Raw genomic sequence first — 42,026 nt, forward strand, 5'->3', positions numbered from 1 at the left:
TATTTATTACTTTAATTCAGCCCAACGCCCGCATAACTGCTTCCGGCTCTTTAGCAACTACATTCAACAAGGCTAATGCAGGCTCCTGCGGAGTGCGATCTCCACGCTCCCAGTGACGCAGCGTTGCCACGCTGATCCGTAACTTATCTGCAAACTGAACCTGAGTTAAGCCCAGACTTTTACGCATCTTGGCCACATCTATCAGCGGTAGTTTGTAACTTGTAGATTCAACGTCTTTGCCATCGACTAGGTCGATTGCTTCCTGTAGGCCATCGGCGATGCTTTGGAATTCTTTGCTCATTTCATTATTCGTTCATGCAGCACGAGAAAACCAATGTAATCCAATGGATTACTAAAGAAAAAATATTTTTTACTATATCAAGCTGCAATCTCTGGGGTTCGCTCCACTCACCCCAGCCTACGAATGTAGCGGCGGTTTAACAATTAAAGAATGTGGACAGGTAGGTTGGGTGGAGCAACGCGATACCCAACTACAAGCCAAATTAATAGTGGTATCGAAGCTGCGCTATCAGCACAGCACCGTCTTCCACCTTATAAACCAACCGGTGCTCATCATTAATCCGGCGCGACCAATAACCCGCTAAGCCATGCTTCAGAGGCTCTGGCTTGCCAGTGCCTTCAAACGGTGTGCGCTGAATCTCTTTGATTAGCGCATTAATCCGTTTCAGCATTTTCTTGTCGGTGGATTGCCAGTAGAGGTAACTTTCCCAGGCTTTGCTGGAGAAGATCAGCTTCATCTTTCGATCACTCAATCTTCGAGTAGAGCGCGCTCTGTACCCTGCCCATTCTCTAACTCAGCAATCGATTCCAGCAGATTGCGGGCGTTGGCCGGTGAGCGTAACAAATAGGTGGTTTCCTGCATGGCTTGATAGTCTTCCAGAGACATCATCACCACAGGTTCTTCACTTTTACGAGTAATAATCACCGGAGCATGGTCGTTACAGACCTGCTCCATGGTTTTCGCCAAGTTGGCGCGGGCAGCGGTATAACTGATAGCGTCCATCGTTTCTCCATCGCGCCTTCAGGCTCGATTCATACTGTACATCATTCCGTACAGGTTAAATTTTAACCATGAAAAAATCAATCCCCTGGCTCACTCCAATTACCCCATCCTACGCCTGTATTAGATGCAACCAGCTTCATTATCAAACACAACCAAAAGTTGCCATATGCAATTCCAAAGCATATATTTGATAAATACAACTCATATCGGGTGATCTATGCAGGCAGCCATGCAACCAAACGAGGAACTGGTGATTGCCAAAGCGGTGATCAACGCCAGTGATGAGCTGGGTCTCGCGCGCGGTGAGCTGGCTCAGGTTCTCGGTATTGACCCGTCCCAGGTCAGTCGTTTAACCCAGCGTGGTGTTAAGCGTTCCAGCAAACAATGGGACATCGCACTCTACGTTATCCGTATCGCCCGTGCCCTGTTTGCCCTGAATAACGGCGATAAGGACAACACTCAACACTTTATGAAAACCCCAAACCGCGTTCTGCAGCTGACGCCGAAAGAAGCGTTAAAAGATCTGGCCGGCTTAGTGCGGGTACTGAACTTCGTCGACGCAATGCGCGGCAAGGTTTGATGACAGATCTCCGTAACCTGATTGAGCAGCAACGTGATCTCCTCTGCGGCAAGTTATACCGGATGGTGGAAAATCAGGAACAGGTCGCGACCCGCCGACTGGTCGATAACGCTGCCGAGCATGATTTGCTGGAAAGCATCCTGGAAGAGAGCAAACCGCCCTATCATCTGGATACGCCAGACGGCATGGATTATCTGCTGAAAACGCCATTTCGTTATCCACCCCTGAAATACGGATCGCGCTTCGGCACGATCAACGAAGCGGGTATTTTCTACGGTGGAATCCATCCAGAGGTAGTGATTGCCGAGGTCGCTTATTATCGCTTTGTGTACTGGTATTCACCGCAGGAGCCATTTCCGCAGCCAATTCAGTCGCAACACACATTGTATTCGGCCAGATTCAAAACTGATGCTGGAGTGGATTTAACCGGAGAAGCGTTTACGCAATACAAGGAGCTGCTCACTTCTCCTAGTGACTACCGGTTTACCCAACAACTGGGAAGCCTGATGCGTCAGCAGGACATCGAAGCCTTTATCTATCAATCGGCGAGAGATCCGCAGGCTGGCGCCTGTATTGCTCTGTTTACCCCTGAAGCTCTGGATACGCTGAAGCCAGATTTGCAGGCTGATTATATGTGTGATGTCGATGGTGAAACCGTCAGCATGCGGCGCAACGGACAATTTGAGTCACTGCGTTTTGCACTATCGGATTTCCAAATTGATCACCAGCTACCGATGCCTGCCTGAAATTCTCGGCTTTGAGTCATACTTCTGGCACTTACATCCTTAGAATTAGACATAAAAGGCCATAAGAATACGTCTTCCTAATCGTGCTGAGACTTTTTCAAAAGAGGGGCTTCCATGACTAACTGTCTGGTGACGGACTGCACGAGGCGTTTCAAGCGCTTATATGACGTCAATGACAGCCGCTTTTAACATCCTTTTACTACACTGAATGAACATTCAATTGATACAATGCCTGCCCATTTTTTCGACGAAGCTCCTCCATGAAACGCGCCCTACTGCTGCTACTGATGTTTTTACTACCAACCACCGTGGCTGCCAACAGCTGCACAACGGTGCGTTTTGGTGTCGTTGACTGGACTGATGTACAGGCAACTACCGCCACGGCAGAGCAATTACTGACCCGGCTGGGATACGAAGTCGAGACTGAATTGCTGTCGGTCCCCGAGGTTTATCAGAAATTATCCGGCGGAGAACTGGATGTCTTTCTGGGAAACTGGATGCCAACCATGGAGCCGATTATTCAGCCTTACCTGTTAAATAAGAGTGTCGATGTACTGGGCAAAAATCTCAGCGGCGCGAAATATACGCTGGCAGTGCCAGACTACGTTTACGATGCTGGCGTCCGCTCGTTCGCTGATATTGTGCGCTTTAAGGATCAGTTCAAAAATAAGTTATACGGCCTGGAAAAAGGTAATGACGGTAATGCTCTGCTTCAGCAAGTGATTGCTAAAAACGATTTTTCACTGGGTAACTTTTCGCTGGTCGAGCTGCCGGAGCGGTTGATGTTGTATCAGGTAAAACGACACATTCGTGACGGCGACTGGATTGCGTTCCTTGCCTGGGCACCACACCCGATGAATGAAAACTTCGATATCCGTTACCTGGCCGGTGGCGATGCCTACTTCGGTCCGGATCTGGGTGGTTCGACTGTGTATACCAACACCCGGGCAAACTTTCGCCGCGACTGCCCTAACGTTGCCAAATTACTCGATAATCTCGAGTTCTCTTTGGAGATGGAGGGTGAGGTGATGAATATGATGTTAGGTGAGTTTGTTCCCGGCGATCGTGCCGTGCGCGACTGGATGTTCCGCAATCCGACTGCACTTAATGGCTGGCTGAATGGTGTGACCAACCAACAGGGGAAAGCCGTTAATCCAGGCCAACTGGCTGAGAGGATGCAGCTGACCTTTTCGAACTAGCGACAATCTGAGCAGGCGCGGCTCCCTGGTCACGCCTGCCTGCTCTCGTTTGCTGAATAAATTCCCCAGGCACTCAGGCCCGCCAGCAGAACACCTGCTGAGGCAACCATAAACGCACCAAATGCATCGTTAGAACCAGGCTCCAGAGTTAAGGCAACCTGCATAGCGATAGCAGACAGTCCAATCATTGCTGCACTGGTCACGTAACCCATAGCCCGCACCGGTTTACCACCCACATCACTCAATGCCGCAGCAGTCGCCAACCACGCTATCAACATCAACAAACGAAGAAACTGAAAGCCCTGGAAAAGCATTGCGACCAGCGACAGGATGGCAAGAATAACAAAAACAGTGGCTAATGATTTTCTCAGCATATTCATAGATTCTCTCACGCTCGTAGCGATGTTAATTACAACGTCCAGAATGAGGATAACAGTCCACTGCCACCAAGGGCAGCATCTGTACCCTTCTTACCGTTTCCTGAACCTGAGTTGACGAATGCACCTCAACCAACGCCGGGCTAAAACACTGGCTGTCGCCAGCGAAATTCGTTAGCGTGTCAGCCTTCGCCTTTTTGGTTAGCCATTTCAATAACAAGGATCGATATGTCTTCGGATAAGACCGCCCAGGATATTCTCAATGCCCCGGTTACGCCGCTGTTTTTTAAGATGGCAATGCCTATCATTCTGGGTTTGTTAGTCAACGGTTTATACAACTTCGTTGATGCTATTTTTATTGCCCGTGCGGTCGGTACCGATGGTATTGGTGGCGTTACTGCCGCTTTTCCGATTCAGCTGATTCTGATCAGCATCAGTGCCATGATGGGGAGTGGCGTAGCCTCTGTTCTTTCACGTCGTCTGGGGGCTAATGAGGACGATGATGCCAACCGGATATTTAATGCATCGGTGTTTCTGGCATTCTCAGTCGGCCTATTTTTTTCGATCGTTGTCAGCTTTTTTAACCGCGATATATTCATTTTATTGGAATTACCGTCTGCGATTCGTGATTACTCAATCGAATACCTTCAGCCTATCGCATTATTTTCAGTCATCAGTTTTTGTTATGGAACCTTAAGTGACTCTATCAGGGCACAGGGATTAAACAATCACATCTTTTTTATGATGGTGCTGTCGTCACTATTGAATATTTGTCTGGATGCTCTGTTTCTGTTTGTTTTCGAATGGGGTGTTGCCGGTGCGGCATGGGCAACCGTGATTGCGCTGTCCACATCATGTGCATACGCAACGCGACTGATTTTCAGTGGCCAACATCGAATTCGATTTAATCGTCGTTACATCCGTCCAAATATAGCGGTTCATAAAGAAACCATGACACTTGGCATTCCGATTTTTATGTCGTATGCCGGTTACGGTCTGATGCTGTTAATTGTCAATATCGCTATTGTGATGGTGGCACAACAAAATGCCGAGCTGTTAATCAGTGCTCACGGTATTTTAAACCGTACGTTAATGCTGATTTTTCTGCCTGTTCTGGGGATGATGATCGCGTTTCAAACGTTTGCCGGGTTTAATTTTGGTGCCCGAAAATTATCCAGAATTGGTCAAGGGCTTAAGGTTGCCCTGACTGTGAGTACCCTATATTGCCTGATATGGACCGTCGTGATGCTTTATATTCCGCATTACCTGTATGTATTGTTCAGCGAAGATCAGGCGTTGGTAAATACCGCCGCTAAAATCTCAACCGTCGTGTATTTATTGTTTGTCACCAAGGGAATCGCTCAGATCTGTCCGGCGCTGTTTCAGGCCATGGGCTATGCCAAACCGTCTGCCTGGTTAAATGCACTACATACTTATGTACTGCTAATTCCGGTGTTATTGCTGAGCATACAGTTATGGCAAAGCGATGGGATCTGGTGGACCTTCCCGATGATTGATGCCATTGCCGTCATTATTATTGCCACTTACACCTGGCTCTTTATGCGACAGTTCAACCTGAAAGTTCAGCAAAGTAACGGCTTCTAACCACAGCACTATCACTGGCACTCTGGTATCGCTGAGCTAAGGTCTTACAGATCTTTAGTAATTCCCCCTGCCCTGCGGAGGCCAGATATGCCGTTAGTTCGCCTTATTTATGCCAGCAAGAAAACAGACGAGTGGAATGAATCAGAAATTGAATCGCTGATTAAGACCTCGCAGGAACGCAATCATCGGCACCTGGTTACCGGTTGTCTGTGTTTTAACCGCAAATATTTTATGCAGTGCCTGGAAGGATCACGTTCTCAGGTAAACCTGATTTACAACAGCATTACCCGCGACAAACGCCACAAAGAGGTGGAGTTGTTGTGCTATCAATACATCGATGAACGCGACTTTGGAGAATGGGATATGCATTACGTTCCGGACTCACGAATTACCCAGGAGCTTATTCTGCGTTTCTCCGGAGTAAATGATCTTGATCCATACCTGATGACTAACACAGGGGCACTACGTTTCTTAAAAGAAGCGGTGAAACAAACCAGCGGCAGCGGTATGTAATCCAGTGGCTTGCAAATGCATCGGGTGGTGCAGACTGAATCAGAAGTTCCATCAATACTTTCATTACTGGCCGCAAACGCTTTCAGCAAAGCAAAAAAGTAGTATTGCCAGAAAAACTTCTCCCTCAGGTTGCGATCGGGCGTTTGATTGGCCCGCATTGATGTAAACACCTGATAATTATATGGGTAATCACGCAATTTTTTAGGGACTGTCTAATCTTAAGGACAAATCGAGCAGTTACCCGGATCGAAGATGAAATCACTTCCCCTGAAAAATAAGCTTCTGGCAACCACTCTGGCGATCATAGTTCTATTGGCAGCCACCATGAGCTGGCAAACCAATAATGGCATTTCTGATCTGAGCGACCAGGTATCCAGCAATGCCGAGAATAATCTTTCACAGGCGGCAATAGAGCGCATTCGGGCTTCTGCAGACGCTTACAGCGAACGCATGGCTGGCTACATCAACTCAACTTATCGTATTCCAACAACCTTAGCCGGGGTGATTCAGGCATCACCCTCATCTGATAATCCAATGACACGACAGCAAGTCAGCCGTCTGATTGGTGATGCATTGGCAGTCAATCCGGATGTGAGTTCGATGTACGCCCAGTTTGATGCCAATGGTTACGATAATAACGACGATGCGTTCGTCAATTCAGGTTTAAAACACTCCACTGAAGACAGCGGCTCATTAGAAATCTATTGGGTACGTAACCCGGATGGCAGCCTCAGTCAGGAGAAGGTCGATAACGCTGAAGAAAAATATGCAGACGCTAAAAATGAGTTTGGTATCCGCGAATCAGAGTGGTATCTGTGCAGCAAAGACAGCCTTCGTCCCTGCGCCATGGAACCCTACATGTATGAAATCCGCCCCGGTTACAATGAATTAATGACCAGCCTGACGGTGCCGGTTGTCATTAACGGTACGTTTCGGGGCCTCGTTGGTACCGACGTTAATTTACCCATATTTCAGAAGCTGGTCGAACAACTCAGCGCTTCACTCTACGGCGGCCAGGCCAAAGTAACGCTGTTATCGTCTATGGGGTTTGTTGCCGCCTCCAGCCATTATACGGAAAAATTAACCCGCCCCTTTACTGAATCAATGCCGCAACTGGGTCAGCAATTACAATCACTGCATGAAAGCGACGGTGTCTTACAAACCGATACCCGTATTTTTGTGTCATCACCGATCACCATCAAGGCCGCCAACAGCCAGTGGTCTTTGGTTATTGAGCTGCCGAAGGCGGTTGTTCTGGCTCAGCTGACAGAGCTGCAACAATTAATCGCTAACGAGAAATCAGCGGTACTGGGCGCTCAGCTGATCACCGCTGTGGTTTTAACCATCGTTGCGTTTATTGCCATTGGCTTGCTGGTGCAGAGTATTGTCAGACCGTTGAGCCAACTGAATCAGCAAGTCCAGCAACTGGCCAGTAATAACGGTGACCTGACCCAAACCCTGACGCTGGATACCCACGCAGAACTGATCGAACTCAGCCATGGCTTTAATCAGTTTATGCTGAAGCTGCGCGATATGATTGAGGCATTAAAACAGGTCGGTCATGAAGTCCGCGGTGCGTCCGATCAAAATCGTTCCATCAGCCAGACAACACGGAAAAATACCGATAGCCAGCAACACGAAGTGGATAATGTGGTGACCGCAACTCAGGAAATGTCGGCCACTGCCATGGAGGTTTCCCGTATTGCCCAAGACACCTCAGACCGGACTCAGGAAGTGCAGGCCACGGTGGTTGAATCTCAGCGCAATCTATCCACCGCGGTTGATAGCGTGCTTGAACTGTCTTCAAACATGAACACCGCCAGCGAGTCAATCTCTCAGGTTGCGGCACGTTCCGATGACATTAACCGCATTATGGTGGTGATTCGTTCGATTGCAGAACAAACCAACCTATTGGCACTTAATGCCGCCATTGAAGCAGCGCGTGCCGGTGAACAAGGCCGGGGGTTTGCAGTCGTTGCCGATGAAGTGCGAACTCTGGCATCGAAAACTCAGGAATCAACCGAAGAAATCGACGGTATGATCGTCAGCCTGCAAGACGAGGTCAACAAGGCCGTTAATATCATTAACAACGGCACGCAGCAGGCTACCGGCAGTATGGAGACCACCCGCCAGGCACACACTTCGTTGCACCAGGTAGTGGAAGCCATTACAGAAATTACCGATCACATCAGTCAGGTTGCCACTGCGGCAGAAGAACAAAGTTCCGTCAGTGAGGAGATTTCCCGCCACCTGACGAATATCGGTGATGCAGCACAGGCACTTGCCGGCCTCGCTCAGGATGCCAACCAAAGTAGTCATCACGTGACCGACCAACTTAATGTATTGGATCAGCAACTGAATGCATTACGTACCTGATTCATATTCCGTGAAATAAAAATGCCCGCTCTGTTAGCGTTCCGTGTGCATGAACACTAACAGGCGGGCATTGTTACTTCGTTGTGTTAAAAACGATACAAGGCACTCAATTACAGGCTAACAGCGTTGAATACCTGCTCAGACATGCTTGAGTTCTCCGAATTTTTCACAGTATGGTAAGTGCTTTTCCATAACCACCAGCCACTGCTGCGGCTCTTGGTTGCTACGGAAAAATTCACACCCTGCTGTAAATTATTAGCGGCATAGCTCAGCTCAACGCCACGTTGGTCACCTATGGTACCGCCGTGATGCGTATTACTACCCATCAGCACCGGATAATGATTCACGTAAAGGCCTTTAGGAGCGCTAACACTGGTTTTTTTACCGTCCAGTGCGCGGTAGTTCACACAACTGTCGATACCTTCGATACGGTTACCACCACAGGCCGAGTGCAGAGATACCACGCCATCGTCTGTACCCGGTAAGAATGGCCCGGTTACACCCAGATATTCATTACCACCACCGACAAAACGTAAACGCGGCACATCAGATGCACCAATAGCGGTTTGACGTGCCACTGTTGGTCGCAGATCCTCCAGCACCCCGAGTTTCTCAGGCGTTACGGTAAAGCCCAAAAACGCGTTAACCGCTGCGCGAATCGGTGCCGTCAGCCAGCTGTTGCTACCCGCGACATCAATAGCTAACTGCGCTAATTCGGAACCACCACCCGCGCCAGCAAAGTCCAGCACAGCCAGAACATTCAATGGTTGCAGACCCGCTGCTTCGGTCCAGATTTCCTGTTGATCGAGTAACATACGCGTTACCAGATCGCCAGTAGAATGGGTCACGATGACACAGCCCTGATTACAAAAACCTGAGCGTGACCAACCGATCACTTTATCGTAGGCCGCTTCAGCAATACCCTGCTGTAACCGCTGTTTCGAACTCCAGTCAAGTCTGTCATCAGCATGCTGTGCCCAGAACGCCGACCAATAATTGGCTCCGTCCTGTTCCACCTGGCGATCATCAATGCTGGCTTGCATTAATTGGCCCGGCTGTAAGCCGTGCACCAGAATGACATTCTTTCCCGCCAGTTGGGCCTGAACCGGTAAACTGCATAAAAAGCACAGTGCCAGCCAATAACGCCACAATGACGAACGTGTTTTGCCTTGCTTATCGAGCATAAGGATTCCCCTTATTATTTTTATTAAGTTGAGAACTGGACCATGTTACTGGGCCAGGTTTTTCAGAAATTCTGCCCGGGCGATCACCTGGGCATTCTGAAACGGTCGATCATCAAACAGCGCCGGGTTAACCTGCTTGATAACATAGGAAGGTTCGCGACTGATTCCCCAACCAATAACACCATCTCCGGGGCGCGCGGGGATTCTTCGCAACTGAAAACTTTTAATGACCAGATCCTGCCTTGGTCCTAGCCCGGCAAGAAGTGACCCGTGTACCTTCAGCTCGATCATGCCGGTGGAAGAAGCAATTTTGGCTTTTCCCTGAAGATAGGCGATCGGTTGATTCTGTTCCGTAAACAAAGCCGCAGCCAATTTGTAGTAACCGCTTTTTGCTTTTTTAATATCCACCGGAATAATTAATTCATTGTCGTCCACATGCGATGTTTTCACTCCAGCCACTTCAGCAACCGGATCAAATACCTGAAACGGCGCGCTGTAATTCAGTTGTTGGCCATCAACAAAAACCATCTGCGCATTAACCGATGCTTCCTGCGGCCAACTATCAGGCACGATTATCTGAGCCTGCCATTGATTCCCCTGCGACTGTTCTGAAAGACGGCTGGATAATTGTTGCAGTGTTTTTTTCTGGCGATCAATAACGGTAATTTTCAACTCACTGATCTGACTTAATAAAGCATCATCAGCAATCAGTGATACCTGCGCAGACAATGTTTCTCCGACACGATAGCGAAAGTGATCAAGATCAATACGCAGTTCACCGTTGAGACCCAGCGGCTGTAGAGATTGAGAAATCTCAGCTCCCTGGTTGGGGTAAATCAGCTCCAGCTGGTGATCGGATAGAGGTAGTGAATAAGATGGCCACTGATTCTGACGCTGATATTGCTGAGCGACCTGACGCAACACAGGCTTCAGAGGTGCCGCCAGGGGTGACCCGCTTTCCATAGGTTTGGATTCTGCTGTCAGCGTTACCGTAGTGGTTTGCACGGGCATCGAGTCGGCAGTAACCACCAACGGAGACTCAGGCATCAGTTGCAACACCACCGTTATAACCAGTATCAGCCCTGCGGCTATCAGAAAAAATCGAGGCATATCTCACAGTTATTGTTATTAAACGACTTCCAGCATACGCCTGAGATTCATCAGGAAAAACCGCAGGAATGGAGTAAAAGAGTCATTAATCGAAGGGGTAAAAAAAGACTAAAGATAAGGAATGAGTCAGATACGACATTTTAAAGAATTAATTTCGTTAAAAATTCTGTCCCCCGGAAGATTTATGCGAATAGCGCATCAATTGGCCCACAAGGTAGCTACAACCATCAACATGCATTCACAATAACACTACATTTTTTAACAAGAAAAGTGGTCAGAGAAACACCTCAAAATAGTGTTGGTGAAGCTTTTATCGTCGCTGTCGCAGAGAAAGGTAATATAAAGTGGGATTCTTATTTCTCATGGATCAATAAGCGAACCATTTATCCGATGCGGATATCACCGGATACACACGTTTAATAACAGACATAGCCCCCCACGCTTAGCCATATTCGCCGCTGTTTTGGCTGACATTTTGGCTCTTGGTATTCATTTTTCTACCTCCCTATAAACCTAGACAGTCCGGGCCATCGACATTACCCGGTCATAACCTGCCCAGCTGTTTTTCATATTACTTAAGCCCCCTGCTTCATTGTCGGCCAATAAAAAGATACGTCAGTTTCGTTTTACCTAAGCCCGTTAGCACCACGCTGAAGTGTCCACAAGCCAACAGGATCAGCCCTGATGCTGCGGGAAGGTATCAATTATGGTCGGAAAATCCCGTGTTTTATGAGTTACATAACGATTCAATTTTTGACAGTTCCTGTTATCAAAGGCTTTTGCGTAACGCTTTTTTTGTACCAATAATATAATCAACAAAAATATATGAGTGGTCTGACTTTGCTCACTACCGCACGCCTCTGGATGACGCCCTATCTGCTACCTGTTCTGGTGCTCTGTGCAGTGCTGATTTGCCTGCCACTGATGCCACAGTTGAATAGTCGTTATTGGATGCCGTTACAGCAGCTACCCTATATTTTTGCTGGCGTAATCATCACTCTGGCGCAACTGTTTAATCAAGGCAGACTGGCCAATCAGGCATTATTGATTACTGCCAGCTTCGCACTGATACAGACGCAGCTACAGGTCAACCTTGAGGCTAATGCCAAGTATGAGATTTACTACTGGCTGAGCATAATGATTCCATTGAACCTGGTGGTTATTCGCTTACTACCGGAGAAGCGCCCGCTGTCATTGCCCGGCTGCGCCTACCTGTTCATTATGCTGATTCAGGCACTGATGCTGACCAATCTGGAAAGTTTGTTTGCTTCATTGCCACAGCTGCAAAATGTCATCGCACTGGATGTAACCTGGCAACGTGACTTGCCCATACAACTGCAAACATTTCTGGAGAATGGCCATCTTGGGTTACTGCCACTGATGTCGGTAGCTGTCTCGCTATTAGTACTGCTACTGTGTACCCGCGCTCCGCGCCATAATGATCTGGTGTTGATTACACTGGCCCTGATGTTTGCCGGGATGTTTTACCAGTTCGCCACTCCTCATATCTCCGTATTGATTTCATCGTTTGCGATGCTGTTACTGTTCACGAATCTGATGATGAATAATCACCGTCTGGCATTTATCGATGAACTCACCGGCCTGCCAGCGCGCCGCGCACTGCTGAGCGACCTGGATCATCGCTGGGGGTCATATTGTCTGGTCATGGCTGATATCGATCACTTCAAACAGTTCAACGATACCCACGGTCACGATGTGGGTGATGATGTGCTGCGTTTGGTTGCGCAACAACTGAGTCAGGCTCAGGGCGGGGGTAAAGCTTATCGCTATGGCGGAGAGGAATTCACTCTGGTATTCCCGGTAGCCGACGACCTGCTTTGCCAGTCGTACGTCGAAGAATTACGCAAACGGATTGAAAACTATCCTCTGGTAATCCGCAACCGCAAGAGTCGTCCGGAAGACCACAACAAAGGCCAACAGCAGCGCAACACCGGGGGCTGCAATCAGACGCTACACGTCACCCTGAGTTTTGGCGTTGCCCAACGCCGTCGTGGTGAAGGCACAGATGCCTTGTTCAAACGGGCTGATCTCGCTCTGTATGAAGCGAAGGAGCAAGGACGCAACCGGGTTCAGCTGGCAAAACGCTGAGTTTTTTCCGGCGATCATTCACATCTTGATCGCGGGTCGATTATCATATCCGTCCTCAGTAACCAGCCGGAACCCGATGTGGAAACGTTTCAGGACATATACGACCGTGCCGCCCACCGAAAAGGCGGCGAAGCTGTTATCGAATCATTATTATCAGCGCCACTCAGCGCCCGTCAGCTGCGCAATCTCAGTGGCGATGACTGGCTGGAAGAGTTCACTCGTAAAATCTTTCAGAGTGGCTTCTACTGGCAGGTTATCAACAATAAATGGACGGGCTTCCGCGAAGTCTTCTGGGATTTTAACATCGACAAGCTGCTGCGTATGCCACCAGAAATGCTGGAAGAAAAATCCACCGATGAACGCATAGTCCGAAATTATAATAAAGTAAAAACCGTACCGATTAATGCGGCCATGATTTACTACCATCAGCAGGATCATGGCCAAGCGTTCGTTGACTTTATTGCCGATTACCCAACCGATCAAATTATCACGTTATGGGCCCATCTTAAAAAGCATGGCGCACGTTTAGGTGGCAATACCGGCGTCTATGCTTTGCGCACGCTGGGTAAGGATACCTTTATTTTATCTCGCGATGTGGAAGCCTATCTTCGTGGTCATAAAATTATAGAAGGCGGTCTGCAAACTAAAAAATCCCTCAATGCAGCCCAGTATTTTTTTAATGATTTACAACAACACAGTGGCCGTTCGTTACAGGAGCTCAGTTACCTGATTGCCCTGAGCGTTGGCGATAACTACGTCGGGCTAGAACCCGCAGAATAACCGTGATAACCGATTAGCATGAACAAATTAAAACGCACCGAGATATTTACTCGCCTACGGGATGATAATCCCAACCCGGAGACTGAACTGGAGTACAGTTCTCCGTTTGAGCTGTTGCTGGCAGTCGCTCTATCGGCACAAGCAACGGACGTCAGCGTTAACAAAGCCACCCGAAAATTATTCCCGGTAGCCAACACACCTCAGGCCATTCTTGACCTGGGAGAAGACGGACTCAGGGAGTACATTAAAACCATCGGCTTATTTAACAGCAAAGCTAAAAATGCGATTAAAATGTGCCGGATGCTGGTTGAATTACACGCCAGCGAAGTGCCACAAGAGCGAAAACTGCTGGAAGCTCTGCCTGGTGTTGGCCGGAAAACTGCGAATGTGGTGTTAAACACTGCATTTAAACAACCAGTAATGGCCGTTGATACGCATATTTTCCGGGTGTCTAACCGCACCAAAATTGCACCGGGAAAAAATGTTGATGAGGTTGAAGAAAAATTAATGCGCTTTGTACCAAAGGAATTCCTGATGGATGCACATCATTGGTTAATTCTTCATGGACGTTACACCTGCATTGCTCGCAAACCTAAGTGTGGTTCCTGCATGATTGAGGATCTGTGTGAATTTAAAGAAAAAACCGAAGACTGAGTTTGAGCTGGTGATATTGTCAGAGCGGTATTCATACCTTTCGACAAAATCCGTATAACAAGAGAAAAACGATGAGAATTTTGCACACAATGCTGCGAGTCGGGGATCTGGATAAATCCATCGCCTTTTACACCGACGTGATGGGGATGAAATTGATTCGTAGCCGCGAGAATGAGGAATATCAGTACACACTGGCTTTTCTTGGCTATGGTGATGAAAGTGACGGTGCCGTGATTGAACTGACCTACAACTGGGGCACTCATCAGTACGATTTAGGCAATGCTTATGGACACATTGCCATTGAAGTCGAGGATGTTTATGCAACCTGTGAAGCGATTCGCAAACATGGTGGCAACGTTACCCGTGAAGCGGGCCCGGTAAAAGGCGGTAAAACCGTTATTGCTTTTGTTGAAGACCCGGACGGCTACAAAATTGAACTGATTCAAACCAAAGGTTCGTTGGAAACAAAATCATAGACAACAATTACTGGTTACGTCCATGCCACATCGCCTGAATCTTTTTCCACCAGGGTTCAAGCCGTTTTTCCCGGCTGAGAAAATGCTCCGCCTGGAAGTAAGCATTCAACAGGTGACCGTGGCTGGGCGCCTCGCCGTACAGCAGACGCCAGCGCCGCTCAGCCTCTTTTTGTAGTCGATAAAAAGTCTGATCGTAGGCCGTGTTACCACTGTAAAAATCTTGTTCATGCAATTGCACCGAAGTATCTCGTGGCAATTTACGCAGCTCGTCAACAAACCATTGAATCAGAGCTTCCGGTGGCTGGTTAATCACATCATCACCTCGGCAATCATAGTACTTTTCAGCTTACTGCCACAGAACCGACCTTGTCTATGGGAATAACCCGTCTGCTGAGGGCTTTGTTGGCCCTTCCAATGTTACTTAATGGTGTATCCGGACTTAAACGCACTCGGCTGCCGCTACAGCACTGGCCCAGGCCCACTGGAAATTAAAGCCACCAAGATGACCGGTGACGTCGAGTACTTCACCGATAAAGAACAGCCCCGGCTGCTGCTTCACTTCCATCGATTTTGACGAAATAAGATCGGTATTAACCCCACCCAATGCAACCTCCGCAGTACGATACCCCTCCGTACCCGAAGGTTTCACCTGCCACTGATGAATATTGTCAGCAACAGTATCCATATCTGCACCACTGAGTTGAGCCAGCGTTACCGAAGACAGCTCAGGGTGCTTTTGCTGCAGCCACAATTCAGCAAATTTTTGCGTAAAGAACTCGGCCAACCAGTTTTTTAAACTGACTTTGGGGCGCTGATGTTGTTGCTGCCTTAACCGCTCACTCAGACTTTGCGACGGTAACAAATCTATTTCAACGGCATCGCCTTCAGCCCAGTAAGACGAAATTTGCAGAATCGCCGGACCACTCAAACCTCGATGTGTAAATAACAAATCCTCGCTAAAGCTCTTGTTATTGCAACGAACGGCAACGTTCAAGGATGTGCCCGACAAAGACTCACATAAAGCCTTGTGATGATCGGTAACGACAAACGGAACCAGCCCGGCTCGGGTAGGGTATACGTCGAGATTAAACTGGCGGGCAATGTCATAGCCGAAGCCGGTTGCCCCAAGCGTAGGAATGGATGGTCCACCCGTCGCAATCACCAACGACTGACATTGAAGTCGGCCCGAAGATGTCTGCAGCTGATAACGCAGACCCTCGTCATTTGCATCATGGATGGGTTCTATCAGGTCAATCGATGTTTTCAGCTGAATACGGGCACCACCCAGCTGGCATTCATCCAGCAACATATTGAGAATATCGCTGGCTTTGTTATCGCAGAATAACTGGCCACCCTTCTTCTCGTGATACGCGATACCGTACTTATCGACCAACGCAATAAAATCCCACTGAGTGTAGCGACTCAGTGCTGATTTGCAAAAATGTGGGTTATGAGACAAATAGCGGTCAGGTTCTACGTAATAATTGGTGAAGTTACAACGACCGCCACCTGACATCAGAATTTTCTTACCGGCTTTATTGGCATGATCAAGCACCAGAACCTGACGTCCCCGCTGAGCGGCCTGGGCAGCGCACATAAGACCGGCAGCGCCGGCACCAATAATTATCACTTCGTATTTCTGCAGCATTTGGCCGTTACACTTCACTTTTATGACAAACAATCTGCTTGGCAGTACCAACCATGTGGCCTGCGCAACAGGGCTGGTATTATGCCACAGAAGAGTTCAGACACTTGTTTACAGAGGAATGATTGATGGAATTGTTTGACCGCCAGGGTCTGATGAAAGCGACTAAACTGTCACCACGAAAACTGGATATGTTGCTCTACCTGTTGAAAGGGCCAACTCTGAATCGCATCTACAGTCAGCTGACGAAAAAACAGGGCATCGACATGATTGAAGAGGCGTTGAATTTTCTCCAGATCCGCCTCAGTTATGACATGGAAGCACTGGCGCGTGAAATACCCGAGGAAGGTCCGTTTATTACAGTATCGAACCATCCCTTTGGTTTTCTCGACGGAATTATTCTATTACTGATCGTTGGCCGTAAACGGAAGGATTTTCGTGTCGTTGCTAATTTTCTGTTGAGTTATTTTGCTCCGATATCCGATCTGTTTATTACCGTAAATCCATTTGAAAATTCCGGTCCGAAACGCATGGGCGGCACCAAGAAGTCCCTGACTCAGCTGCAAGCCGGACTTGGTCTCGGTATTTTCCCCGCCGGAGAAGTTTCGACCTGGTATAAGGCTCAAAGTGGTATTCAGGATTGTGACTGGTCATTATCGAGCATGAAGTTAATCAAGAATGCACAGGTACCGGTTATTCCGATGTACTTTCATGGCCACAATAGCCGCAGCTTTCACCTGTTGGGTAAAGTGCACCCTGCTCTGCGTACCTTGCGGATCCCGGCTGAATTTCTTAAAAAACGAAACTCCACCATTCATATTGGTATCGGCGAGCGTATTGAACCGGCAGAGTTAAACAACCTCGAAGGCCCGGAAGCCATGCGGGAACTCTTACGCAGTAAGGTTTATACACAACAGAAAAAGTTAATTGATAACTAATCAGGGAGACAATAGAACCGCGACGTTCAATACTGCGGATGATTTAAAGAAGCTTCTTTACCGGCGCATAAGAACGGCGGTGAATATCGCACGGGCCGTGTTCCGCTAAGGCTTCCAAATGCGCTTTGGTGCCATAACCTTTGTGTTTCGCGAAACCGTATTCCGGATAGCGTTCATCCAGTTTGACCATTTCACGGTCACGCTGCACTTTAGCCAGTACCGACGCGGCAGAAATGGCCGCCACCAGCGCATCGCCTTTGATAATGGCAGTGGCTTGAATATCCAGTTCAGGCAGCCTGTTGCCATCGATTAATGCGTGCTGACAAGATTCCTGCAAACCATTCACTGCACGACTCATGGCGAGCATGCGGGCATTAAGAATATTCATACGATCAATTTCTTCGACAGTGGCGCGAGCAATGCAATAGTCAATGGCCTGCTGACGAATTTCATCGAATAACCGTTCGCGTTTTTTTTCCGTCAGCTTTTTTGAGTCGGTTAATTCCGGAATCGGTTTATCCGGATCAAGTATCACTGCCGCCGCAACAACATCACCACACAAGGGGCCTGCACCAGCTTCATCGACACCACAATAAACCACAGCATGATCGATTAAACGCTGCTCTACCTCGGTCTTTACGGCACCACCAGAGTCCTGTTCACTCATGACTCAATCAGTTCCGCAACTGCCGCAGCAGCTTCTTCGTCGGCATTGCGTTTCAGCTGCCGATGAATAAACAGATAAGTTTCGTGTAACTGGTGCATATCGTCACTGTCTTCCAGGCGGGCTAGCAAGGCTTCAGACAAGTTTTCTGCCGTTGCTTCATGCTGAATCAGCTCTGGAACCAATTCACGACTGGCGAGTAAATTCGGTAATGAAATATAAGGCTGGGTCACCAGACGCTTGAGGATCTTATACGTCAGTGGTGCCACGATGTAACTGACCACCATCGGTTTTTTCAGCAGCATCGCTTCCAGCGTAGCAGTACCCGATGCCAGTAAAATCGTATCGGATGCAGCCATACAGGTTTGTGAACGACCAAGAATAACTTTCACCGGCAAGTTGCCTGGATATTGAGCCAGCATATTTTCTATTTGGTTGCGACGATCAACACTGGCTGCGGGAATAATAAATTGAAGATCGTTACGCTTTTCCAACATCAATTCAGCCGTGCGCAAAAATACCGCACCGAGACGCTCAACCTCGCTGCCTCGGCTCCCTGGCATCAAACAAACAACCTGACGATTTTGATCCAGACCAAGCGCTTCACGAGAGGGCGCAGTGGGTGTCTCAAGCGCAATTTTATCAGCCAGATGATGACCAACAAATTTCACAGGGACCTTGTGCTGCTGATAAAACTGGGCTTCAAAAGGAAACAGTGTCAGCATTAAGTCCACCGCTTTTGCGATTTTTAATACCCGCTTTTCACGCCAGGCCCACACCGACGGACTCACGTAGTGCGCGGTTTTAATTCCGCTCTGGCGCAGCTTATGTTCCAACGTCAGGTTAAAGTCCGGTGCATCGATTCCGATGAATACATCCGGCGGATCAGCACGCCAGCGCTTAATCAGATTACGACGAACTTTCAGTAATTCAAGTAAACGGCCAAGCACCTCAACCAGCCCCATCACCGACAAACGCTCCATTGGAACCAGGCTATTGAACCCCTGAGCGATCATTAATGGTCCGCCGATTCCTTCGAAAGTGGCAGCTGGGTAACGTTGTTTTAATTGCTGAATCAGGCCAGCCCCGAGCATATCACCCGAGGTTTCACCGGCTACGATGGCTATGCGCATAGTGTGTGTCTTGAATATTTAACTAACGGATAATGCCGCGATCACCGGCTTGCAGACTGTCAAACAGTACTTTGACGACTTCATCCTGCTGGGCAACCGGTGCAATCTGCTCCAATGCTTCAGCCAGCGTCAAACTCTGGCGGTACAGAGTTTTATAGGCTGCACGTAAGCGATTAATACTGTCTTTCGTGAACCCCCGACGCTTCAGACCTTCAACATTAATCCCATGCGGCTTAACCGGATATCCCTGAGACATCAGGTATGCCGGAATATCTTTTAAGACGATACTGCCGGTGCCACACATCGAATGTGCACCGATATGACAGAATTGATGGACCTGAGTTGCACCGCCCAATATGGCGTAATCACCCACCTTCACATGACCTGCGATGTTGGTGTCATTGGCAAGGATACAGTTATCACCAATAACGGCATCATGGGCAACGTGCACATTCACCATAAATAGATTATGGCTGCCAACCTGCGTGTGACCGGCATCCTGAACGGTGCCACGATGGAAGGTGCAGGCTTCACGAATCACGTTGTTGTCGCCAACTTCGAGAGTCGTCGGTTCACCCGCGTATTTTTTATCCTGGCATTCCTCACCAATACTGGCGAACTGGAATATCTTGTTGTTTTTTCCGATTTTGGTTGGGCCACGCACAATAACGTGCGGACCAATGACAGTTCCTTCGCCAATTTCAACGTCTGGACCAACAATCGAAAAGGGTCCAATTTCAACGTTGTCCGCGATATTCGCGGCAGGATCTACGATTGCTCTGGGATCAATCATCTTTGCTCCAGCTGTCGTTCCGCACAGGCGATATCTGCTGAACAGACGACCTTTTCATCTACGAGAGCGCGGCACGTAAACTTCCATATGCCGCGGCGATGGCTGACGTAACGAGATTCCAGAATAACCTGATCTCCCGGTACGATAGGTTGTTTAAAACGTACATTATCGGCACTGGCAAAGTAGTACAACGTATTCGCTGCTTTTTCACGACCGAGAATGCTTAACCCCAGTATGCCGGCAGACTGTGCCATAGCTTCCAGGGTCAGTACGCCGGGCATAATTGGGTGCCCAGGAAAGTGACCATTAAAAAATTCTTCATTAATAGTGACGTTTTTCAGAGCACGAATAGTAGCACCACCTTCGTGTTCCAAATCAATTTCGTTCACCCGGTCAACTAACAGGAATGGATAACGATGCGGCAAAAAATCCTGTATTTGCTGAATATCATGCAGGGACATCAAACTTCACCTTTTCTGGCTTTCTCTAACTGTTGCAGGCGTTTCACCATAGAATCCAGTTGTCGGAAACGCGTGGCACTGCGGCGCCATTCGTTCATTGGCATTTGCGCAGTACCCGACGCGTAAGCCCCCTTTTCAGTGATGGATTTACTGATAAGAGACATAGCGGCAATGTGCACACCATCGGCAATATCGAGATGCCCGGAAATACCAACACCACCAGCGATGGTGCAATATTTACCAATTGAGGTACTGCCAGCAACACCGGCATTGCCCGCCAGCGCGGAACCCTGACCAACACGCACGTTATGAGCAATCTGAACCAGGTTATCAATGATGACATCGTCTTCGATAACGGTATCGCCAAGTGCCCCGCGATCAATACTGACATTGGATCCAATTTCAACGTCACTACCGATACGCACGCCACCCAACTGACAGATTTTGTGCCACTTGCCTTTATCCGGCGCGAAACCAAAACCGTCGGCTCCGATCACAGTTCCGGAATGTACGGTTACCCGATCTGCCAATACCACATTGTGATACAAGGTGACATTCGGATTAAGCTGACAGAGTTCGCCAACCATACAATAGTCACCAATCACAACACCGGCACCAATTTCACAACCTGAGCCAATCTGGCTGAACTCCCCAATCACCGCATGAGCGGCAATCGAAACATCAGCTGCAACAGTCGCAGTTTCAGCCACAACCGCTGTGGGATGTATGCCCGTGGTCACTTTGGGTCTGTTGTTAAACAGCTGGCTGGCCTGAGCAAAACTTAAATACGGGTTTGTTGCTACCAATGCACTGCCGGTGACCTGATCAGCCAGGTCTTCGGCAACGATGACAGCAGATGCTTTACTTTCTTTAAGCTGATTCTGATAACTCGGATTGGCCAGAAAGCTGACTTCTCCGGATATTGCATCGCTTAACGTATTCAGACCAGTTACCAACTGCTCCGCATCCCCGATTAATTTCAGGCCAAGTTCGCTGGCTAATTCACCCAGAGTGATCTGCATTATTCCAATCCACTGGTTATTCAGACTTTGCGTTCAAACGTTCCAACAACAACTTGGTAATATCCGCTTTTTGCGATACGTAGATCGCAGCACCGGATTGAAGTACAACATCATAACCAGCTTCATCGATAATTGCTTTCAGCAACTTTTCAATATCAGGCAATTGTTTTTGGAAAAATTCTCTCTTCCATTTTTGTTCCATTTGTTGAAGCTTCTTGGCAAAAAACTGGAACTCTGCTTTTTTCTCTTCAAAATCATTTGCTGACTTACGACGTTCATCATCGCTCATCACATCGGCATTTTTCTGAACCTGCTCCTGCAGTTCACGCAGTTTCTGTTCCAGACCTTTGAGCTTATCGATATCCGTTTTGTTTTCAGCTTCGAAATTTTTTGCAGACGCTTTAAATACGTCGGATAAAAATAACGCACGTTCCATATCAACAACGGCAATTTTTGAACCTTCTGCCATTGCAGTATTTATCAGCAGCGCAGCTGCCATAGCCATTAACCAGCGCATCCTCATGCTCCTTAATTGTTTTATTTAATATTAAAATACCTGGCCCAGAGAGAACTCAAAGCCTTCAGTACGATCTCCACGCTGCTCATTCAGCGGCACGGAATAGGTAAAGGTCAGCGGACCAATCGCTGTAATCCAGGTTAAACCAGCACCAAAGCTGGTCCGGATTTCAGACAGATCAATTCCGGTATCACAATACGGGTGTTTACTCAGGTTGGGGACATCAATATCCGATGGCTTGAAGCACTCATCGGTGAAGGTATTACCCGCGTCGAGGAAGAATACACTGCGCACAGAGCTGCGATCCTCAACAAAAGGCAACGGATAAATCAGTTCAAAGCTGGCTTCCGTCAGGATATTACCGCCAAGGGCGCGCTCATCCTCGAGGAACAATGGCGCAGTCTGTACTGAGCCTGAACTGGTGGTTTTATAAACCGGACGGTAACGGTTCGGATTAGAAATACTGACCGCTGCACCATCAACATCCGTGGCATACACGACGTTCGGCGCACTGGAATCGATCACGGGACGACCCAGTTCGTCCAGTTCGAACAACGGCTTACCACCGCTATCCGTTTCTACTACATTCACCACGGTATATTCAGGCAGGCCTTTCGCACCCAGGCTGTTCGACCGGTAACCACGTACCGAGCCGACACCTCCGGCACGGAAATTCTTAAAGAACGGCAGACGATCCAGGTCGCCGTATCCATCGCCATACCCCAACTCAGTGCGCAATCTCAGCGCCCATTCATCAGCAATCGGGTAGTAATAATTGGCAGTGTAACCCAGTTTGTAGTAACTCAAATCGCTGCCAGGAACGGCAATATCTGCCGAGATACGGTGCTCAGTACCGGCTGTTGGGAATAGGCCACGATTCAGATTGTTATAACGCCAGTTCAGGCCAAGGGTGTATTCGTCGAAGTTCTTACCTTCGTCTTCAACGAACTGAACAATCTCACGTGGCACAGTGCTGCCAAGAAACATTTCAGTATTGGTATAACCCAGTGACATCGACACACGCTGACGGTGTGAAATTGGGTAGCCAAAGGTCATATTACCGCCCTTGGAATTGGTCTGGTAATCACTGACGGTGTTTAGACTACTGAAATCAGTTTTGCGATAAAACAAGTTGAAGCCGCGACTAACACCATCGATGGTGTAATACGGATTGGTGTAAGAGAAATTGTACGACTGGACCGTGTTATTCTTCTGTAAACCCAGGCTCATGCGGTTACCGGTACCGAGGAAGTTATTCTGGCTGACACTCGCTCCCAGAATCACACCACTGGTGCCGGCATAGCCAATATTAAAGTTCAGGCTACCGCTCAACTGTTCTTCAACATTGTAATTAACATCAATCATATCGTCGGTGCCCGGAACAGCTGGCGTTTCAACGTTGACGCTTTTGAAGAAACCCAACTGATTCAGACGACTCTTACCGGCATCGATTTTATCGGTAGACGCCCAGCCACCTTCCATCTGAATCATTTCACGGCGCAATACCTCGTCCATGGTACTTTGGTTACCACTGAAGTTGATATTACGCACGTAGGTGCGTTTTCCTGGCTCAATAAAGAAGGTCAGATCCACTTCTTTTTCTTCGTCATAGATTTTCGGGATGCCATCGACTTTAGCGAAAGTATAACCATCGTTACCAAGGCGCTTGCCCATTAAATCACTGGTAAAAGTTACCCGCCGACGAGAGAAAGTATCGCCGCTTTTGAGCAAGTACAGCTGCGTAAATTCATCTTCTTCCAATACCAGATCACCCGCCAGTTTCATATCACGGATGGTGTAGATATCCCCTTCGGTCACGTTAATGGTGATGTATACACCTTCTTTATCTGGTGACACGGACACCTGGGTTGATTCAATATTGAAGCGAATGTAACCGCGGTCGAGGTAGTAAGACCGCAAGGTTTCCAGGTCAGCGCCCAGTTTTTCGCGGCTGTATTTATCGTCGCTGGCGTACCATGACCAGAAGTTTGATGTCTGCAGCTGGAATTGCTTCAACAGTTCCTCGTCGCTGAACACGTTATTGCCAACGACGTTAACGTGCTCAATCGTAGCAACATTGCCCTCTTCCACATTAATTTTCAGAGATACGCGGTTCCGGGGCAGTCGCACCACTTCCGTTTCGATACCGGCGTCATAGCGGCCCTGAGCAACATACTGACGCTCAAGTTCCAACGCGATACGTTCCAGAGTTGAGCGCTTAAATACCAGACCTTCCGCCAGACCCGATTGTTTCAGACCGTCTAACAGGGCCTCTGTCTGAATGGCCTTGTTACCATCGATTTCGATACCAGTGATCGTCGGCAGTTCCACCAGCTTAACAATCAGTACATTGCCATCGCGCAGTAACTCAACGTCATTGAACAATCCTGATTTAAACAGACGCTTAGACGCCGTCACCAGGCGAGCACTACTAACCTGATCGCCAACATTAATCGGGAAACGTTCAAACACGGTTCCGGCTGATACCCTCTGTAAACCCTCCAGACGAATATCTTCGATCGTGAACGACTCAGCATTAACCTGTGAGCCAAACCCCAATAACAGCGCAAACAACAAACAACGCATTAACAATGAATTCCAAAAAAATGCCGGCTTAAAACCCTATAACCGGCTGATATCGTTATAAAATGCCACCAGCATCAGGCTCAGCAGTAACAACATGCCAAACTTAATCGCAGCAATCTGAACCTTTTCGGGTAGTGGCTTGCCCGTTAGCATCTCTGCGCTGTAGAACAAAATGTGACCACCGTCGAGCATAGGTACAGGTAATAAATTCAGAACACCCAGCGATACACTGAGCAACGCCAGAAACCCAATAAAGCTCTCAAGACCACCCGACGCTGAAGCGCCCGCTACTTTAGCAATGGTGATAGGCCCACTCAAGTTCTTAACAGAGACATCACCACGGATCATTTTCCACAGTGACTCCAATGTGAAGCCGATCAACTCACCGGTGCGTTCGAAGCCAAGCATCAGACCCTGACCAATACTGGCATGGCTTGTCGTTATCCAGCTTTGCGGATAACTCACCGGATAAGGACCGATACCGGCAAAACCAATGGTTTGCCCGTCAGCCGCGGTTTTGCCCTCAGGGGTCAGGCGCAGTTCGATCACATCATCACCACGTTCAACCTGCCAGCGCATCACTTTTTCCGGTGCCGCATGAATTTTTCCAACCACTTGCTGCCAGCTCTCAACGGCAACGCCATCGATGGCTACAATGATATCTTCAGTTTGGACACCCGCTGCTTGGGCACGTCCGTTATCAACAATCTGACCAATTTTTGCCGGAATCTCGGGTAAACGAGGTCGTAAACCAAGGCCAAATAACGGATCGGGTGCATCACTATCAGATAACCAGGCACTTACCCGGACATTAACACTGCGTTGCCCACCGGCTGGCGACATCAGGGTCACCGGAATATTGGCATCTTCTCCAATGAAGTTGACCAGTTGCCAGCTGACTTCCTGCCAGCTTTCAGTCGTCTCGTCGGCGACAGCAACAATCTCATCTCCACTACGAATACCGGCCATGGCAGCCGGAGAGTCAGGCGTTACGTCACCAACCACCGGGACAACACCGGATGTACCAGAAACAAACAGAAACCAGTAAGCCAGAATGGCAAACAAGAAATTGGCAATGGGACCAGCTGCAGCGATGGCGATCCGCTGCCATGCGGGTTTTTGCGTAAATGCCTGGTCCAGCAGATGCTCGGGGACTGCTCCTTCGCGCTCATCCAGCATTTTGACGTAGCCACCCAAAGGGATGGGCGCGATAGAGTACTCCGTTCCCTGTTTATCTTTCCATGACCACAACGGGTTACCAAAGCCGACGGAGAAACGCAGTACCTTAACACCACAGCGACGGGCCACCCAAAAGTGCCCGTATTCATGAATAACCACCAGCACACTGATCGCAATAATGAAATAAAGCAGTGTCACAGGGAATCCTCAGCCATTAACTGACGAGCACAATCGCGTGCCCAATTGTCTGCAGCTAATACCGTCTGCAGCTCGTTGATTTGCTCTACAGCATGACGTTTCATCACCTGCTCGATCAAGTCAGGGATGGCATTAAATGACAGTTCTTGGCGTAAAAAAGCGTCAACCGCAACTTCGTTCGCCGCATTTAAAACCGCCGGCATAGTGCCACCCACGGCGAACGCTTCGCGCGCTAATCGTAAACATGGAAAGGCCGATTCGTCCGGCGGCATAAAATCAAAGCGGGCAATATCGAACAAGTCCAAGTGCTTGACGCCGGCATCTATTCGTTCTGGCCAGGCCATACCGTAAGCAATTGGGGTACGCATATCTGGCTGACCCAGTTCGGCAATCACGGAGCCATCACAATATTGTACCATCGAGTGGATAACACTCTGAGGATGAACCACAACCTGAACCTGATGCTGCTCACAGTGAAACAAAAAGCAGGCTTCAATCAGCTCAAGTCCCTTGTTCATCAACGTGGCAGAATCCACTGAGATTTTGGCCCCCATGGACCAGTTTGGATGAGCGACCGCTTGCTCCGGCGTGACATCCTGCAACTCAGAGCGCTGCTTTCCACGAAACGGGCCGCCGGAGGCTGTTAACAGAATTTTTTCAATGCCATGAACCGCAAACTCACCGGAATAAGCCACCGGCAACGACTGAAAGATGGCATTATGCTCGCTGTCGATCGGCAGTAATTCAGCTCCCCCAAGGGCCACCGCCTGCATAAATAAAGGGCCAGCCATCACAAGGCTTTCCTTATTGGCTAACAAGACTCGTTTACCAGCCCTGGCCGCAGCCAGTGAGGGTAATAAACCTGCAGCTCCGACGATGGCAGCCATTACCTGATCCACGTCATCATGTGAAGCCACCATGGCTAAGGCATCATCACCGCTCAGGATTTCTGTCGCAGCGGGGGTTTGTTGTGCTAGTTGGCTGGCGGCCGATGAATCCGCCATCACGGCATAACGCGGCTGAAACTCGACAATATCCTTTGCCATCTGTTCAACACTGCGAGCGGCGGTCAGCGCAAACACGCGGTATCTGTCCGGATGCCGACGAACCACATCCAGCGTACTTTGGCCTATCGAACCGGTTGCCCCCAGAACAGTGACATTCTGAACCTCAGCCATAACTCAGGTCAGGCCCCAGTTAAATACCAACATACAAAAAGCAAATACCGGAACTGCAGAAGCCATGCTATCGATACGATCTAATACCCCTCCATGACCCGGAAGCAGCTGCGAACTGTCTTTAATACCACGATGACGTTTCATCATACTTTCAACCAGATCGCCCAGCACAGAAACAACCGCAGTGATCACGGTGATCATAAATAAGGTAACGGCAAAATCGATATCAACCGCCTGAATCTGACTATTGATGTATACCAGAAAACCCGCACCAACCAGCAAACTGGTGGTAAAGCCACCCCAGAAACCGGCCCAGGATTTACCCGGGCTGACATTCGGAGCCAGCTTGGCTTTGCCCCATTTACGGCCCGCAAAATACGCGCCGGTATCCGCCCCCCAGATGATCAGCATCAGGTAGATAATCAGTAACGAGCTATAGGGCTGTTGCTTTAAGTGCATAAAACCAACCCACATCGGAATCAGCACACACAATCCCAACAAAGCCCGGACAGGGCGTGCATGCCACAGTTCGGTGCCGCCCGGATATTGCTTAACCAGGGCGAAAGCGATAACCCACCATAAGGTGCCAACGGCGAGAAAATAAATCAGATAACTTTCATTGGCGTTAAGAAAGCGCGCCGTAACAAACAAGCAAACGAACATCACGACTGCGTATAACACCCGGCTCCAGTTCTTGGTATAGCCGGCGATGTTTGCCCACTCCCAGGCACCGATGGTGGCAATTGCAGCGATAAAATAGGCAAATTGTTTCAGTGGCAAAAAGAAAATGCCAAAAATCATTAGGGGTGCTAACACCAAAGCGGTGATGATGCGTGTTTTAGTCACCTTGAGCTTCCTTCAGCTGATCGTCAGTGCGGCCGAACCGGCGAGTACGGTCGGAGAACGCAGTTAACGCTTTTTTATATTCTTGTTCTTTAAAATCAGGCCAGAGGGCGTCGGAAAAATAGAATTCGGAGTAAGCGGTCTGCCACAGCATAAAATTACTGATGCGTTGTTCGCCACCCGTCCGAATCATCAGATCAGGCGCCGGGAACTCACTCAGACGGGTGTGTTGGTGAAAGGTCTGCTCATCGATATCATCGACACTCAAACGACCAGCCTGAACCTCTGCAGCAACCCGTTTGGCTGCCTGCACAATATCCCACTGTCCACCGTAATTCGCTGCAATAACCAGCGTCATCGCCGTATTATCACAGGTCAGTTGATGCGCATCCTGCACCAACTGCTGGATTTTCTGAGTGAACCCGGACAGATCGCCCATGACCACCAGGCGAATATTATTGCGGTGCAGTTTTTTTACTTCCCGCTCCAGTGCAGCCACAAACAGTTGCATCAGAGCGCTGACTTCTTTTTCTGGGCGACGCCAGTTTTCACTGCTGAAAGCGAATAAGGTCAGTACCTCAACACCTTCATTGGCTGAAGTTTCAACCACAGCGCGAACAGCGTCGACACCCGCTTTATGCCCAGCCACGCCCGGCATAAAACGTTTTTTTGCCCAGCGGTTATTACCATCCATGATAATGGCAACATGCTTAGGCACCTGACCCTGTGAGGCCAGGTTATCATCGATACTCGTAGACATAAGAAATTGCTGCCTGAAACCTTAAGGCTTAGACCTGCATCAGATCCTTTTCTTTATCCGCCAACAGTCCATCGATCTGAGCAATAAACTTATCGGTCAGTTTCTGAATCTGATCTTCGCCACCGCGTTGTTCATCTTCAGAAATTTCTTTTTCTTTCAGCAGATCTTTAATATCGCCGTTGGCATCACGACGGATATTGCGGATCGATACACGGCCTTTTTCCGCTTCCGCACGGGCTTGCTTGATATATTCTTTACGGGTTTCTTCGGTCAGTGGTGGCATCGGAATGCGGATCACATCACCAGAGGTTGCCGGGTTCAGACCCAGATTCGCTTTCATGATGGCTTTTTCAATCGCCGGGATCATGTTCTTTTCCCACGGGTTAACCGCCAGGCTACGACCGTCTTCAACGATGATGTTAGCGACCTGAGAAATCGGCGTATCAGAGCCGTAGTAATCAACCATCACGCCATCCAGAATGGCTGGATTAGCACGACCGGTACGAACTTTTTTAAACGCTTCAACCATTGCACCAACGCTTTTGGTCATGCGCTCTTCAGCATCTTGTTTGATTTCGTTAATCATGCGTTTTCTTCCTCACTGACAATCAGCGTACCATCATTGCCGCCCGTCATCAGACGCGCCAGTACACCGGTTTCATTCATATCATAAACACGCAGTGGCATGTTGTGGTCACGCGCCAGACAAATAGCGGTTAAATCCATAACACCCAATTGTTTTTCCAACACTTCCTGATAAGTCAGGCAATCGTATTTCTCTGCTGCCGGGTCTTTCTTAGGGTCGGCAGTATACACACCATCGACATTGGTTGCCTTTAAAACCACATCTGCATTAATTTCGATGCCACGCAAACAGGCCGCTGAATCCGTGGTAAAAAATGGATTACCAGTACCGGCGGAAAAAATAACAACATCGCCAGCATCCAGCGCACGAATGGCACTGCGGCGATCGTAATGATCCACCACACCACTCATCGGAATGGCCGACATCACACGTGTCGGCATATTTGCACGTTCTAATGCATCACGCATCGCAAGCGCATTCATGACGGTTGCCAACATGCCCATGTGGTCGCCCGCGACCCGATCGAGACCCGCTTCGCTTAATGCTTTACCGCGGAACAGATTACCGCCGCCGATTACAATACCAACCTGAACACCGATGCCCTTCAGCTGAGCGATTTCCAGAGCCATACGATCCAGTACCTTAGGATCAATACCAAAATCCATTTCCCCCATCAGGGCTTCACCGCTGAGTTTCAGCAAAATTCGTTTGTATTTAGCGCTTTTCTGTTCGGCCATACAGAAGTTCTCCAAATTAGGCAGGTAACGTGTGATAGTTGATTTTTAAAGCCATCACGGCTTGCCGACGAGCCTCTGCTCATTGGCGAGATACAAATATGCCGGGGCTAGCCCGGCATATGGTCGCATCACGACAAAGACGTCAGTGATGCAAAAGGCGATTAACCTTTCAGCTGTGCAGCAACTTCAGCAGCGAAGTCTACTTCTTCAACTTCGATACCTTCACCTACTTCGATACGAACGAAAGACTGCACTTCCGCGCCAGCTGCTTTAGCCAGCTGTGCGATTGATTGCTCTGGGTTCTTAACGAAAGCTTGCTCCAGCAGGCTGTTTTCTTTCAGGAACTTCTTGATACGGCCGCCCATCATTTTTTCAACGATTTCAGCTGGCTTACCTTCCATATCAGGCTGCGCCTTGATGATGTCTTTCTCTTTTTCCAGCTCAGCTTCTGGCATGTCTTCCGGACGCAGAACGCGTGGGTTAACAGCAGTTACGTGCATTGCGATGTCTTTAGCCAGTTCAGCGTCACCGCCTTTCAGCTCAACGATGGCAGCGATTTTGCCGTTAGCGTGCAGGTAAGCACCAACAGTTTCGCCTTCAACAACGAACGCGCGACGAACAGTGATGTTTTCACCGATCTTCTGAACCAGAGCCATACGGTCTTCTTCCAGCTCACCTTCGGTCAGCTTGGCAACGTCGGTCTCTTTGGTTTCAGCCAGTTTTGCAACAACTTTGTCAGCAAAACCACCGAAGTTAGCATCGCCAGCGGCGAAGTCAGTTTCAGAGTTAACTTCAACTGCAACTACAACACCCTCAGCAACGTTAACACGTACTTTACCTTCAGCTGCAGTACGACCCGCTTTCTTAGCAGCCTTCAGACCAGAGTTTTTACGCAGATCTTCGATCGCTTTGTCGATGTCACCATCGTTAGCCGTCAGTGCCTTTTTACACTCCAGCATACCCAGACCTGTACGCTCACGCAGCTCTTTTACCAGTGCAGCAGAAATTGCCATATCAAATTCCTCTATAAATATTTTGCGAAAAATCTTATATCCAAAAAAAGGGGGCAAGCCCCCTTTTTCGATCGAGCCTGTTAAGCTTATTCAGCGTCTGCTGCTGGAGCTTCTTCAGCTACTTCTACGAATTCGCTCGCTGGAGCACCATTCGTTTGCTTACCGTCCAGTACCGCATCGGCCATCGCTGTTGCGTAAATCTGGATAGCACGGATCGCATCATCGTTACCTGGAATAACGTAATCGATACCGTCTGGGTTAGAGTTAGTATCAACGATACCAACAACCGGGATACCCAGCTTGTTCGCTTCCTGAATCGCAATGCGCTCATGCTCAACGTCGATTACGAATACCAGATCAGGCAAGCCGCCCATTTCTTTGATACCACCGATGGAACGTTCTAACTTTTCCATCTCGCGAGTACGCATCAGCGCTTCTTTCTTAGTCAGCTGCTCAAACGTACCGTCGTTTTGTTGCGCTTCTAAGTCACGCAGACGTTTAATAGACTGACGGATAGTTTTGTAGTTAGTCAGCATACCGCCTAACCAGCGGTGAGCAACAAACGGCTGACCAGAACGTTCAGCTTGCTCTTTGATGATCTTACCTGCAGCACGCTTAGTACCAACAAACAGAACTTTGTTGTTTTTTGCTGCCAGAGTTTCAACAACACTCAGAGCTTCATTCAGAGCAGGAACAGTATGTTCCAGGTTGATGATATGAATCTTGTTGCGAGCACCAAAGATGTACTTGCCCATCTTTGGGTTCCAGTAACGGGTTTGGTGACCGAAGTGTACACCTGCCTTCAGCAGGTCACGCATGCTTACTTGTGCCATGATATTTACCTTATGTATTGGGTTAGGCCTCCACGTACCCATATTGCCGACCCGTTTAGCCTGTGAAAAAGCCATTGGGGCACCCCGGCAACACGTTACAGCACGTGTGTGTGTTTTATTCCCAGGATCACATTGCAATCCGGGGCGATATTTCGCGGGCGCTTTATACCATTTTTAACCTGCCAACACCAGTACCCTCACATGATTCCTCGATATCATCCCTCGGCAATGGCCACAAACAATGAAACCCAAATGGCCACAGGCGGTACAACTCAGACAACACAACCAGTACAATACGACTTTATTTGCTAAACACAGGTACATCCCCCGGTATGAATGTCACCATCAAAACCGCCGAAGAGATCGAAAAAATGCGCGTCGCTGGCCGACTGGCCGCAGAGGCACTGGAGATGATTGGCGAATACGTAAAACCAGGCGTGACGACCGGTGAGCTGGATCGCATCTGTCACGACTATATCGTTAACGAGCAGCAAGGCATTCCTGCGCCGCTGAATTACCGTGGTTTTCCCAAGTCTATTTGCACGTCTGTGAATCACGTCATCTGCCACGGCATTCCAAGCGATGATAAGGTGCTGAAAAAAGGCGATATCGTTAATATCGACATCACTGTAATCAAAGACGGTTACCACGGCGACACCAGCAAGATGTTTCATATCGGTGAACCAACAGCACCAAACCAACGCCTGGTAAACATCACGCAAGAGTGTATGTACATGGGTATCGACCTCGTAAAACCTGGCACTCGTCTGGGTGACATCGGCGCTGCTATTCAGAAACATGCAGAATCAAACCACTACTCGATTGTGCGCGAGTACTGTGGACACGGTATCGGAAAAGAGTTCCACGAAGATCCTCAAGTACTGCACTACGGCAAAGCCGGTACTGGCCTGGAATTAAAGGAGGGCATGATCTTTACCATCGAACCGATGGTGAATCAGGGCACTCGCTTCAATAAATTGATGAAAGATGGCTGGACAGTAGTGACTAAAGACCGGAAGCTTTCCGCTCAATGGGAACACACCATTCTGGTGACCGCAGACGGTTACGAAGTATTGACCCGACGCAAAGAAGAAACCCGATTCTGGTAATCCTATTTTCAATATGTCCGGTTCAGAAATACAGGAAGCAGCAATGGATACCCAGGCGATTCAGTTAATGCAGATTGCTCCAGAGCAATTAATGCAACAACTGCAGGAATCGCCGTCACCGCTTCCTGTTGTGAAGCCATTACTGGCGGAACTGCTCGATAATGCCCATCAGTATTTCCGTCAAACACTGGATGCTGACACGCTCATCCCTCATCGATCACAACAAATTGATGTCATCCTAAATTGTCTATGGCGCCATATGGGTCTTGGCACAGAGGCGTTAGCACTGGTTGCAGTTGGCGGTTACGGTCGCGGCGAATTACACCCGCATTCCGATATCGACGTGCTGCTACTGTGCACGGATGATGATGCCATCAACAACAATGCGGAGAATTTACAGGCTTTTATTACGCTGTTGTGGGACCTGAAGCTGGATATCGGACACAGCGTACGCACGCTTCAGGAGTGCTCTGACGAGGCCGCCAAAGATCTGACCATCATCACCAATATGATGGAAAGCCGATTACTGGCAGGAAGTGAATCCTTACTGAGTCAACTCAAAGACGCGACACAAACAGATAAATTGTGGCCGGCTGATCAGTTTTTTAATGCCAAGTGGAACGAGATTCAGGAACGCCACAAGAAACACAAAAGCTCAGAGTACAACCTAGAACCGAATGTAAAAAACTCACCAGGGGCTCTGCGTGATATTCAGACCATTAGCTGGGTGACCATGCGTCATTTTGGCAAAGGCAGCCTGCAAGCGCTTGAGGACAAGGGGTTTCTGACTGAGTTCGAGGGTCAGCGTCTGTCGTTGAGTATGCAATTCTTATGGCGTACCCGCTATGCATTGCATATGGTCGCGGGCCGCGAAGAGGACCGCCTACTGTTTGATCTGCAACGCGATGTCGCAGAGGTTCTGGGCTTCGAAGATGACAATCGTCAGCTTGGCGTAGAACGATTTATGTCACAGTTTTATCGCAATCAGCTAGCAACACTGGAGCTGGCCGATCTGCTTCTGTTGCACTTCAACGATGATTTTGTGAAGTGCGGAGAAATAAGCGATGTGGAGCCACTTAACGAGCACTTCTTCCTGTGTAATGGATTTCTGCAGCTAAATGACAACGACACCGACCTGTTCCAACGCGAACCTGAGTGGCTGTTAAAAGCTTTCCTGCTAATGGCGCAACGCCCCGAGGCCAAGGGGATGCATACCAACACGATTCGCGCCTTGCGGGAAAACCGTCACCTTATCAATGATGAATTCCGCAGTAACCCAGTGCACAACCAGCTGTTTATGCAGCTGATTCGAAACCGTCATTGTGTGGTAAGGGAACTGTCACGCATGATGCGTTATGGCATCCTGGGGTTATATATCCCCGAGTTCGGTAAAATCATCGGCATGATGGAGCACGACCTGTTCCATATTTACACCGTCGACGAACACAGCCTGCGTATGACCCGGATGCTGCGCCAGTTCCGATTTGGTGAGGACGTTCGAGAGCGCTTCCCGGTGGCCTCACGACTGATACATCGGGTGCCGAAGAAAGAACTGTTGTATTTGACGGCACTGCTGCACGACACCGGCAAAAGCATTGAAGGCGATCATTGCGCCAGTGGTGCTGAAATAGCACGCAATTTTTGCCGTCAACACAATTTGCGCCCAACCGATGGTCACATGGTTGCCTGGCTGATCGAAAATCATCTGCTCATGAGTCATGCCTCACAGCGCCTCGACCTGAATAACCCGGATGATATCCACCAGTTTGCACTCGAGGTTGGTGATCAGAACCATCTGGAAATGCTGTATCTGATTTCAGTCGCTGATGTGGTAACCACCAACCCAAATCTCTGGACCAGCTGGCGCGCAGAACAGATGCGTGCGTTGTACCACAATACGAAAGCTGCCTTGCGTCGGGGCCTTGGCAATCCTCTGAATAAAGAAGAAGTGATTGCTGACATTCAGCAGGAAGTTCATGAGCAATTATCGGCTGACGGCTTATCGGATCAGCGCATTACTGAATTATTAGGCGAGCCGGGTGACGACTACTTCCTGCGCGAAGGGGTTGATAATATCGTTTGGCACTGCCGAGAAATTAATCAGCACGGTGACAGCAGCAAACCGCTGGTTTCTATTCGCCAGATAGGTGATCACGAATTTGAAGGGGCAACTCAGATCTTCATTTTTATGAAAGATCAGCCCAATCTGTTTGCAGTGACAACAGCCACTCTCGACCAGCTCAATCTGAACATTCAGGACGCCCGCATTATGACCTCAGAGAGTGAGCATAATGCGGTTGACACTTATATCGTATTGGATGAAAACAACCAGGCGATTGAGGATCCACAACGTCTGCAAACGATTCGCACCACCCTTCAGGAATCCCTTTCTCAACCCGATGAATTCACCACCATCATCATGCGGCGCACGCCACGCTTACTGAAACAATTCCAGGTAGAAGCTCATGTGACTATGAGCAATGATCCGGTGATGCAACGTACAGTACTGGAAGTAACTGCCGCAGACCGTCCGGGCTTACTCGCTCGAATGGGCGCCATTTTCTCGGAGTTTGGAGCTCAAATGCAGGGCGCTAAGATTCTGACGGAGGGCGAGAAAGTCTCAGATATCTTTTATATCGTGGATGAAGCAGGGAACCCGTTCTCTGACGTTGAACGCTGCGAAGATTTGCAGGAAGCCATCATTATGGGATTGGATGAACAGGTAGAAGCGCAGTCAGCTGTTTAACCTCCGATGCTGCCCGATAGTTCAAATCGGCTTGTATACCGACAACACACAGCACGGAGTGGTGCGAATGCCTGAGAAGCCCCCCAGGCAGGAAAAACCAAGCGCTGCGTTTGTTAGTATCTCAAGGTGATGCCAGCTAACGCTACTTCTTGCGCTTGATCGGTGCAAAACCCTCTGAATCCATCAGGTTCGAGGGTTTCGTATCAGCTTTGGGACGCGACGGACGTGGACCCCCACGCTTTTTATCAGAAGCCTTCTTCGCTGATGGAGCTTTCTTAGCCTTTTTCGCAGCAATTTTACGATCAGCCGGTTTCAGCTTTTTCTTTCCACCAGCCTTGCCGGAAGCTTTCAGGTTTTTCGGACCACGGTATTTGCCTTTCAGCTCTTTTATCTCGCGCTCTTCCATATTTTGCTGAAGGTATCGCTCGATACCGGCTTTCAGATTCCACTCATTCGGGGCGATCAGGCTGATTGCTAAACCCGCACGCCCTGCACGGCCGGTGCGGCCAATGCGGTGAATATATTCATCACCTTTGCGCGCCAGATCGTAATTGATCACCAGATCCATACCCTCAACGTCCAGCCCACGGGCAGCAACATCAGTGGCAACCAACACACTGCGTTTTCCCTGACGCAGAGATTGCATCACATAATTACGTTCATCCTGAGTCATATCACCGTGCAGGCTTGCGAGATCATCACGATGACGGCGCAGAAACTCGAATAACCGCTCTACTTCGTCACGCTTGTTGACAAAGATGATGGCTTTATCGAATGTTTCGTTGGATAACAGCCAGGTAACCAAACGATCTTTATGCGCATTATCATCAGCAAGAATACGCTGCTGAACAATATACGAGTGACGATCCTGAATACTGCTGGTTGTGACTTCCTGGGGATCAATCAACATGGCTTTGGCGATACGACCTACGCCCTCGTGGCGTAAGGTCGCCGACAACATTAAGGTCTGACGTTCACTTTTACAGCGGCCAACGATCAGATTCATATCTTCAGCGAAGCCCATATCCAACATACGATCAGCTTCGTCTAGTACCAAAAATTCCAGATCTCCGAGTTCAGCAGTATTACGCTTCAGGTGATCCACTAAACGGCCGGGTGTGGCAACAATAATTTCCGGGTTCTTGCGCAGAATAGACGCCTGGAATTTAAACTCCTCACCACCCGTTAAAGAACCCACCTCAAGGCGAGTTAAGTCTGTAAATACCTTACAGGTCTTGAAAACCTGCTTAGCCAACTCACGCGTTGGCACCAGAATCAAAGCACGGGTCGAAGAATTTGGCGCATCTTGCTCCAGCATCTTTTGCATGATTGGCAACAGATATGTCAGCGTTTTACCAGAGCCGGTTTCAGCGCAGACCTGAACATCTTTGCCAGCCATGGCCAACGGAAGCACTTTGCTCTGAACATCCGTCGGTTCAATAATTTTTAACTTTTCCAAACCCAGCATTAAACGCGGGTTAAATTCGATATCTGCAAACAAAGGAAGTGCTCTCGATAAGACTCAGGAGGGATTGAAGCTGATGCCAGTCAGCCGCCGTCATTATAGCAGTCAACGTAGAGCTGGCCCAGAATAACTGCTGAGGTAAGCTTGCTTGACGGGAGCTGCATTGCACGCAAACCGCTGATGATGATAAACGACCGGGTTCTATAAGGCTGTATCTAGCCCTTATTCATATTATGTACATCGAATCGCCGAATCCAAATAGCAAACCTTGTATGGTCGCAACCTGAATTCTGAAACTCATTGGCCGTTCTGCAGTGCCACTCGAACCATAAAATAGCCGTTGTGCCTTGAGTACCTTGCTCACATTTGCTTTATTAAAGATCAGACTACAATGTAAATTTCAGCCGCATTACAGCAATGCCGGAAGCACAACTCAGACGACATAATGATGAAAATACTAAATATACGACTCGCACTCATTGGTACATGCTGCTTGTTTGCAGGCTGCAGCACGGTATACCACCCTACGCCACAAAAAGTGGAATTCGACAAAAATACCAGCATATCTGTTACGGCTGGCGTGTCTCAAACCATCATCCGTGATCGCAACAGTCGTTACATCATGTGCGCTCAACCCATGGCTGATGCCGCTTATGATGAGAGTGCCGGAGGAAACGTGTCGTACGCTCTGGTCAGCACAAGCAGTGACCAGATCACGGATCAAAGCGATGAAAATGAGGTTGAGATGGCTGGCCGCACCCCCGCGGTACTGATCACACGTGAATTGTTCTATCGCCTGTGTGAGTTCACCGGTAACCATCGGTTAAGCGACGAAACGGCCACCAAGCTGTACCTACAGACTCTGCGTACCGTTGGTAGTGTTTGGCATCAAGAAGCCAACAACACCAATGTTACCATTGGTGATACCTTTCAGAGTAACAACGCGCTAAAAGAACAAGCAGACAGCTCCAACACAATCCAAACGCCAGACTTCAGACCCATTTTAGTGGGTAGCAGCCAACAAACAGCTAACGACTCGATCAACCCAGGTAGCGACTCAAATAATAGTGCCAACGCAAGCGACGATGATAATGAGTCGTCCAATAGCAGCGACGGCAATGATGACTCCAGCAGTTATGATGACTACGATTCATCCGATAACTCTGACGATGACAGCGATGATTATTGATTAATACCGGCATAGCCAAGGGCGTTAATATGAATACACTCCAGCGGATTCTTCATGGTATTCCGATCCTGTTTATTTTATTGAGCACGCTGCTTCACCTCAGCTCAGCTCACGCTAACGACGACGGCGATGAAGAGCAGGATGAATCCGCTCATCAGCACTCCGTTCATGCGGCATTGCGCAGTGCAGGCGTCGCTGCTCTGCCAACCTTCCTCGATGCGGGAACCAAAAGCATTACTCTGCGTTTACCGAAACACCTGGGTGGTTCAACACTGACGTTCGGCGGAACTATTGATGCAGAAGCATTGGCAGAAAAAACTTTTGTATTTACCACCTCTGACGAGCACAAACTGCAATGGAAGCGGGCATTCGGTCTTAACTTTTTGCATTTGGATGATGTTGCACTGCATTTAAAAATTGACCAGGAAGACATTGAAATGTCACTTCATGGTGGAATGGGAGGTCCGTTTCAGCACAAAGGCAAAGACATAGAAATAGAAGTCGAATTTGCGATTCATGAAAAGCAACTGCAAGATTTCACAATTGCACTACCTCACTCAAAACTTAAGCTGTCTTCAATACCCGATTTCCGTAAAATTCCAGGCGTTCATACATTTTCAATAGCACAACCGGTTATCTCCATGCATGCCATGGGCGGAAAAATCAACTTCGTCAAGAAGAACGTCGATGCAATGATTTTTTATGACGAAGAGGAACACGGTTGGCATGTAGGGTTTAATTTCGCAAAACCACTGAGTATCGCCGATTTAGCACGCCATAAAAAAAGTTTCTTAAAGGATATTCAACTGCCTAAGATGCGACTGGTCGTCAGTGAAAAGTCACTGGATATGGACTTCGATGATCTGCCTATGGCGGTACAAAACTTTTATGGTGATGCCGATAACTTACCAGACGGTAACTTGAACCTGCCAAGTGGCGTTAATGTCCTGGCCGTGTTTGATGCGACCACTGCACCAACAGATATTCGTAATAAATTACATAAAATTGGCTTGGGTAATGCGTCACTTGATGTCGATGGCCACGTTGAGGGAATGTTTGGTAAAACACCATCGGTTGAAATTGCCATTGAAATGGATGTTCCCAGCCAACACGGTTTTTCTTTTTTAAAGCTTAAGCATGCGCAGGCTGAGTTTTTTATGCGCCTGTCAAAAGAAGAAGCGGAATTAGGATTTGGCACATCGGTGCTGATGAAACAGGGAAAGAATCGTCCTGACCTTGAGTTCGATGTGGATTTCGCAGTGCAGGAGACGGAAACAACATTAGAAGCTTTGGTCGAAGGGGAAATGAAAGGAGACTGGGTTCGTGCTGCTGGCATTAAAGGACTGACCATCGAAAACCCCTCATTGTCTGTTGGTATCAATGAGAGTGGTAGCTTCGACGTTATGATTGATGGTACCGCGATGGTCGGTAAAGAGAGAGTCCGAGCGGCTGCCGATCTGGTGTTATCCCCAGAGGCGCTTGGATTACCTACCGCGTTTGCCATTGCAGGTGAAATCAACGATCTCAAGTTCAGCGATTTAGAAGCGCATGCACACAAACACGCGCACCAAAAAAATGGTGGGCTAAAAGCACTCAATGCAGAATTTAAGGACGTTGCATTTGCCTTTATGACACCAGAAGCCCGGCTACCAGCTGATTTAGAGGAAGAACTCAGTATTGAAGGCGCTGGACTCGCCTTGAAGGCAACATTACTTATCGACCGCAAAGAACTCGGGACAGCCAAAGGTTACGCGTCAACGGATGGTTTATCGTTAGATGGTACTTTGGATCCATTTAAACTCGGTCCAATTTCCTTGAAGGACGCCGAATTATCAATTCAAGCAGGCCCTGATGTTGACCCGCATTTTATGATGAGCGGCGACATCGAATTGTTCAAAGGTTTTGAAGAAAAATACACGATCGATCTTGAGCCAGAGCACATCCAATTTTCGTCAGAGACCCGATTTGGCGGAGCATTTGATGCCACCTTAAACGTTGAAACGAATGGCGTTCATTTTAAGTCCGGTGATGACCTGAAATTTGAAGCTGAGCTTGGTGCTAATTACGATAAGGTATTCCGTAATATGGTCCAGGGTGCATTGAAGGCGCTGAAAAAGGGTGACAAAGATATTGCCAAGGCAAAGAGTAATGTCAAAAAAGCGCAGAAATCCGTCAACAGCCTGAACGACAAAATCCGTTCTGCAAGGGCAGCCGCCAAAGCGCGTGTTGATAAAGCAACAAGTAAAATGGAGAAAGCAAAAAGAAAGGTTGATTCACTCAAGCATGATATCGATATAAACAATCATAAAGCCCACGATGAGAACGAAAAGGCGAAGAAAGATGCAAAACACTGGAAGTTTGCCAGCTCGGCTAAACACGGTGTTAAAGCCGGTGAGTACAAGTCAGCCGCGGGCGCAGAAGAAGTATCGTTGAAAGCGGCTGAGGGGATATTGTCTACCGCTGAGAAAGCGGCCAAAGCAGTCGGCGTAGACAGCGACCCTAAAGTTGTGTCACTTGAGGGTGAATTGGTCACAGCAAAAGCAGCACTTGAAGCGGCACAGGGCGTATTATCTGGTGCTGCCGGTGTCAATAAAGGCGTAGAGGCCGCAGTAAAAGCGGTCGGGAAAGGATTAACCGCGTTAAAGGTTAATCGCCTGGGTGCCGATGGAAGCTTGGTAGGGATCATTAGCGCTGGTAAAGAAGGAACAGCCCCACGTCTTATCATCGATGTCAGCCTGCATGGCAAACGTCATGTTTATTATGAAGATCTGGATGCTCTAGAAAAAGGATTCGAGAAGATTGCTCAGGATATTGCTAAAGACGTTGCCAAGGAGCTGCTGAAAATATTTAAAAAGTAATAAAAAACCTTCCTACAGCTATATTCTGTACTTATCAAAAACTCCGATCACGAGAGTGATCGGAGTTTCACTTCGGAATTCGACATGGATTCAGATGAGTCCACAGCTCTATTGTCTTCAAGTAAACCGGCCTACGTTGTTGTCGTCTTACAATCAATGTCAGCAACTAGGTTGCCAATAAGGCTGGATACACGAGTTACATTTTAAGTTCTGTCTTAAGAAGCAAATTACTGCTCCTTCATCCCGGCTTTGAGTGTATGATTATTGTACTACTACGGTATGAGTGCACCGGTATGAATACGATAAACTCAACGCTATCAGCATCAGTCACCAATACTCGCCCGAACAAAAAGCCTTCTCCATTACCAGGAGAGAAACAATCAGATATTGATAACGATAAACGACGCCAAAGCGCTGTAAATGCTATTAGCACCAAACAACAAAAGGAACTGACTGAACGCTTTGTTAAAGCTACGGTTAACGCCAATCAGACTATTAATTCGGACAAAAATGTTGGCCTGGGGGATCTTCAAGAGATCGCTCAGCTTGGTAGACGAATAGAAGTGGTCCAGGCCATCGACGAGAATGATGCTAGTAAGATCAAAGAAGTTGCAGAAACCCGAAGGGAAAAGATTGAAAATTTCTTTAGAGAAATGAACAACCCTGAAGAATCGGCTCCCGGCCGGAAGATTGATAGTCAGGCTTAACGGATATTTCTTACGAGCAAAGAAAAACCCCGATCGCGTGAGCGATCGGGGTTTTAGGATAAGAGCTTGACGATGACCTACTCTCACATGGGGAAGCCCCACACTACCATCGGCGATGCTGCGTTTCACTTCT

General features: G+C 48.5%; 40 protein-coding genes. 16 read left to right on the forward strand and 24 right to left on the reverse strand.

The features are described 5' to 3' along the window. Positions 1 to 16: 16 nt before the first annotated feature. The 3 genes from MK185_03435 to MK185_03445 all read right to left on the reverse strand — a co-directional run bounded on the left by MK185_03435 (position 17) and on the right by MK185_03445 (position 1,024). Entirely contained in the window at positions 17 to 301 is a 285-nt protein-coding gene (locus MK185_03435; protein MCH2039671.1) for a helix-turn-helix domain-containing protein, read from the reverse strand. Between the two features lie 202 nt (positions 302 to 503). Beyond that, the gene (locus tag MK185_03440) at positions 504 to 758 is read right to left on the reverse strand and encodes a Txe/YoeB family addiction module toxin (protein MCH2039672.1); all 255 of its coding nucleotides are present in this window, start codon (positions 756 to 758) and stop codon (positions 504 to 506) included. A gap of 11 nt (positions 759 to 769) precedes the next feature. Further along, the gene (locus MK185_03445) at positions 770 to 1,024 is read right to left on the reverse strand and encodes a type II toxin-antitoxin system prevent-host-death family antitoxin (GenBank protein MCH2039673.1); all 255 of its coding nucleotides are present in this window, start codon (positions 1,022 to 1,024) and stop codon (positions 770 to 772) included. A 229-nt stretch (positions 1,025 to 1,253) separates the two neighbouring features. Between MK185_03445 and MK185_03450 the strand changes: the two genes are divergently transcribed. The 3 genes from MK185_03450 (at position 1,254) to MK185_03460 (ending at position 3,549) form a co-directional block, all read left to right on the forward strand. Further along, complete coding sequence (locus MK185_03450; GenBank protein ID MCH2039674.1) at positions 1,254 to 1,604, forward strand: MbcA/ParS/Xre antitoxin family protein; 351 nt, start codon at positions 1,254 to 1,256, stop codon at positions 1,602 to 1,604. Next, positions 1,604 to 2,350: an RES family NAD+ phosphorylase gene (locus tag MK185_03455; protein MCH2039675.1), complete on the forward strand. Its 747-nt coding sequence runs from the start codon at positions 1,604 to 1,606 to the stop codon at positions 2,348 to 2,350. The genes MK185_03450 and MK185_03455 overlap by 1 nt, the downstream gene beginning before the upstream one ends. A 260-nt stretch (positions 2,351 to 2,610) precedes the next feature. After that, positions 2,611 to 3,549, forward strand: a complete 939-nt coding sequence (locus MK185_03460) for a glycine/betaine ABC transporter substrate-binding protein (GenBank protein ID MCH2039676.1) — start codon at positions 2,611 to 2,613, stop codon at positions 3,547 to 3,549. A gap of 29 nt (positions 3,550 to 3,578) precedes the next feature. On the opposite strand, the gene MK185_03465 is transcribed toward MK185_03460, so the two are convergent. Next, complete coding sequence (locus MK185_03465) at positions 3,579 to 3,929, reverse strand: hypothetical protein (GenBank protein MCH2039677.1); 351 nt, start codon at positions 3,927 to 3,929, stop codon at positions 3,579 to 3,581. Positions 3,930 to 4,154: 225 nt separating this feature from the next. Here MK185_03465 and MK185_03470 point away from each other — a divergent pair, with 225 nt between their 5' ends. The 3 genes from MK185_03470 to MK185_03480 all read left to right on the forward strand — a co-directional run bounded on the left by MK185_03470 (position 4,155) and on the right by MK185_03480 (position 8,420). Then, positions 4,155 to 5,531 carry an MATE family efflux transporter gene (locus tag MK185_03470; GenBank protein ID MCH2039678.1) on the forward strand — a complete coding sequence of 459 codons (1,377 nt, stop codon included), beginning with the start codon at positions 4,155 to 4,157 and terminating at the stop codon, positions 5,529 to 5,531. Between the two features lie 87 nt (positions 5,532 to 5,618). Continuing rightward, positions 5,619 to 6,044 carry a BLUF domain-containing protein gene (locus MK185_03475; protein ID MCH2039679.1) on the forward strand — a complete coding sequence of 142 codons (426 nt, stop codon included), beginning with the start codon at positions 5,619 to 5,621 and terminating at the stop codon, positions 6,042 to 6,044. A 252-nt stretch (positions 6,045 to 6,296) separates the two neighbouring features. Then, complete coding sequence (locus MK185_03480; GenBank protein ID MCH2039680.1) at positions 6,297 to 8,420, forward strand: methyl-accepting chemotaxis protein; 2,124 nt, start codon at positions 6,297 to 6,299, stop codon at positions 8,418 to 8,420. 110 nt (positions 8,421 to 8,530) lie between these two features. On the opposite strand, the gene MK185_03485 is transcribed toward MK185_03480, so the two are convergent. Further along, complete coding sequence (locus tag MK185_03485) at positions 8,531 to 9,604, reverse strand: hypothetical protein (protein MCH2039681.1); 1,074 nt, start codon at positions 9,602 to 9,604, stop codon at positions 8,531 to 8,533. A gap of 45 nt (positions 9,605 to 9,649) precedes the next feature. Then, positions 9,650 to 10,714, reverse strand: coding sequence for a hypothetical protein (locus MK185_03490; GenBank protein ID MCH2039682.1), 1,065 nt, complete (start codon positions 10,712 to 10,714; stop codon positions 9,650 to 9,652). Positions 10,715 to 11,539: 825 nt separating this feature from the next. On the opposite strand from MK185_03490, the gene MK185_03495 reads away from it, so the two are divergent. From MK185_03495 to gloA, 4 genes are all read left to right on the forward strand, one after another. Further along, positions 11,540 to 12,823 (forward strand): GGDEF domain-containing protein, encoded by a 1,284-nt coding sequence (locus tag MK185_03495; GenBank protein MCH2039683.1) that lies wholly within the window; start codon positions 11,540 to 11,542, stop codon positions 12,821 to 12,823. A gap of 78 nt (positions 12,824 to 12,901) precedes the next feature. Further along, the gene (locus tag MK185_03500) at positions 12,902 to 13,603 is read left to right on the forward strand and encodes a DNA-3-methyladenine glycosylase I (protein MCH2039684.1); all 702 of its coding nucleotides are present in this window, start codon (positions 12,902 to 12,904) and stop codon (positions 13,601 to 13,603) included. Between the two features lie 18 nt (positions 13,604 to 13,621). Beyond that, the gene (nth, locus tag MK185_03505) at positions 13,622 to 14,257 is read left to right on the forward strand and encodes an endonuclease III (protein ID MCH2039685.1); all 636 of its coding nucleotides are present in this window, start codon (positions 13,622 to 13,624) and stop codon (positions 14,255 to 14,257) included. Between the two features lie 71 nt (positions 14,258 to 14,328). Continuing rightward, positions 14,329 to 14,733, forward strand: a complete 405-nt coding sequence (gene gloA, locus MK185_03510; protein ID MCH2039686.1) for a lactoylglutathione lyase — start codon at positions 14,329 to 14,331, stop codon at positions 14,731 to 14,733. A gap of 7 nt (positions 14,734 to 14,740) precedes the next feature. Here the strand turns inward: gloA and MK185_03515 are convergent, their stop codons facing one another. Then, positions 14,741 to 15,046, reverse strand: a complete 306-nt coding sequence (locus tag MK185_03515; protein MCH2039687.1) for a hypothetical protein — start codon at positions 15,044 to 15,046, stop codon at positions 14,741 to 14,743. Between the two features lie 126 nt (positions 15,047 to 15,172). Then, positions 15,173 to 16,381: an NAD(P)/FAD-dependent oxidoreductase gene (locus tag MK185_03520; GenBank protein ID MCH2039688.1), complete on the reverse strand. Its 1,209-nt coding sequence runs from the start codon at positions 16,379 to 16,381 to the stop codon at positions 15,173 to 15,175. 125 nt (positions 16,382 to 16,506) lie between these two features. Here MK185_03520 and MK185_03525 point away from each other — a divergent pair, with 125 nt between their 5' ends. Next, entirely contained in the window at positions 16,507 to 17,316 is an 810-nt protein-coding gene (locus MK185_03525; GenBank protein ID MCH2039689.1) for a lysophospholipid acyltransferase family protein, read from the forward strand. 43 nt (positions 17,317 to 17,359) lie between these two features. Here the strand turns inward: MK185_03525 and rnhB are convergent, their stop codons facing one another. The 15 genes from rnhB to rpsB form a co-directional block, all read right to left on the reverse strand. After that, complete coding sequence (gene rnhB / locus MK185_03530) at positions 17,360 to 17,917, reverse strand: ribonuclease HII (protein ID MCH2039690.1); 558 nt, start codon at positions 17,915 to 17,917, stop codon at positions 17,360 to 17,362. Between the two features lie 62 nt (positions 17,918 to 17,979). Then, the gene (lpxB, locus tag MK185_03535) at positions 17,980 to 19,113 is read right to left on the reverse strand and encodes a lipid-A-disaccharide synthase (GenBank protein ID MCH2039691.1); all 1,134 of its coding nucleotides are present in this window, start codon (positions 19,111 to 19,113) and stop codon (positions 17,980 to 17,982) included. 22 nt (positions 19,114 to 19,135) lie between these two features. Further along, entirely contained in the window at positions 19,136 to 19,906 is a 771-nt protein-coding gene (gene lpxA, locus MK185_03540; protein MCH2039692.1) for an acyl-ACP--UDP-N-acetylglucosamine O-acyltransferase, read from the reverse strand. Further along, positions 19,903 to 20,361 (reverse strand): 3-hydroxyacyl-ACP dehydratase FabZ, encoded by a 459-nt coding sequence (gene fabZ / locus MK185_03545; protein MCH2039693.1) that lies wholly within the window; start codon positions 20,359 to 20,361, stop codon positions 19,903 to 19,905. The genes lpxA and fabZ overlap by 4 nt, the downstream gene beginning before the upstream one ends. A 5-nt stretch (positions 20,362 to 20,366) precedes the next feature. Beyond that, positions 20,367 to 21,389, reverse strand: a complete 1,023-nt coding sequence (lpxD, locus tag MK185_03550; GenBank protein MCH2039694.1) for a UDP-3-O-(3-hydroxymyristoyl)glucosamine N-acyltransferase — start codon at positions 21,387 to 21,389, stop codon at positions 20,367 to 20,369. A gap of 16 nt (positions 21,390 to 21,405) precedes the next feature. Beyond that, the gene (locus MK185_03555) at positions 21,406 to 21,906 is read right to left on the reverse strand and encodes an OmpH family outer membrane protein (protein MCH2039695.1); all 501 of its coding nucleotides are present in this window, start codon (positions 21,904 to 21,906) and stop codon (positions 21,406 to 21,408) included. 30 nt (positions 21,907 to 21,936) lie between these two features. Beyond that, the gene (gene bamA, locus MK185_03560; GenBank protein MCH2039696.1) at positions 21,937 to 24,492 is read right to left on the reverse strand and encodes an outer membrane protein assembly factor BamA; all 2,556 of its coding nucleotides are present in this window, start codon (positions 24,490 to 24,492) and stop codon (positions 21,937 to 21,939) included. A gap of 36 nt (positions 24,493 to 24,528) precedes the next feature. After that, entirely contained in the window at positions 24,529 to 25,869 is a 1,341-nt protein-coding gene (rseP, locus tag MK185_03565) for an RIP metalloprotease RseP (protein MCH2039697.1), read from the reverse strand. Continuing rightward, positions 25,866 to 27,047, reverse strand: a complete 1,182-nt coding sequence (gene ispC, locus MK185_03570) for a 1-deoxy-D-xylulose-5-phosphate reductoisomerase (GenBank protein MCH2039698.1) — start codon at positions 27,045 to 27,047, stop codon at positions 25,866 to 25,868. The genes rseP and ispC overlap by 4 nt, the downstream gene beginning before the upstream one ends. Positions 27,048 to 27,050: 3 nt before the next feature. Continuing rightward, complete coding sequence (locus MK185_03575; GenBank protein MCH2039699.1) at positions 27,051 to 27,893, reverse strand: CDP-archaeol synthase; 843 nt, start codon at positions 27,891 to 27,893, stop codon at positions 27,051 to 27,053. Next, a complete protein-coding gene (locus tag MK185_03580; protein MCH2039700.1) occupies positions 27,886 to 28,650 on the reverse strand; it encodes an isoprenyl transferase in 765 nt (254 codons plus the stop codon). The genes MK185_03575 and MK185_03580 overlap by 8 nt, the downstream gene beginning before the upstream one ends. Before the next feature lie 28 nt (positions 28,651 to 28,678). Further along, complete coding sequence (frr, locus tag MK185_03585; GenBank protein ID MCH2039701.1) at positions 28,679 to 29,236, reverse strand: ribosome recycling factor; 558 nt, start codon at positions 29,234 to 29,236, stop codon at positions 28,679 to 28,681. Beyond that, positions 29,233 to 29,973 carry a UMP kinase gene (gene pyrH / locus MK185_03590; GenBank protein ID MCH2039702.1) on the reverse strand — a complete coding sequence of 247 codons (741 nt, stop codon included), beginning with the start codon at positions 29,971 to 29,973 and terminating at the stop codon, positions 29,233 to 29,235. The genes frr and pyrH overlap by 4 nt, the downstream gene beginning before the upstream one ends. 161 nt (positions 29,974 to 30,134) lie before the next feature. Next, positions 30,135 to 30,986 (reverse strand): translation elongation factor Ts, encoded by an 852-nt coding sequence (tsf, locus tag MK185_03595; protein MCH2039703.1) that lies wholly within the window; start codon positions 30,984 to 30,986, stop codon positions 30,135 to 30,137. Between the two features lie 86 nt (positions 30,987 to 31,072). Further along, a complete protein-coding gene (rpsB, locus tag MK185_03600; protein MCH2039704.1) occupies positions 31,073 to 31,819 on the reverse strand; it encodes a 30S ribosomal protein S2 in 747 nt (248 codons plus the stop codon). Between the two features lie 332 nt (positions 31,820 to 32,151). On the opposite strand from rpsB, the gene map reads away from it, so the two are divergent. Next, the gene (gene map, locus MK185_03605) at positions 32,152 to 32,928 is read left to right on the forward strand and encodes a type I methionyl aminopeptidase (GenBank protein MCH2039705.1); all 777 of its coding nucleotides are present in this window, start codon (positions 32,152 to 32,154) and stop codon (positions 32,926 to 32,928) included. A gap of 43 nt (positions 32,929 to 32,971) precedes the next feature. Further along, complete coding sequence (gene glnD, locus MK185_03610; protein MCH2039706.1) at positions 32,972 to 35,674, forward strand: [protein-PII] uridylyltransferase; 2,703 nt, start codon at positions 32,972 to 32,974, stop codon at positions 35,672 to 35,674. Positions 35,675 to 35,816: 142 nt separating this feature from the next. Here the strand turns inward: glnD and MK185_03615 are convergent, their stop codons facing one another. Continuing rightward, positions 35,817 to 37,175: a DEAD/DEAH box helicase gene (locus tag MK185_03615; GenBank protein MCH2039707.1), complete on the reverse strand. Its 1,359-nt coding sequence runs from the start codon at positions 37,173 to 37,175 to the stop codon at positions 35,817 to 35,819. Positions 37,176 to 37,584: 409 nt separating this feature from the next. On the opposite strand from MK185_03615, the gene MK185_03620 reads away from it, so the two are divergent. From MK185_03620 to MK185_03630, 3 genes are all read left to right on the forward strand, one after another. Beyond that, positions 37,585 to 38,328, forward strand: a complete 744-nt coding sequence (locus MK185_03620; GenBank protein ID MCH2039708.1) for a hypothetical protein — start codon at positions 37,585 to 37,587, stop codon at positions 38,326 to 38,328. A gap of 305 nt (positions 38,329 to 38,633) precedes the next feature. Continuing rightward, entirely contained in the window at positions 38,634 to 41,186 is a 2,553-nt protein-coding gene (locus tag MK185_03625) for a hypothetical protein (GenBank protein ID MCH2039709.1), read from the forward strand. A gap of 293 nt (positions 41,187 to 41,479) precedes the next feature. Beyond that, a complete protein-coding gene (locus MK185_03630; protein ID MCH2039710.1) occupies positions 41,480 to 41,893 on the forward strand; it encodes a hypothetical protein in 414 nt (137 codons plus the stop codon). Positions 41,894 to 42,026 lie beyond the last annotated feature (133 nt).

This window comes from Saccharospirillaceae bacterium (genome assembly GCA_022448365.1).
Lineage (GTDB): Bacteria > Pseudomonadota > Gammaproteobacteria > Pseudomonadales > Oceanobacteraceae > Bacterioplanoides.

Excerpts from the sequence above, each read along its gene's own strand:
- MK185_03620 (MCH2039708.1), top strand. The coding sequence starts at position 37,585 with ATGATGAAAATACTAAATATACGACTCGCACTCATTGGTACATGCTGC.
- MK185_03450 (MCH2039674.1), top strand. The coding sequence starts at position 1,254 with ATGCAACCAAACGAGGAACTGGTGATTGCCAAAGCGGTGATCAACGCC.
- MK185_03465 (MCH2039677.1), bottom strand. The coding sequence starts at position 3,929 with ATGAATATGCTGAGAAAATCATTAGCCACTGTTTTTGTTATTCTTGCC.
- lpxD (MCH2039694.1), bottom strand. The coding sequence starts at position 21,389 with ATGCAGATCACTCTGGGTGAATTAGCCAGCGAACTTGGCCTGAAATTA.
- MK185_03455 (MCH2039675.1), top strand. The coding sequence starts at position 1,604 with ATGACAGATCTCCGTAACCTGATTGAGCAGCAACGTGATCTCCTCTGC.
- MK185_03580 (MCH2039700.1), bottom strand. The coding sequence starts at position 28,650 with ATGTCTACGAGTATCGATGATAACCTGGCCTCACAGGGTCAGGTGCCT.
- ispC (MCH2039698.1), bottom strand. The coding sequence starts at position 27,047 with ATGGCTGAGGTTCAGAATGTCACTGTTCTGGGGGCAACCGGTTCGATA.
- MK185_03555 (MCH2039695.1), bottom strand. The coding sequence starts at position 21,906 with ATGCGCTGGTTAATGGCTATGGCAGCTGCGCTGCTGATAAATACTGCA.
- rpsB (MCH2039704.1), bottom strand. The coding sequence starts at position 31,819 with ATGGCACAAGTAAGCATGCGTGACCTGCTGAAGGCAGGTGTACACTTC.
- MK185_03475 (MCH2039679.1), top strand. The coding sequence starts at position 5,619 with ATGCCGTTAGTTCGCCTTATTTATGCCAGCAAGAAAACAGACGAGTGG.
- MK185_03520 (MCH2039688.1), bottom strand. The coding sequence starts at position 16,381 with ATGCTGCAGAAATACGAAGTGATAATTATTGGTGCCGGCGCTGCCGGT.
- MK185_03630 (MCH2039710.1), top strand. The coding sequence starts at position 41,480 with ATGAATACGATAAACTCAACGCTATCAGCATCAGTCACCAATACTCGC.
- MK185_03460 (MCH2039676.1), top strand. The coding sequence starts at position 2,611 with ATGAAACGCGCCCTACTGCTGCTACTGATGTTTTTACTACCAACCACC.
- map (MCH2039705.1), top strand. The coding sequence starts at position 32,152 with ATGAATGTCACCATCAAAACCGCCGAAGAGATCGAAAAAATGCGCGTC.
- nth (MCH2039685.1), top strand. The coding sequence starts at position 13,622 with ATGAACAAATTAAAACGCACCGAGATATTTACTCGCCTACGGGATGAT.
- MK185_03445 (MCH2039673.1), bottom strand. The coding sequence starts at position 1,024 with ATGGACGCTATCAGTTATACCGCTGCCCGCGCCAACTTGGCGAAAACC.
- MK185_03525 (MCH2039689.1), top strand. The coding sequence starts at position 16,507 with ATGGAATTGTTTGACCGCCAGGGTCTGATGAAAGCGACTAAACTGTCA.
- glnD (MCH2039706.1), top strand. The coding sequence starts at position 32,972 with ATGGATACCCAGGCGATTCAGTTAATGCAGATTGCTCCAGAGCAATTA.
- tsf (MCH2039703.1), bottom strand. The coding sequence starts at position 30,986 with ATGGCAATTTCTGCTGCACTGGTAAAAGAGCTGCGTGAGCGTACAGGT.
- bamA (MCH2039696.1), bottom strand. The coding sequence starts at position 24,492 with ATGCGTTGTTTGTTGTTTGCGCTGTTATTGGGGTTTGGCTCACAGGTT.
- gloA (MCH2039686.1), top strand. The coding sequence starts at position 14,329 with ATGAGAATTTTGCACACAATGCTGCGAGTCGGGGATCTGGATAAATCC.
- MK185_03490 (MCH2039682.1), bottom strand. The coding sequence starts at position 10,714 with ATGCCTCGATTTTTTCTGATAGCCGCAGGGCTGATACTGGTTATAACG.
- MK185_03435 (MCH2039671.1), bottom strand. The coding sequence starts at position 301 with ATGAGCAAAGAATTCCAAAGCATCGCCGATGGCCTACAGGAAGCAATC.
- MK185_03485 (MCH2039681.1), bottom strand. The coding sequence starts at position 9,604 with ATGCTCGATAAGCAAGGCAAAACACGTTCGTCATTGTGGCGTTATTGG.
- MK185_03440 (MCH2039672.1), bottom strand. The coding sequence starts at position 758 with ATGAAGCTGATCTTCTCCAGCAAAGCCTGGGAAAGTTACCTCTACTGG.
- frr (MCH2039701.1), bottom strand. The coding sequence starts at position 29,236 with ATGATTAACGAAATCAAACAAGATGCTGAAGAGCGCATGACCAAAAGC.
- MK185_03495 (MCH2039683.1), top strand. The coding sequence starts at position 11,540 with ATGAGTGGTCTGACTTTGCTCACTACCGCACGCCTCTGGATGACGCCC.
- lpxA (MCH2039692.1), bottom strand. The coding sequence starts at position 19,906 with ATGATTGATCCCAGAGCAATCGTAGATCCTGCCGCGAATATCGCGGAC.
- MK185_03480 (MCH2039680.1), top strand. The coding sequence starts at position 6,297 with ATGAAATCACTTCCCCTGAAAAATAAGCTTCTGGCAACCACTCTGGCG.
- MK185_03470 (MCH2039678.1), top strand. The coding sequence starts at position 4,155 with ATGTCTTCGGATAAGACCGCCCAGGATATTCTCAATGCCCCGGTTACG.
- lpxB (MCH2039691.1), bottom strand. The coding sequence starts at position 19,113 with ATGCGCATAGCCATCGTAGCCGGTGAAACCTCGGGTGATATGCTCGGG.
- pyrH (MCH2039702.1), bottom strand. The coding sequence starts at position 29,973 with ATGGCCGAACAGAAAAGCGCTAAATACAAACGAATTTTGCTGAAACTC.